This is a genomic window from Streptomyces sp. ADI95-17, from assembly GCF_003846175.1.
GTDB classification, from domain to species: domain Bacteria; phylum Actinomycetota; class Actinomycetes; order Streptomycetales; family Streptomycetaceae; genus Streptomyces; species Streptomyces sanglieri.
The window spans coordinates 146,119-193,892 of record NZ_ML123045.1 but is presented as its reverse complement, the minus strand read 5'-3'; the positions used below and the strand labels follow the sequence as shown (position 1 = coordinate 193,892).

Below are 47,774 nucleotides of genomic sequence, written 5' to 3'. Positions count from 1 at the left end.
TCCTCGTCGGCCGTCCGCAACTGCTCGCCGACGCGGGCGTCGACGTCCCCGAGGCCCTTTCCGGCGCCGTCGCGGACGCGGCGGCCGAGGGCCGTACCGCGGTCATGGTCGCCTGGGACGGGAAGGCGCGCGGCGTCCTCGCGGTGGCCGACCGGATCAAGGATTCCAGTGCGGAGGCCGTCGCCGAGTTCCGCGCGCTCGGGCTCCATCCCGTTCTGCTGACCGGTGACAACCGTGCCGTGGCCGAGGCCGTGGCCCGTGCCGTCGGGATCGACGAGGTCCACGCCGAGGTGCTCCCCGAGGAAAAGGTGCACGTCATCGAGGGGCTGCGGGCCCGGGGGCGCTCCGTCGCCATGGTCGGGGACGGGGTCAACGACGCGGCCGCCCTCGCCACCGCGGACCTCGGGCTGGCGATGGGGACCGGCACGGACGCCGCGATCGAGGCGAGCGACCTCACGCTGGTTCGTGGAGATCTCAAGGTGGCCGTGGACGCGATCCGGCTCTCCAGGCGCACCCTGACCACGATCAAAGGCAACCTTTTCTGGGCATTCGGCTATAACACAGCCGCCCTGCCCCTTGCGGCATTTGGCCTGCTCAACCCTATGATTGCGGGAGCGGCGATGGCGTTCTCATCGGTCTTCGTCGTGACGAACAGCCTCCGGTTGCGCGCCTTCACGTAATTTCCACAAAGAGATCCAGATCACATGGATTTCGGGGTAACCATCCGGCGGGTTCGTGAGTCTAAGAGTGCGATGCCAAGGATGTCTTGGGGGACGTCCGTCGGAGCGTCTTGGGGGACGCTGCGGGCAAGCGTTGGCCGGGGCACGTGCACCGGGGAGCTTTGAGCGGCCCTCCCGTGCGTACGTACCCCGGCAGACCGCACCGGAAGGACAACTGAAGAGCGCAGCGAACGCAGTGCGCAGTGGTTGAGGAACGCTGGAGCTTCGGCTCCCACAGACGCCCGGCCGGATCCCGTGGGGGGAATCCGCTCCGGGACATGGGAAGCGCCTCGCTGTCGGCCCGTGGGGGGATCGATGGCGGGGCGCTTCTTTCTGCCGCTCGACGGTGAACGGACCGCCGGGCACGCAAATCGCCCCGGACACCGCGCTCTGTGCGAAAGCGCGGTACGCGGGGCGAAGTCGACCGGCCTCGGCGGCCGGGGGGTGTTACGAGGTTCAGCGAGCCTCGACCGGGACGAAGTCGCGCAGGACCTCGCCGGTGTAGATCTGGCGCGGGCGGCCGATGCGGGAACCCGGCTCCTTGATCATCTCGTGCCACTGGGCGATCCAGCCCGGGAGACGGCCGAGCGCGAAGAGCACGGTGAACATCTCGGTCGGGAAGCCCATGGCCCGGTAGATCAGGCCCGTGTAGAAGTCCACGTTGGGGTAGAGGTTGCGCGAGACGAAGTACTCGTCGGAGAGCGCGTGCTCCTCCAGCTTCAGCGCGATGTCGAGCAGCTCGTCGGACTTGCCGAGCGCGGACAGCACGTCGTGGGCGGCGGCCTTGATGATCTTGGCGCGCGGGTCGAAGGACTTGTAGACGCGGTGGCCGAAGCCCATCAGCCGGACGCCGTCCTCCTTGTTCTTCACCTTGCGGATGAAGGAGTCGACATCGCCGCCGTTGGCCTGGATGCCTTCCAGCATCTCCAGCACCGACTGGTTGGCGCCACCGTGCAGCGGGCCCCACAGCGCCGAGATGCCGGCGGAGATCGAGGCGAACATGTTCGCCTGCGAGGAGCCGACCAGACGCACGGTGGAGGTCGAACAGTTCTGCTCGTGGTCCGCGTGCAGGATGAGCAGCTTGTCGAGCGCGGAGACGACGACCGGGTCCAGGTCGTACTCCTGGGCGGGGACCGAGAAGGTCATGCGCAGGAAGTTCTCGACGTACCCGAGGTCGTTGCGCGGGTAGACGAAGGGGTGGCCGATCGACTTCTTGTACGCGTACGCCGCGATCGTCGGCAGCTTGGCCAGCAGCCGGATCGTCGAGAGGTGGCGCTGCTCCTCGTCGAACGGGTTGTGGCTGTCCTGGTAGAACGTGGACAGCGCGCTGACGACCGAGGACAGCATGGCCATCGGGTGAGCGTCGCGCGGGAAGCCGTCGAAGAAACGCTTGACGTCTTCGTGCAGCAGCGTGTGCTGGGTGATCTCGTTCTTGAAGGTCGACAGCTCGTCGACCTTGGGAAGCTCGCCGTTGATGAGCGTGTACGCGACCTCCAGGAACGTCGAGCGCTCGGCGAGCTGCTCGATGGGGTAGCCGCGGTAGCGGAGAATGCCCTGCTCACCGTCGAGGTAGGTGATGGCGGATTTATACGCTGCGGTGTTGCCGTATCCGCTGTCCAGCGTCACCAGACCGGTATTGGCCCGGAGCTTCCCGATGTCGAAGCCCTTGTCGCCGACGGTGCTGTCGATCACCGGGTAGGTGTACTCGCCATCGCCGTACCGCAGTACTACAGAGTTGTCGCTCACGTCATCCCTCACCGACGTAGTGCCTCTTCTTCGAGGTTCCCTGACTGTCTCCACCCTCCCCCATTTGGCTCAGGAGAGTGCACTCGGGGTCGTCCATTGGACCTACTCGCGGCACTGAGTGCCGCGAACTTACTCATCCTGCCCCCTCGGTTCCGGTTCCGGAAGGGCTGCGTGATGTTTCCCACCGATTTGATCGATCATTTTTTCCGCCGATCCTCCGCCCGAGCCCCCCGCCAGCCGGTAATCCAGCGCCGTACAGCGTCTGCCTGCGGAAACCGTGCGGACCGCCTGGCCGATCGCCTGCCGTGAGCCGACCAGCACGACGAGCTTCTTGGCCCTGGTCACAGCGGTGTACAGCAGGTTCCGCTGGAGCATCATCCAGGCGCTCTTCGTCACCGGGATGACGACGGCCGGGTACTCGCTGCCCTGGGAACGGTGGATCGTCATGGCGTACGCGTGCGCCAGCTCGTCGAGCTCGTCGAAGTCGTAGCCGATCTCCTCGTCCTCGTCGGTGAGCACCGTCAGCGTCTGTTCGTCCAGGTCAAGGGCGGTGACGACGCCGACCGTGCCGTTGAAGACGCCGTTCTCCCCCTTGTCGTAGTTGTTGCGGATCTGGGTGACCTTGTCGCCGACCCGGAAGACCCGGCCGCCGAACCGCTTCTCGGGGAGGTTCGGGCGGGCCGGGGTGATGGCCTGCTGGAGGAGTCCGTTGAGCGTGCCCGCGCCGGCCGGGCCGCGGTGCATCGGGGCGAGGACCTGCACGTCCCGGCGCGCGTCCAGCCCGAACTTGGCCGGAATGCGCCGGGCCGCGACATCCACCGCGAGCACTCCGGCGTCCTCCGTCTCGTCCTCCACGAAGAGGAAGAAGTCCTTGAGGCCCTGAGTGAGGGGCGGAATGCCGGAGTTGATCCGGTGTGCGTTGGTGACGACGCCGGACTGCTGGGCCTGGCGGAAGATCGTGGTGAGCCGGACCGCGGGAACGGGGCTGCCGTCGGCGAGCAGATCGCGCAGCACCTCCCCCGCGCCTACCGAGGGCAGCTGGTCGACGTCCCCGACGAGCAGCAGATGGGCACCGGGTGCCACCGCCTTCAGCAACTTGTTGGCCAGCAGCAGATCGAGCATCGACGCCTCGTCGACGACCACCAGATCGGCGTCCAGCGGACGGTCCCGGTCGTACGCGGCGTCGCCGCCCGGCTTCAGTTCGAGCAGCCGGTGGACGGTGGAGGCCTCGGCGCCGGTCAGCTCGGAGAGCCGCTTGGCCGCCCGCCCGGTCGGCGCGGCCAGCACCACCTTGGCCTTCTTGGCCCGTGCCAGCTCCACGATCGACCGGACGGTGAACGACTTCCCGCAGCCGGGCCCGCCGGTCAGCACCGCGACCTTCCGGCTGAGCGCGAGCCGGACCGCCGCCTCCTGCTCGGGCGCCAGCTTCGCCCCCGTACGCGTACCGAGCCAGGCCAGCGCCTTGTCCCAGTCCACGTCCGCGAAGGCCGGCATCCGCTCCTCGGGCGTCCGCAGCAGCCGCTGCACCTGGGCGGCGAGGGCGACCTCGGCACGGTGGAAGGGCACCAGGTAGATGGCGGTGACGAGTTCGCCGCCCTCGGGCGAGGGCACCTTCTCCCGTACGACTCCCTCCGGGTCCTCGGCCAGTTCGGCGAGGCACTCGATGACCAGGCCGGTGTCGACCTGGAGCAGCTTCACGCCGTCCGCGATCAGCCGCTCCTCGGGGAGGAAGCAGTGCCCCTGGTCGGTGGACTGCGACAGCGCGTACTGGAGACCGGCCTTGACCCTCTCCGGGCTGTCGTGCGGGATGCCGACCGCCTGGGCGATCTTGTCGGCGGTGAGGAAGCCGATGCCCCAGACGTCGGCGGCCAGCCGGTAGGGCTGGTTCTTGACGACGGAGATCGAGGCGTCCTCGTACTTCTTGTAGATGCGGACGGCGATGGAGGTGGAGACGCCGACGCCCTGGAGGAAGACCATCACCTCCTTGATCGCCTTCTGCTCCTCCCACGCCGCGGCGATCATCTTCGTGCGCTTGGGTCCGAGGCCGGGGACCTCGACGAGCCGCTTCGGTTCCTTCTCGATGATGTCTAGGGTGTCGACGCCGAAGTGGGTGGTGATCCGGTCGGCCATCACCGGGCCGATGCCCTTGATCAGCCCGGAGCCGAGGTAGCGGCGGATGCCCTGGATCGTGGCGGGCAGGATCGTCGTGTAGTTCTCGACGGTGAACTGCTTGCCGTACTGCGAGTGCGAACTCCAGCGCCCTTCCATGCGCAGCGACTCGCCGGGCTGCGCACCGAGCAGCGAACCGACCACGGTGAGCAGGTCGTTGGCGCCGCGACCGGTGTCGACGCGCGCGACCGTGTATCCGTTCTCCTCGTTGGCGTACGTGATGCGCTCCAGCACACCTTCGAGGACGGCCATGTTGGGTGTGGAGGAGGTCGTGGAGGACATGGTGGCCATGCCTGTGACGGTACCCGGCGGTGCTGACATCGCGGGGCGCGGACGAGAAGGCCCGCCCGCTCACTGGTTCCACTGAGTCGCAGCGTCACAGCAGGAAAGTGGTCAGCCATGTCGACACCGGCCGGCGAGGCTCGAAAGCACCTCTTCCTCAAGGGACACGCGGTCCTCATGTCCGTGGAGGACTGCGCCTTCCGGTCTGAGAACGACCCGACGCATGACACGGCGCATCGACGACTAGCACCGCCTGGTGTACAGGGCGACGGAGTCGGAACTCGTCATCGTGCGGGCGCGGTATCACTACGGCTGGCCCCCGCGCGTCTGACCGCCGCGCCGCCACGGCGGCCGACGCACGGTGATGCGGAGGTCAGGAACAGTTGCCCCGACGCGCTGCCGCAACGCGGAATCCTCGCTCCAGTTCACTGTCGCCCGCGTCATCCGCCACCAGGGTCTTCTTGCCCCCGCAGGTCAGCAGGTCGGAGTCGCGACCGGAAGCGACCGCTGCGGCATCGTGGAGAGCGAGCAGCAGCGGATCCTGTGTGACGGTGAAGTGCGTCGCGTCGGGCGGGGCCCTCACTCCCGGCCGGCCGGCTGCCGGGAGTGAGGACCCCGCCCTCGGGTATGACGGTGTTCAGCGCTTGGTGGTGCTGTTGAAGAGCGAGCGCGACCAGACGTAGCCGACCAGGGCGATACCGGCGCACCAGGCGAGGGAGATCCAGCAGCTGTTGCCGATCGCCGAGCCGGTGAGCAGGCCGCGCAGGGTCTCGGTCATCGGCGTGAACGGCTGGTACTCGGCGAACCAGCGCAGGCCGGGCGCCATCGAACCGGCCGGCACGAACGCCGAGCCGAGGAACGGCAGGAACTGGATGAGCAGCGGCTTGTTGCTCGCGGACTCGACCGTCTTGGAGATCAGGCCGAGCGCCGCCGACAGCCAGGCCACGGCGAAGGCGATGGCCGCGATCAGCCCGGCCGCGGCCAGCCACTCCAGCGGGTTCGCGTCGGGGCGGAAGCCGAGCGCGAGGGCCACGCCCACCACCATGACCAGGCTCACCACCGTGGTGATGACGGAGCCGATGACATGGCCCGTCATGAACGACGAGCGTGTGATGTTCATGGTGCGGAAGCGGTTGATGATGCCCTCGGTCATGTCCTGGCAGACCGCGATCGAGGTCGACATGGCCCCGGCGGCCACGCCCATGATGATGACGCCGGGCGTCAGATACTCCAGATACGCGTCCCGGCCGCCGGAGCCCGGCAGACCGGCACCGATCGAGTCCCCGAAGGCGTACACGAAGAGCAGCAGCATCAGGATGGGCATCATGGCCGGGCCGAGCGAGACGGCCGGGTAGCGCAGCGCGTGCTTGATGTTGCGCCGCAGCATCGTCATCGAGTCGTGCACGGCGTACGTGAGGGTGCTCATCGCAGGGTCTCCTTGACGTGGAGCGGGGTGGCGTCGGTGCCATCGCCGGTCAGGGCGAGGAACACGTCGTCGAGGTCAGGGGTGTGAACGGAGAAGTCGGCGGCCCGCACTCCGGCCGTGTCCAGCCGGTCGAACAGGGTGCGCAGCGCCTCCATGCCGGCGTCGCTCGCCACCCGCAGGGAGAGGTTCTCGTCGTCGCGGGCCGCGCCGGGGAAGGAGGCGGCCGCGCGCTCGTACTCATCGACGGCGTCGAACCGCAGCCGTACATGGCTGCCGGGGATCTGCGACTTGAGCTCGTCGGCGGTGCCCTCGGCGACGATCCGGCCGCCGTCGAGCACCGCGATCCGGTCCGCCAACTGGTCGGCCTCGTCCAGGTACTGCGTGGTGAGGAAGACGGTGACGCCCCCGGCGACCAGCGCACGCACCGTGTCCCACATCGTGCGGCGGCTACGCGGGTCGAGCCCGGTCGTCGGCTCGTCCAGGAAGATCACCTTCGGGTCGCCGACCAGCGTCATCGCGAGGTCCAGACGGCGCCGCATGCCGCCGGAGAAGGTAGCGGCACGGTTCTTGGCGACGTCCGCGATGCCGAACCGCTCCAGCAACTCCTCGGCCCGCCTGCGCCCTTCGCGCTTGCCGAGGTGCAGCAGGTCGGCCATGAGGAGCAAGTTCTCCTCGGCGGTGAGCAGATCGTCGAGGGCGGCGAACTGTCCGGTGACGCCGATCGCGGCGCGCACCCCGTCCGGCGCGGTGGCGACGTCGTGGCCCGCGACCTGGGCCCGTCCGCTGTCGGCGGCGATGAGCGTGGACAGGATCTGCACGGTGGTGGTCTTGCCGGCGCCGTTCGGCCCGAGCAGCGCGAACACGGTGCCGGCGGGGATCCGCAGATCGATGCCGTCGAGAACGGTCTTGTCGCCGTACGACTTGCGCAGATCGGCGGTGGAGACTGCGAGGACGGGCGGCTGCCCGCCGTCAGTCCTTGGTGTGGGCATGACAGAAAAAGACATGGGGTCCTCCCCCTGGAAGGCGTGCCGAGCGGTGAAGTGGAGTGATCTGTCTGCTGCTTGGGCGGGTCAGGCCTTGGCGCGGAGGATGTCGATGTTGCCCCAGTTGGTCCGGGCGCGGACCTTGACGGAGTCCTCGGCCTGCTCGGGGGCCCCGGACGCGGCGAGCGAGTTGCGCACCTGTCCGCGGTTGGAGCTGACGTCGAGCCAGGCGGCGGCGCCCTCGCGGATGCCGATCTCGATGGAGCCGTTGGAGGTCTCCAGCTGGACTTCGCCGCGGGCGACGTCGGCCACGCGCAGGAGTCCGTTGGTCGCGGTGCCGGTGACCGACGCCTCGGCGCGCGCGATGTCGATGCTGCCGTTGGCGCCGCCCACCCGCAGTTCACCGGTCACGGTGCCGACGGTCGTGGTGCCGTTCGAGTTCTTCAGGACGGCGGGGCCGTCCACGAAGCCGACGCGCACATTGCCGGTACTGGTGGTGACCTCGGCCCGGCCCTCGACCCGGTCCACGGCGATCGAGCCGTGCGACGTGGCGAGCGTCAGCGGGCCGGTGGTGTCGAGACGGACGTCCCCCACGGAGGTCTTCACCCGGACCTCGCCGAGCCGGCCCTCGCCCTGCACCTGGGCCCAGGCACCGGTCACCTCCACCTGCGAGCCCGCGGGCAGTTCGACCGTCACGTCGACGGCGCCGGAGGGTCCGATGAGGCGGCGCCCCTTGGGCGTCCTGACGGTCAGCAGACCGCCCGCACAGGTGGCCTCGGTCTGCTCGGCCGCCCGCACGTCCTGGTCCTTCTTGGGGTCGCGGGGCCGCGCCTCGACGACGGTGTCGGGCCGGTCGGTGGCGACGAACCGGATGGATCCGGCCTCCACGTTGGCGGTCACGGAGATCGGCTGGGGTGTGTTGAAAGAAGGCATGGCTGTCCCGTCCTCTTGGGTCTCAGGCTGAAATTCCGGGTGAAATCGGGCAGGGTCGGGTGCGCGCTCAGCGCACCCAGCCCGTGAAGCTCTGTCCGTAGCTGCGGGCGGTGCGGGTCTTCTCCGTCGTACGCGGCCGGTCTCCGCCGTCGACCGCGGCCGACACGGCTCGCACCAGCCACGCGTTGACCGACAGGCCCTCGCGGTTCGCGGCCTCCTCGGCACGCGCCTTGAGGTGGGCGGGCAGACGCAGATTGACGCGGGCGGTGCCACCCTCGTCACCGTCGACGGGCGCCGGGGCCGGGGCCTGGAGCGGCTCGGCGGGCGCACTCCGCTCCCCGGACACCTCCTCGCCCGCCGGCCTCGTCACCACGAAGTCGGGGTCGAGCCCGCGCAGCCGTACGTCGACCGAGCCGGGGGCGAGTTCACGGGTGATCTCGTCCATCGCGGCGGAGAGCACATTGAGCATCGTCAGGCGGGTCGCCGACTCCAGCGGAGCGGTGAGCCGCTCGGCCAGCTCGCGGGCTTCTTCGCCGCCGGCTTCGGCGGCCACCGCGAGTTCGCGGCGGAGGTTGTCGACATACGGCGTGAGGTCCATGACGCCATAGTGGCACCACAGTGGCGCCACGCGCAACCCCGCAAGGACGGCAATCGCGCGACACCGTCAGCACAACCTCTGTGACCTGCGAAAATGTTCTGACATCACATTGCATCAATGCGGCACCACACGGGATCTCGGCCCCTCTGGCACCTCCGGTGGCACTACGTGGTGCCACATGGCGCCACTATGGCCGCGCGAACCGTCGGCACCACGACCGGTGCCGACGCGCGCGACCGGGTACCCGTTCTTCTCGATCGGCGTACGTGATGCGCTCCGGCACGCCTTCGAGGACAGCCGTGTTCGGCACGGTGGAGGCATCCGTGCCGGATACCGGGTGGGTACGACAGCCCGTGCCGGATACCGGGTGGGTACGACAGCCCGTGCCGGATGCGGTCAGGCCGCCACCGCGGTCAGCGAGCGATGGTGCTTCGGGCTCTCGATCTCGTCGATCAGCGCCACCGCCAAGTCCGCGTAGGAGAAGGAGGTCGCGCCGTCGACGGCCGGCAGCACCCGGTTGTCTCCCGTCCGGTACCGGCCGGTCCGTGGGGCCTCGTCGTCCAGCATGACGGGCGGCGGGGCGATGACGAGCCAGTCGATGTCCGTCTCCGCGGCGCGCAGCACGTCGAGTTCCGCGGTGTGGCCCAGCGAGAAGGCCCGCGCCTCCCCGGGGAAGCCGGGGGCGTCATGGACCGCCACCCCGGGTGCGGTCTCCAGCGTGGATCCGATCCCGACGAGGACCAGCCGGCCGACCCCGGCCCTGGCCAAGCCGTCCAGCAGTGCGTGGGCCGCGCTGCTGTAGAACTCCGCCGACGGCATGTCGAGCCGGCCGGCCGCGTTGATCGCCGCATCGTGTCCCGCCGCGACCTCCGCGACGCTGTCCGCCCGGGTGACATCACCGGCGACCACACTCACGCCCTCACCGGCCAGACCCCGGTGCTTGCCCGTGTCCCGCACGACCGCGGTGACCAGATGCCCGCGGGCCACCGCCTCGGCGACCGCGCGCCGTCCGGCCCGCCCGCCGGCTCCGAAGACGACGATCCTGCTGCTCATGAGGGTTCCCCTCGCCAAGGCCCGCGGATTCGCGGGCAGTTGAGCCGGACGCTAGCCCCGCACCCCATGGTTTCCGCAACGATAGTTACGTACGCTCGCCAGGGTGAGCCAACCACTTGATCCCGAAATGTTCACCGGCTGCTCCCATGCCGCCTCACCGTTCCGGATCGGCGGCAAATGGACCCCGAAGATCATCAGGTGTCTGGAGGCCGGCCCGCGGCGCTTCAGCGAGCTGGAGGTCCCGCTGCGCGGCATCACGCCGAAGGTGCTGACCGAGACGCTTCGGTCGATGGAGCGGGACGGCCTCGTCACCCGTACCGTCCATGGCGGGATCCCCCCGCGGGTGGACTACGAACTGAGCGCACTGGGCCGCACCTTGCTCGCCCCGATGGCCGCCTGCTGCGCGTGGGCGGCGGCGCATCTGCCGGAGCTGACGGACGCGAGGGACGCTCACGGAAGCCCCACCCGCGCCCGGACACACGAAACGGGGCCCGGTCGCAAGACCGGACCCCCCTCGCTTTCCCCCAACGTCGAGGCTTCCTGATCCCCCCAGATCCCTCCCCGGAAGCACCCGACGCCAGATACGACTCTGTCGGGTGCCAAACGGTTGCACGCCTTGACGATCTCTTTGCCTTGGTGGCAAAGAGCCTTGTCAGCAGGCGTGCTCGGCGTACCGGGCGGCCACCTCCGTGAGGACTTCGGCGCCGTCCCGGGCCCAGAGGGCCTCGTTGAAGATCTCCACCTCGATCGGGCCGTCGAAGCCGGTGGCCTCGACCAGGGAGCGGAAGGAACGGAAGTCCACCGCTCCGTCGCCGAGCTGGCCCCGGCCGAGCAGGACGCCCGCCGGGAGCGGGGTGATCCAGTCGGCCAGCTGGAAGGAGTGGATCCGGCCGCCCGCACCGGCGCGGGCGATCTGCGCGGGCGCCTGGTCGTCCCACCAGATGTGGTACGTGTCGACGACCACGCCCACCTGGTCGGCCGGGAAGCGTTCCGCGATGTCCAGCGCCTGGGAGAGCGTGGAGACCACGCAGCGGTCCGAGGCGAACATCGGGTGCAGCGGTTCGATGGCCAGGCGTACGCCGCGTTCGGCCGCGTACGGGGCCAGCTCGGCGAGCGCGTCGGCGATCCGCTCACGGGCACCGTGCAGGTCCTTGCTGCCCTCGGGGAGACCGCCGGAGACCAGGACCAGGGTGTCGGTGGACAGGGCCGCCGCCTCGTCGAGCGCGGCGCGGTTGTCGTCCAGGGCGCGGGCCCGTTCCGCCGGGTCCAGGGCGGTGAAGAAGCCGCCGCGGCACAGGCTGGTGACGGACAGGCCGGAATCGGCGAGGAGCCGGGCGGTGCGCTCGATGCCGTACGACTGGACGGGGGCCCGCCACAGGCCGACCTTGTCGATGCCCGCCTTGGCGCAGCCCTCGGCCAGCTCGGGCAGCGACCACTGCTTGATGGTCTCCTGGTTGATGGAGAGACGGCCGTCGCTCATCGGGTGCCTCCATTGACGGCGAGCAGGGCGCGCATCCGGGATTCGGCCAGCTCCGGATCGGGGAACAGGCCCAGCCGGTCCGCGAGTTCGTACGCCTTCGCCAGGTGCGGCAGCGAGCGGGCGGACTGGAGCCCGCCGACCATCGTGAAGTGGTCCTGGTGGCCGGCCAGCCAGGCGAGGAACACCACGCCCGTCTTGTAGAACCGGGTGGGCGCCTGGAAGAGGTGCCGGGACAGCTCGACCGTGGGGTCGAGGAGGTCGCAGAAACCCTGGGTGTCACCCGTGTCGAGGACCCGTACCGCGTGCGCGGCCAGCGGGCCCAGCGGGTCGAAGATGCCGAGCAGGGCGTGGCTGAAGCCCTGGTCGTCGCCCGCGATCAGCTCGGGGTAGTTGAAGTCGTCGCCGGTGTAGCAGCGCACCCCGCCCGGCAGCCGGCGCCGGACGTCGATCTCGCGCTCCGCGTCGAGGAGGGAGATCTTGATGCCGTCGACCTTGTCCGGGTGTTCGGCGATGACCTTCAGGAACGTGTCGGTGGCGGTGTCGAGGTCGGAAGAACCCCAGTAGCCGTCCAGCGCGGGGTCGAACATCGGGCCCAGCCAGTGCAGGACGACCGGCTCCGACGCCTGGCGCAGCAGGTGCGCGTACGTCTCCAGGTAGTCCTCGGGTCCCTTCGCAGCCGCGGCGAGCGCGCGGGAGGCCATCAGGATGGCCTGGGCGCCGCTCTCCTCGACGAGCGTGAGCTGCTCCTCGTACGCGGCGCGGACCTCGGCGAGGGTGGCGGGGCCGGTGAGCTGGTCGGTGCCGACGCCGCAGGCGATGCGGCCGCCGACCGACTTCGCCTCGGCGGCGGAGCGGCGGATCAGCTCGGCGGCGCCGGCCCAGTCCAGGCCCATGCCGCGCTGGGCGGTGTCCATCGCCTCCGCGACGCCGAGGCCGTGCGACCAGAGGTGGCGGCGGAAGGCGAGGGTGGCGTCCCAGTCGACGGCGGCCGGCGAGTCGGGGCTGATGTCGGCGTACGGGTCGGCGACGACATGGGCCGCCGAGAAGACCGTGCGGGAGGCGAGCGGGCTGCCGCCGGGCGCGAGGTCGAGCGGGGTGGTGCGGGGTTCGTACGGGCCCTGCGGGAGGTGGATGGTCAACTCAGATCAGCTCCGATGCGCCATACGTGTACGGGGTGGGCGGTCACAGGGACAGCTCCGGGACGTCGAGGCGGCGGCCCTCCGCGTGGGACTTCAGGCCCAGCTCGGCGAGCTGCACGCCGCGGGCGCCGGCCATCAGGTCCCAGGTGTACGGCTCGTCGAGGACGATGTGGCGCAGGAAGAGCTCCCACTGGGCCTTGAAGCCGTTGTCGAAGACCGCGTTGTCGGGGACTTCCTGCCACTGGTCGCGGAAGGACTCGGTGACCGGGAGGTCGGGGTTCCAGACCGGCTTGGGGGTGGCCGAGCGGTGCTGGACCCGGCAGTTGCGCAGGCCGGCGACGGCGGAGCCGTGCGTTCCGTCGACCTGGAACTCGACCAGCTCGTCGCGGTTGACCCGGACCGTCCAGGAGGAGTTGATCTGCGCGACCGCGCCGCCCTCCAGCTGGAAGATGCCGTACGCGGAGTCGTCGGCGGTCGCGGCGTAGGGCTTGCCCTGCTCGTCCCAGCGCTGCGGGATGTGCGTCTGGACGTGTGCCTGGACGGTGGAGACCCTGCCGAACAGCTCGTGGAGCACGTACTCCCAGTGCGGGAACATGTCGACGACGATGCCGCCGCCGTCCTCCGCGCGGTAGTTCCAGGACGGGCGCTGGGCCTCCTGCCAGTCGCCCTCGAAGACCCAGTAGCCGAACTCGCCGCGCACGGAGAGGATCTCGCCGAAGAAGCCGCCGTCGACGAGGCGCTTCAGCTTCAGCAGGCCCGGCAGGAAGATCTTGTCCTGGACGACGCCGTGCTTGATCCCGGCCTCGCGGGCCAGCCGGGCCAGCTCCAGGGCGCCCTCGACGTCGGTGGCGGTGGGCTTCTCGGTGTAGATGTGCTTGCCCGCCGCGATCGCCTTCTTGATCGCGTCCACCCGGGCCGAGGTGACCTGGGCGTCGAAGTAGATGTCGATGGTGTCGTCGGCGAGGACCGCGTCGAGGTCGGTCGACCACTCGGTCAGGCCGTGCTGCGCGGCGAGCTCCTCCAGCGCATGGGCGCGGCGGCCGACCAGCACGGGCTCGGGCCACAGCACGTCCCCGTCGCCGAGGTCGAGGCCGCCCTGCTCGCGGATCGCGAGGATCGAGCGCACCAGGTGCTGCCGGTATCCCATGCGACCCGTGACGCCGTTCATGGCGATGCGCACTGTCCTGCGTGTCACGAAACTTCCTCCATACAGCCGTAGCAAGCGCTTTCTATACGGTATGACGCTAGCCTGCCGACAGCGGCCCGGACAAGAGGGGGCCGCCGATAACTCCACTCACTCCACCCACACTCCTCGTCACTCCTCGGAGGAAAGCGATGACAGTCACCCTGGCGGATGTGGCGGCCCGCGCCCGGGTGTCGCCGGCCACCGTCTCCCGCGTGCTCAACGGCAACTACCCGGTGGCCGCGTCCACCCGTGAACGGGTCCTGCGCGCGGTGGACGACCTGGACTATGTGCTCAACGGGCCGGCCAGCTCGCTCGCGGCGGCCACTTCCGATCTGGTCGGCATCCTGGTCAACGACATCGCGGACCCGTTCTTCGGGATCATGGCGGGCGCGGCGCAGACCGAGATCGGCGGGCCGGGCGACGGTTCGGGCCGGGCGGGCGGCGAGAAGCTCGCGGTGGTCTGCAACACCGGCGGCTCCCCCGAGCGCGAACTGACCTATCTCACCCTGCTCCAGCGCCAGCGCGCCGCGGCCGTCGTCCTGACCGGCGGCGCGGTGGAGGACCCGGTGCACCAGGCCGCGGTCTCCGCCAAGCTGGCCAAGCTCGCGGACGCGGGCACCCGGGTGGTGCTGTGCGGGCGGCCCCCGCTGCCGGACGGCGAGGCGGTCGTGGCCGCGCTGGCCTTCGACAACCGGGGCGGCGGGCGTCGCCTCACCGAGCACCTGCTCTCGCTCGGCCACCGGCGGATCGGCTATGTCGCGGGCCCGCTGGAGCGGACGACGACCCGCCACCGGCTGGAGGGCCACCGCGACGCGATGCGGGCGGCGGGGCTCCTCGGCGGCGGTACGGGCGCGGCGGGGCGTCCCACCGACGGGTACGACGAGGAGCGCCTCACCGTCCACGGCCCCTACGACCGTCGCTCCGGGTACGACGCCACCCTCGAACTCCTGCGCCGCGAACCGGAGGTGACGGCGATCGTCGCGGCCAACGACACGGTGGCGCTGGGCGCGTGCGCGGCCGTCAGGGACCGGGGGCTGCGCATCCCCGAGGACATCTCGGTGGCGGGCTTCGACGACCTGCCGTTCTCGGTGGACGCGGTCCCGGCGCTGACGACCGTACGGCTGCCGCTCTTCGAGGCGGGCGCCCGCGCGGGCCGGCTCGCGATGGGCAAGGAGAACCCGCCGCCCGGGGGCATCGCGACGATCGCGGCGGAGCTGATGGTGCGGGGGTCGACGGCACCGCCCCGGGCATGAACCGCAGCCCGTGACCCGGGCTTCGGACGGAGGCTGTGCCGGGGCCCGTTCCAGCCTTCGGACGGGGGGTGCGCCGGGGCCCGTTCCGGCCTCCGGACGGGGGTGCGCACGGGCTCGTTCCGGTTCCGGTTCGGGTCACGGGCAGAAAGATGGGGGTGTTGCCCCCATGTCCGCCGGAGGCTTCGCCGGAAGTATGGGGCGTGGCGGACCGGTGGTGCCGGCGCCGGACCGAGGAGGTGCGATGGCGGAGATCCATGCGGGTGGCGGCGGGCGGCTGGGCGTCTCTTCCGTGTCACGGCCGGCTGCGGCAGCGGGTTCCTCCGCCGATGCGGGCGGCCTGCTGGAGGCCGACCGGCCGACGGCGGACGCGGCTTCCCGGGCCGCTGGTTCATGGTGGCGGCCGGCACTGACCGGTGATGCGTCGGCCGGTGATGCGCTGACCGGTGGTGATGCGCTGCGCGGAGATGCGCTTCCCGAACACGCCCCGGACTGGGCAGTGTTCGTCCAGGACGCGATTGCCGCCGCGCCCGAGCGGGCAGCGATCGGCGACCGGGAGGATCTGCCGGGGCTGCGTGGATTCGAGCGTGTTCTCGCCCCGTTCACCGGCTGCGCGGCGCGGCGGATGCGGGACGGTCTGCCGCGGCGGCTGAGCCGGTGCGTCGATCTGGACGCCGTGCAGGACGACTTCGAGCGGCATCTGTCCCGGCGGCTCGCGCGGCTCGCCGCCCGGACCCTGGTCCTGGAGCTGCACACGGCGCGGCGGGACGGGCGGCTGGCCGGGGACGGCCCCGAGGACCGGTTCACCGACTTCCTGCGGCTGACCGGCGCCCGGTCCGGACTGGCCGCGCTCTGCACCACGTACCCCGTACTGGCCCGGATCCTGGCACGTACCGCGCTCGACGCCGCCGCCGCGCTGGCCGAGATGCTGGTCCGGTTCGCCACGGACCGGCCGGTACTGCCCGGCGTCCACGAGTCCCGGGGCGAAGAGGCCGGAGCCGAAGAGGCCCGAGGCGAAGAGACCGGGAACGAAGAGACCGGGGACGAAGAGGCCGGAGGCGGCCGGCTGGTGGGGGTCGAGCCCGGTGCCGGGGACGGCCACCGGGGCGGGCGGACCGTGATGCTGCTCCGGTTCGAGGACGGCGCCCGGCTGGTCTACAAGCCGCGTCCGCTCGCCGCGCACCAGCACTTCAACGAACTGGTCCAGTGGTTCAACGAGCTGCCTGGCACTCCCGGACTCCGTACGCTCGCCCTGCTGGACCGGGGGCCGTACGGCTGGGTGGAGTTCGTCGCGGAACGGCCCTGCCGCTCGGGCCGCCAGGTCGAGACCTTCTACCGGCGCCAGGGCGCACTGCTGGCGCTGCTGCACGCGCTGGACGGCACCGATCTGCACCACGAGAACCTGATCGCGGACGGGGAGTACCCGGTACTCGTCGACGTGGAGACGCTGTTCCACCCGCCGCTGCCCACGGCCGGTTCGGACGATCCGGCGGCCCGCGCCCTGCACGACTCGGTGCACCGGGTTGGACTGCTGCCGCAGTTGCTCGTCGGGGACGAGTCGGCGCTCGACATGTCCGGGATCGGCGGTGGGCAGGCGGCCGATTCCCCGGTGCGCGGCGTGGACTGGGCGGACGCGGGGACCGACCGGATGCGGCTGGTGCGCCGGACGGCCCGGTTCGGCGGTTCGGCGAACCGGCCCCGGCTGACCGGAACGCCCGCCGACCCGTCCGCCTTCACCCGGGCGCTGTGTGCCGGATTCCGCGCCGGCTACACCGCGATCAAGGAGGCCCGCACCGAACTCCTGCGCACCGGCGGCCTGTTGGACCGGTTCGCGCACGACGAGGTACGGGTCGTGGTGCGGCCCACCTGGATCTACGCCTCGCTCCTGGACGAGTCCACCCACCCGGACCTGATGAAGGACGCCGCCGAGCGGCACGAGGTGCTCGCGCTGCTGGGCACCGACACCCTGGGATCCGCCTCGCTTCCCGGCCTGCTGGACGAGGAGATCGCCCAGCTCTGGTCGGGCGACGTGCCACTGTTCACCGCCCTGCCCGAACGTACCGACCTGTGGAGCGGGACCGGCCGGATACTGCCCGGCACGCTCGCCCGGACCGGGCTGTCCCTGGTCCGCGCGAAGCTGGCGGCCATGGGTGCGGTGGACCGCCAGGACCAGGAACGGATCATCCGGGCCGCGATGGTGACCACCTCGCGCGAGCCCGCCCACGAGCCCCGGCCCGGCCCGCGCCGGGTCCGTACGGCCGCGACCGCGCCGGATCCGGACGAGCTGCTCGCGGCGGCCCGGTCGGTCGGCGACGGGCTGGTGTCCCAGGCCTACTCCGGACCCACCCGGCTCAACTGGATCGGCCTGGAGCTGCTCGACGAGCGCTACTGGCGGCTGGGCCCGATGGCCGCCGATCTGGCGGGCGGCTACACCGGTACGGCGTGCTTCCTCGCCCAGCTCGCCGCGCTCACCGGGGCGGACCGGTACGCCGCGGCCGCCCGGGACGCGCTGGCACCCCTCGCCGGGCTGCTGGACGTGCTGCACTCGCGCCCGGACGACCTGGGCCCGGTGGGCTCGGGTGCGTTCGCCGGGATCGGCGGGATCGCGTACGCGCTGACCCAGGTCGCGGACGTGCTGGACGACCCGTGCCTCGGTGGACTGGTGCTGCCCGCACTGCGGTTGACCGGTGCGGCGGCCGTCGCCGAGAGCGAGTACGGGGTGCGTGGCGGTACGGCCGGCGGGCTGGCCGGTCTGCTCGCCGGGTACCGGGTCACCGGGCGGGCCGATGTGTGGCGCACGGCGGAACGCTGCGCCGGGCTGCTGCGCGAGGCGCCGCTGCCGGACACACCGGGGTTCGCCGACGGGTCCGCCGGGATCGGCTGGGCGCTGCTGCGCTTCGCCGAGGCGGGTGGCGGCGAGCCGTACCGCGCCTCGGGGCTCGCCGCGCTGCGGGCCGCGACCGGCTCCGTGGACCGCGACATCTCCTGGTGCCGGGGCAGGACGGGCGTGGCGCTGGCCGTACTGGACAGCCCGGCGGCGCAGGCCGACCCACTGCTGTCCGCCTGGGCGCAGGAGGTGGCGGCGGACATCGCACGGGCCGAACCGCCGCCGGACGACAGCCTGTGCCACGGCGAACTCGGTGTCCTCGAACTGCTGCGCCGGGGCGAGCCGTCAGGTGTCCGCACCCGCTGGGTGGAGCGGGCCGGGGCGCTGCTCGCGGCGGCCGACCGGACGAAGCCGCGCTGCGGAACGCCCGGCCAGGTGTCGCATCCGGGGCTGCTGACCGGCCTCGCGGGGATCGGGCACGGGCTGCTGCGGGCCGGATTCCCCGACCGGGTGCCGTCGATGCTGCTGCTCGCCGGGCCCACCATGTCGGCGGCGCCCGGCTGAACGGTCACGGGACGGGGCAGACCGGAACCGGGGGCCGAGCCGGAGCGAAGGCCGGCGAATGCCCTGAGCCGGTGTCCACGCGCGGCCCACACCTCACAACCCGCCCCTGCCCCTACCCTTCACACCTTCGCGTCTCGCACGTAACACCCGTACCACAGCGCGCACTTCCTCACCTCTCACGTATCTCACGCACCATCGCGTCGTACACATCTCGTCACTCCGCTCACGCAACGACAACCTCCCACGAGAAGAGGCAGACCATGCAGACCACCGAAGCTTCCGCCCTCCGCGCCGCCGAGTTCAACAACTTCGCCGACTTCGCGGACGAGCACCCCGTCGGCAGGATCGCCCTGGGTGCGGGCGGCAGACTGGGGCTGCGCAGCAGAATCCTCGGCGCCACGGACGCGGGCGGCGACTGCACCGGGGACCTGCCGTGGACCACGATGACCTGGGCCTGAGTCAATTCCTTTTGGGGCCAAGGGATTTGCCGCACTGACCGGTGGGTAGTGGCTCAAGTAGCCTGCGTACATGCGTGCCACTTCGTCAGTGATTGTCGGGCGTGTCGCCGAGACCGGCCTGTTGAGCAGTGCCCTGGACACCGCGTCGCGGCGTTCGGGGTGCGCGGTCTTCTTCGTCGGTGACGCGGGCATCGGCAAATCCCGGCTGGCCGGTGAGTGCGCCTACCGGGCGTACGAGCGGGGCATGCCGGTGCTGCGCGGCAGGGCCACGTCCACCGGTCTCGTGGTGCCGTTCCGCCCGCTGATCGAGGCGCTGTCCTCGCGGTTCCGGGCGGCCGGCACGCCCACCGACCCGGAGCTGGACCCCTACCGTCCGGCGCTGGCCCGGCTGGTGCCGGAGTGGCGCCGGGGTTCCTCCCCCGGCTATCCGGAGACCGTGGTCGAGCTGGCCGAGGCGCTGCTGCGGCTGCTGTCGGTGCTCGGCCAGGAACACGGTTGCGTGATCCTGCTGGAGGACCTGCACGACTCCGACACCGAGACGATCGCGGTGGTGGAGTACGTCATCGACAACGTGGCGGACCTGCCGGTGCTGTTGCTGGGGACGTTGCGTCCGGAGCCCGGTGTCGCGCTCGACCTGGTGCGCTCGGCGGAACGGCGGCAGGTCGCCACGGTGCGCGAGCTGGCGCCGCTCGGGGACGCGGACGTGCGGGAGATGACCGCCTCGTGTCTGGAGGCCGCCCCGGACGAGGTGCCGCAGGCCACCCACGAACGGCTGGCCGGCCGGGCGGGCGGCAATCCGTACCTGGTCGAGGTGCTGCTCGCCGATCTGCTCGACTCCGGCCAGCTGCGCCGGGCCGGCGGCCGGTGGGAGGAACACGTCAACCCGGACGCGTCGGTGCCGACCGGGGTGGTGCGCAGTTGGTCGCGGCGGCTGGACCGGTTCGACGAGCCGGTGCGCGAACTGCTCCTGTGCGCGGCCACGCTGGGCAACCGGTTCTCGGTCACCGTGCTCCAGACGGTCACCGGGTTCGACGACCGTACGCTCTTCAGCCATCTGCGCTCCGCCGTGGAGGCGAACATCATCACCCCCGACGGGGCGGACCCCGACCGCTACACCTTCCGGCACGCACTGACCGCCGAGGCGCTGGTGGCCTCGCTGGCACCGGCGGAGCGGGCCGCGACGGCCCGTCGCGCGGCGCTTTCCCTGGCCGCCGCCGATCATCAACTCGGAGATGAGCAGCGTCAGTTGATGGCGACACTGCAACTGGCCGGGGGCGACCGGCACGGCGCGGCCCGGCAGTTCGCCGATGTCGGCCGCCGGATGCTGGCCGCGGGCGCGTCCGGTTCGGCCGTCATCCTGCTGGAACGGGCCCGCTCACTCGCCCACGAGCGCGATCTGCGGAGCATCACGGAGTCGCTCGCCGTCTCCCACGCCGAGGCCGGTGAGCTGGACACGGCTCTGGCGCTGACCGCGGAGCTTCCCCCGGTGCCGTCGCGCTCCGACGCCTCCGAGCAGCGCGGGGAGACCCACATCCGGATCGCCTGGGCGGCCGTGATGGCGGAACGCGTGGACGAGGCGGCCGGGCAGATCCGGACCGCGCGGAGCGTGCTCGGTACGGCCGTCCGCCCCGAGCAGGAAGCGGCGCTCGACGTGGTGGACGGTCATCTGGCGCTGCTGCCCGGCCATGAGGGCCACGGGCGGCAGGGGTCCGCCCAGGACGCCGCGCGCCGGGCCGCCGCCGTGGCGGAGGAACGGAATCTCCCCGTGGTCGCCTGCCAGGCCTGGCAGTTACTGGCGCTGCTCTCCCGGGAGCGCGGCTTCGACGAGGCCGACGCGTGCCTGGAGCGGATGCTCGCGGTCTCCGAGCAGCACGCCCTGCCGGTGTGGCGGGTGGAGGCGCTGGTCCGGCTCGGCGCCAACACGTTCATGCGCACCGGTGACCCGGCCGGGCTGGAGACGGCCCGGACCGCCGCCCAGTCGCTGGGCGCGCTGGTGCCGACGCAGACCGTGGACGGGCTGCTCGCCATGAACGCGGTGATGCGGAGCGAGTGGGACGGGGCGCACGAGATCATCGAGCGGTCGGTGGCCGCCAGCGCGCGGGTCCGCAATCTGGGGGCGCACCGCTATCTGCTGCTGGCCTCGGCGACGCTCGCCGCGCACCGGGGCCGAAGACGGGACATGGACCGGGCCATGGTCCGGTTCCGCCGGGCGGGCGGCGAGGAGTCCTTACTGGTCCCGCTGCAACTGGGGCTCTGCCGGGCCTTCGCGGCGCTGCTGGAGGAGGACCGCGAGGGCGCGCTGGCCGACCTGGACGCCTCGCTGGCCTGGGAGCGCGAGCATCCCAGTTTCTTCTACCTGAGCGGGCGTTACGGTCTGCGTCCGCTGCTGCGGATACTCGACGGCCGGGACGGCCGGGCGGAGCTCGACACGATCCTGGCGAGCCCCGGCGCGGACCTGGCGTGGAACCAGCTCTTCCTTGGGCTGGCCGATGGCGTGCTGCACGGCCGTGCGGGCGATGCGGACCGGGCCGCCCGGTCGGTCGGGGCGGCCGTCGCCGACGCCGCCGCCTTCCCGCTCGCCCGCCATCTGGGGCTGCGGCTCGTCGCCGGCGCGGCGCTCGCCGAGAAGTGGGGCGAGCCGGTGAGCTGGCTGCGGGCGTCGGAGGAGTACTTCTACGGGGCGGGCATCCAGCCGGTCGCCGCCGCGTGCCGGGCGGCGCTGCGGCAGGCGGGGGCCAGCGTCGGGCAGCACCGGGGCGGCTGGGACCGCATCCCCGCCCAGCTGCGGACGAGCGGGGTGACGCCGCGCGAGTACGAGGTGTTCGTGCTGCTGACGGAGCGGCCCGGCAATCAGCAGATCGCCCGGCGGCTGTCCATATCGCCGCGCACGGTGGAGAAGCACATGGCGAGTCTGCTGAGCAAGACGGGCCGTACGGACCGTGCGGCACTGTGCGAGTTCTCCGCCGAGTGCGCGGCCGAACGCGACTGACCGGGGGCCGGGCGGCGCGGGGCGGGGCCGGGGCGGATGAGGCGGCGCGGGGGCGGGTCCGGGGCGCGGCGGCCCCGCCGATCAGCGGGGGCCGGGTGCTCGGTGCGCCGGAGCCCGGCGGGCGGTTGGGGCCCCGGCAGCGGGCGGGCGCGCCGAGGCTGCTGGATAGTCTGGGGCAGCCGCTCCGGGAGCCCTGCTGAGGCCGGGCCGGAAGGGCGGCCGGACGACGACGGAAGGACCACGCACGTGAAGCTCGCTTTCTCGACCCTCGGAGTCCCGGGGATGCCGGTCGCCGATGTCGTCCGGCTCGCCGCCGGACACGGCTACCAGGGGGTGGAGCTGCGCGCCCACCCCGAGGAGCCGGTGCACCCGGGCCTCTCCGCGCCCGAACGGGCTGCGGTCGTACAGGAGTTCAAGGCGGGCGGCGTCGAGATCCTGACCGTCGCCGGTTACGTCCGGGCCGCCGCCGAGGGCGACGACGGGCCGGCGCTGGACGAGCTGGCCGGGCTGGTGGACCTGGCGCACGACCTGGGCGCACAGAACGTCCGGGTCTTCCCCGGAGGCGGCGGCCAGGACCCCGCCACGGCCGACGCGACCGCCGCCCGCCGGCTGGCCGCCGCCGCCCCGCACGCCGCCGACCAGGGCGTACGCATCCTGCTGGAGACCCACGACTCGCACCGGGCCGGCGCCGATGTGGCCCGGGTCGTCGGAACGGTCGGGCACCGGCAGATCGGCGCGCTCTGGGACATCATGCACACCTGGCTGGCGGGCGAGGACCCGGCCGCCAGCCATGCGGTGCTGGCCCCGCACCTGGGCTACGTACAGGTGAAGGACATCGCATCGGCCGAGGACACCGAGCCGTTGGCCCTGGGCGCCGGGGTGCTGCCGCTGGGGGCCTGCCTGGACACGCTGGACCCGGACGGCTGGGTCTGCTGGGAGTACGAGAAGCGCTGGCACCCGGACGCGCCGGAACTGCCGGGGCTGCTGGCCGCCGGGCGGGAGTACCTGCTGCGGCTGGGGGCGCGCGGGCGGTAGGCGGCGCCCACCGCCCGGAACGGGCGCGGCCCGCGCAGTTCAGGCGGCCCGCGCCACCTCCGGCTCGGGTTCCGGGGATTCCGGTGCCCCGGCGCGCGGCCGCCGCGCCCCCGCCAGCGATGTGAGCGCCACTCCCCCGACCAGCAGCGCCGCCGCGCACCACCGCAGCGGGCTCACCGACTCGTCCAGCAGCAGGGCGGCCGAGGACATCCCGAAGACCGGGACGAGCAGGGTGAAGGGGGCCACCGAGGAGGCCGGGTGGTGGCGCAGCAGGAAGCCCCAGGCACCGAAGCCGAAGACGGTGGTGATCCAGGCGACGTAGACGATGATCCCGGCGCCGCTCCAGTCGAGCCCGGCCAGCGCCTCCTTGTCGCGGTCCCAGCCCTCGAAGAGGAGCGAGAGGCCGAGCAGCGGGAGTACGGGCACGGTCGAGACCCGGACCATGAAGTTGAGCGAGTCGGGTGGGGCGGCCTTGCGGGTCAGCACGTTGGACACGCCCCAGCAGGCCGCCGCCGCGATCACCAGGACGAAGGCGAGCACGGGCCCGCCCGCCCCTTCGTCGACCGCGGCGACCCCGATGCCCGCGAGCGCCACCCCCATCCCCAACACCCTTGTCCTGCCAGGGCGTTCACCGAGTGCGACGGCGGCGAACAGGGCGGTGAAGACCGCCTGGACCTGGAGCACGAGGGAGGAGAGACCGGCGGGCATCCCCCGGTCCATGCCGATGAAGAGCAGGCCGAACTTCGCCACCCCGAGGACCAGCCCGACGCCCACGATCCACTTCCAGGCGACCTTGGGCCGGCCGACGAAGAAGACCGCGGGCAGCGCGGCGACCAGGAAGCGCAGGGCCGAGAAGAGCAGCGGCGGGAAGTGTCCGAGACCGACCTCGATGACGACGAAATTGACACCCCAGACGGCTGCCACCAGGGCGGCCAGGGCGATGTGGAGGGGACGCATGCACCGAGGATCACCCGCACCGACCATGTAGCACCAGCGCGGACTTCTTCATGGTGGAATTGAGCATCGCTAATGAATCACCTCATGAATCACCTCATGAAGCACCCACGAAGCACCCCTGAGGGGAACGGGAGGTCCGGTGCTCGATCTGGCCCGGCTGCGCGCCCTGCACGCCGTCTCCGTCCACGGCTCCGTCGCGGGCGCCGCCGCCGCGCTCGGCTACACCCCGTCGGCGGTCTCGCAGCAGATCACCAAGCTGGAGCGGGAGACCCGTACGACACTGCTCGAACGGCGCGGGCGCGGGGTCGCGCTGACCGAGGAGGCGCTCCATCTGGCCGCGACGGCCCAGCAGTTGCTGGCGATCGTGGAGAGCGCCGAGACCACGCTGGAGGAGCGCAGAGGGCTGCCGACCGGGCGGTTGTCGATCGGCGCGTTCGCCTCCGCGGCGCGTGGGCTGCTGCCCGGGGTCCTGGCGGAGCTGGACCGGGAGCACCCGGCGCTGGAGGTCCGGATGACCGAGGTCGATCCGCATCTCTCGGTCGACCTGGTGGCCAAGGGCGTGATCGATCTGGCGGTCGCGCACGACTGGGACATCGCTCCGCTGCCCGCCCCGGAGGGCGTGGCGCAGGCGGTGATCGGGGACGACCGCTGCGATCTGCTGGTGCCCGAGGGACACCGTCTCGCCGGGCGGGACGCGGTACGGCGCGAGGAACTGGCGAAGGAGCGGTGGATCTGCCAGCCTCCGGGGACGGTCTGCCACGACTGGCTCGTACGGACGTTGCGGGCGGCGGGTTACGAGCCGGACATCCGGCACCAGGCGGAGGAAAACCACACCCAGCTGGCCCTGCTCGCGGCCGGCCTCGGGGTCGCGATGATCCCGCGCCTGGGGCGGGGGACGCTGCCGCCGGGAGTGGTGGCCGTGCGGCTGGATCCCGTACCGGTGCGCCGGCTGTACGCGCTGTGGCGTACCGAGGCGGCCCGGCGGCCCGCGATCACGGCGGCGGTGTCCGCGCTGCGGGCCCACGGGGCAGCGGTGGGGCTGAGCTGAGCACGGCCCCCGGTCGCCGGCCCCCCGGTCGCAGGGAGGGGAGCGTCTCCGCTGCCACGCCGCACGGGCTCAAATCGGTCCTAAGCCTTGACCGGAAGTTATTTTCTGGATATCCGTGCTCCTTGGAAGTTTCTTTCACCAGTTCTCACCATCTCTCGTCCCCGAGTACGGCCGAAGGAGCTCACGTGCACCACCGCACCTCCAGACGCACCCTCCTCACCGCCACCGCCGCGACGGCAGTCGCCGCCGTCACGGGCGCGGGCCTCGCCCCCGGCGCGGTCGCCGCCCAGCGGTCCGCGAGCAGCGGACACAGCGGCGGGCAGCACAACTCAGCCGCCACCACCAAGCGCCTCAAGCGGATCATCTCCGGGATGACCCTGGAGGAGAAGGTCGGGCAGCTCTTCGTGATGCGGGTGTACGGGCACTCCGCCACCGACCCCGACCAGGCCGACATCGACGCCAACATGGCCGAGATCGGGGTCCGCACCGCCGCCGAGATGATCGCCAAGTACCACGTCGGCGGGATCATCTACTTCACCTGGGCGCACAACACCCGCGACCCGCACCAGATCGCCGAACTCTCCAACGGCATCCAGCGCGCCGGTCTGGCCGGCCCCACTCCCCTGCCGCTCCTCGTCTCCACCGACCAGGAGCACGGCATCGTCTGCCGGGTCGGCGAGCCGGCCACCCTGATGCCCGGCGCGATGGCGCTGGGCGCGGGAGGCTCGCGCTCCGACGCCCGACGGGCCGGGCAGATCGCGGGCGCCGAACTGGCCGCGATCGGCATCAACCAGAACTACGCCCCGGACGCGGACGTCAACGTCAACCCGGCCAACCCGGTGATCGGCGTACGCTCCTTCGGCTCCGACCCGCAGTCCGTGGCCGCCATGGTCGCCGCGCAGGTGAAGGGGTACCAGAGCAGCGGGATCGCCTCGACGGCCAAGCACTTCCCGGGCCACGGCGACACCAGCACCGACAGCCACACCGGGCTGCCCGTCATCACCCACACCCGGGAGCAGTGGGCGGAGCTGGACGAGCCGCCGTTCCGGGCCGCGATCGCCGCGGGCATCGACTCGATCATGACCGCGCACATCGTGGTCCCGGCCCTGGACCCGGCCGAGGACCCGGCGACGCTGTCCCGCCCGATCCTCACCGGCATCCTGCGCGAGGAGCTCGGCTACGACGGTGTCGTGGTGACCGACTCGCTCGGCATGGAGGGGGTGCGGACGAAGTACGGCGACGAGCGCGTGCCGGTCCTCGCCCTCCAGGCGGGCGTCGACCAGCTGCTGAACCCGCCGAGCCTGGACGTCTCCTGGAACGCCGTGCTGGAGGCCGTGAAGGGCGGTGAGATCAGCGAGGCCCGGATTGATGAATCGATCCTGCGCATCCTGCGGCTGAAGGCGAAGCTCGGGCTGTTCGACGACCCGTTCGTCAGCCGCTCGGGGGTGGACCGCACCGTGGGCACCCGCGCGCACCTCGCCGCCGCCGACCGGATCGCCGAGCGCACCACCACGCTGCTCGCCAACGACGGCGGGCTGCTGCCGCTCTCCCGCCGCTCGCACCGCAACCTGCTGGTGGTCGGCGCCGACCCCGCCTCCCCGTCCGGCACCACCGGACCGCCGACCACCACCCTGGCCACGGCGTTCGGCGAACTCGGGTACGCGGCGACCGCACTGTCCACCGGCACCGCCCCCACCGCGGCGAAGATCGCCGAGGCGGTGGCCGCCGCACAGGGCAAGGACGCGGTGGTCGTGGCGACGTACAACGTCTCGGCGACCGGCTCGCAGCGCACCCTGGTGAGCAAGCTGGCGGCGACCGGCGTCCCGGTGATCACGGTGGCGATCCGCAATCCGTACGACATCGCCCAGCTGGCCGGGACCGGGTTCGCGGCCAACCTGGCCACGTACTCCTGGACCGATGTCGAACTGCGCGCCGCCGCCCGGGTGATCGCGGGCCGCGCCGAACCGGAGGGCACCCTGCCGGTCCCGGTGCAGCGCGCGGACGACCCGGCCGTGGTGCTGCACCCGGTGGGTTACGGGCTGAGGTACTGACAGAACGGGGAGGGGCCGTGCGCGACGCGCGGCCCCTCCCCGTCACGGGTGCCTGCCGGGCCCTACGGCCGCAGCCTGCGCTCGTTCATCACGTCCTGCCGGTCGAGCCGTGCGTCGAACTTCGCGAGCGGCTTCGCCTTCGACGGGTCGTCCCGCACGGCGGCCGGGGCGACGCCCGCCCAGCGCAGGATGGCCGCGGTGGCCTTCGCGCTGTCGTTCTCGGCGAGCCCGGCCACGCTGGCGCCGTGGTTGCCGCCGGGCTCCGTCATGACGTAGCTGTCGCGGGAGCCCGCGCCGACCCGGAAGCGCTCCGCGCCCCAGGGGTCGTTCTCCCCGTACACGTACAGCATCCGGTCGGCGTGGTGCTTCACCCAGTTGTCGATGTCGCGCATCACCGACGGCTGGAACCTCATCGGGATGGAACGCGGCACGAAGGTGCGCGGCGGCTGGTACCCGTACCGGCTGAGCCCGCCGACCCACGGCTGGCGGATGTCGGGCGATCCGAGCTGGGTGCCCGCCTGGTAGTAGTACGGGGTGTACCGCTCCAGGCTCTGGTCGGTGTAGGTGGAGAAGCCGGAGATCGAGTCGACGGAGTCCCAGATCGTCTGGTCAGTGGCGGACTCGGCGTCGGCCGGGACGGTGTCGCAGTCGGACAGCAGGCTGTACTGCCAGTACGCCCAGACGTAGTCCATGACGACGGCCTCGTACGCCTTGTCGAGCGAGCCTGTGGTGTCGAAGGTGTAGCCGTTCGCGGCGGCGTACTCCCGGTACTTCTTCTCCAGCGGCTCGCGGCGGACCAGTGCCTCGCGCTGGACACCGTTCACCCGGTCGCGGCACTCCTTGGTGCCGACGTTCTCGAAGAACCGGTCGTAGGCCGAATCCTCCTTGTCCACCACGTCGTTGGGCGCGACGTACGCGACGACGCCGTCCATGTCCCCGGGGTGGAAGCGCTCGTAGTAGGTGGCCGTCATGCCGCCCTTGGAGGCGCCGGTGGTCAGCCACTTCTTGGTGTAGATCCGCTTCAGCGCGGTGAAGACGCGGTGCTGGTCGTCGGCGGCCTGCCGGATGTCGAGCTTGGTCCAGTCGGCGGGGGCCGGCCGGGACGGGGTGAAGTAGCGGTACTCCAGGGAGACCTGGTTGCCGTCGATGATCCGGGTCGGCTCGGCGCGGCCGGGACTCGTGGAGACGTTGTATCCGCTGGTGGAGAAGACCGTCGGGCGGGAGGTGTCCTTGTGCAGCACGGTGATGCGCTGCTGGAAGGTGCCCCTGGACGGGTGCCGGTGGTCGATCGGCTGGGTGTAGTTGAGGACGAAGTAGCGGTAGCCCGCGTAGGGCTTCTCCTCGATGAGGCTCATCCCCGGGATGGCCAGGATGCGGTCCTTGATGTCCGTGCCGGTGCCGTTGTCCGCGGCTGGGCCGGTCCGGACCGCGGCCGGTTCCGCGGCGGTGGCCGCCCCGGCCGAGGCACCCGTCACGCCCACTGTGCCGATGAGCACCGCGAGCGACAGGAACCCTCTGAACGCCTTGCGCATACGCCCTCCCAGGAGTCACAACAGTGCCGTGAACCTAGCGGGGCAACACCCGTGCCGCCAGACCCGGTCGACACGGAGCGGCAGCGGGCCGGGCATGATCCGAACGAGAGGTCCCGGGTCAGCAGAGGATCCAGCCCGTGCTGCCCGACTTCCCCGAGATGGTGGCCGAGGCCCTGACGCACCGGTTCAGCGCATGGACCGTCACCGGGCCGGCCTGCTTGGTGTACCGGCCCCGGTCGACGACGGGGCTGCCGCCGCGCGCCTGGAGCGTCACGGACATGGCGCGGCGCGGACCGGACTTCTTGGCGACCGCGATCGCGCAGGCATAGGAACGGTTCTTGTAGACGCGCAGCTCGCCGGTCTTGAACGAGACCGTCTTGGCGGGGCGGCCGGCGCAGACCGACGCGGCATCGGCGCGGCCGGCCGAGGGGCCGCCGAGCACCAGGCCGAGGGCGGCCACCAGCGGCAGGACGACCGAGCACACCAGCATCCGGCGGGTGCGAGCACTCCCGCCTCCGCCGTCACCCTCGTCGGAAATTTCGGCCTTTCCGGACTTTCGCGTCCCTCTGAGCACCAGCAACTCCATCACCATTCGAACACCTACGCCCCTGCGCGGCGCATGCGCATACATGCGTACGACGCAGGAGGCCATCCGGAGGTTGCGCACGGCGCGCTCCGCACTCCGGGCAACCGAATCGCCACAGCATGACTCCAACAGGACAGAGCCATACGAAAGGCAGGAACTGTCATGCTTCAGCTCCGCAACGCACAGGGCCCCCGCGCCCGGCGCCTCATCGGCCGGACGCTGCTCGCCTCCGCTCTCCTCACCGCCGTCGCCGCTCTCCCGGCAGCGGCGGCGGCCCCGCAGACCCCGGCGACCGCGGCGGCCCCGGCCCCGGCACGCGGCGAGACCGGCGCCCCCGCGTACCAGCAGGTCGCCCACTTCTACGGCGCCTACATCGATGCCGTCACCGCCGAGAACGGCGGCAGGCTCGCCACCGACCTGCGGAACTTCTATCTGACCCGCCAGCTGCGCGAACAGCTGAACACCTGGGAGCAGCGCAACCACGCGGACGGGGTGCTCCGCGCCCAGAACACCCCGCTCGCCTTCCGGGTCACCCCGGGCGACAGCGCCGCCGGCCACACCTGGTCGACGGTCCGGCTCACCTGGAGCACCGGCAAGCACCCGACGTACTCGTACCTGACCGTCCGCTCGGACCTGCACACCGGAAAGATCTCCGGCATCGGCGACTGACCCGGGGACGCGCCGGGGCGGGACGGGTCCGCCGCTCACACCTGTGCGGGCTCGTCCTCCCCGATGAACGTGCGCCACAGCACGGCGTAGTGCCCATCCCTGGCCAGCAGTTCGTCGTGCGTGCCGTCCTCGACGACCCGGCCGTGGTCCATCACCACGACCCGGTCGGCGCGGGCCGCCGTGGTCAGCCGGTGGGCGACGACCAGGGTGGTGCGGCGGCCGGTGAGCCGGTCGGTCGCCTGGTTGACCAGGGCCTCACTGGCCAGGTCCAGCGAGGCGGTCGCCTCGTCGAGCAGCAGGACGTCCGGGTCGACGAGTTCGGCGCGGGCCAGCGCGATCAGCTGGCGCTGGCCGGCCGAGAGGTTGCGGCCCCGCTCGGCGACCTCGTGCAGATAGCCGCCGTCCAGGGTGGCGATCATGTCGTGGGCACCGACCGCCCGCGCCGCCGACTCCACCTCGGCGTCGGTGGCCTCGGGCCGCCCGTAGGCGATGGCGTCCCGGACCGTGCCCTCGAAGAGGTACGCCTCCTGCGGTACGACGCCGAGCCGGTGCCGGTACGCGGTGAGGTCGAGGCGGCGCAGATCGGTGCCGTCCGCCGTGACCCGGCCGCCCGTGGGGTCGTAGAAGCGGGCGACGAGCTTGACGAGGGTGGACTTGCCCGCACCGGTCTCGCCGACGAAGGCGACCGTCTGTCCGGCCGGTATCCGCAGGTCGACCCCGGCCAGGGCCTCCTCGGCGCCGTCGCCGGAGCCGTACGCGAAGGACACGTCCTCGAAGGCGATCTCGCCGCGCAGCGACAGCACGTCCAGCGGTTCGTCCGCGGCGTCGGTGGAGGTCGGCTCGCGCAGCAGCTCCTGGATCCGGCCCAGCGAGACGGTGGCCTGCTGGTAGCCGTCGAAGACCTGGGAGAGCTGCTGCACCGGGGCGAAGAACAGATCGATGTAGAGCAGGTACGCGACCAGCGCACCGGTGGTGAGCGTGCCGTTGTCGACCCGGCCGGCGCCGACGATCAGGACGGCGGCCGCGGCCACCGAGGACAGCAGCTGCACGAACGGGAAGTAGACCGAGATCAGCCACTGGCCCCGGACCCGGGCCTCGCGGTAGTGGTCGCTGCGCTCGGCGAACCGCTGCGCGCCGTCGTGCTCGCGGCGGAACGCCTGCACGATCCGCAGCCCGGAGACGGACTCCTGGAGGTCGGCGTTGACCACGCTGATGCGCTCGCGGGCCAGCTCGTACGCCTTGACGCTCTTGCGGCGGAAGAAGAACGTACCGACGACCAGCAGCGGCAGCGTCGCGAAGACCACGAGGGCCAGCTGCACGTCGAGGACCAGCAGCGCGACCATGATGCCGAAGAAGGTGACGACGGAGACGAAGGCGGTGACCAGACCGGTCTGCAGGAACGTCGACAGCGCGTCCACGTCCGTCGTCATCCGGGTCATGATGCGGCCGGTCAGCTCGCGCTCGTAGTAGTCCAGGCCGAGCCGCTGGAGCTGCGCGAAGATCTTCAGCCGCAGTGAGTACAGCACCCGCTCGCCGGTGCGGCCGGTCATCCGGGTCTCGCCGATCTGGGCGGCCCACTGCACGAGGACGACCACCAGGGCCAGCGCGGACGCCGCCCAGACCGCGCCGAGCGCGAGCTGCGAGACGCCCTGGTCGATGCCGTGCCGGATCAGCACCGGCAGCAGCAGGCCGGCGCCCGCGTCGACCGCGACCAGCGCCAGGCTCACCAGCAGCGGCAGCCCGAAGCCGCGCAGCAGCCTGCGCAGCCCGTACGAGTCCTCGGCGCGGACGGCCCGCGCCTCGTCGATGTCGGGGGTGTCGGTGGCGGGCGGCAGCGCCTCGACCTGGGCGAGCAGCTCGGGGGTGGCGGGCATGCCGGCCGCGTCGGTGTCGCGCGGCTCCTCCTTGCGCACCCACAGGTGGGGGCTGATGCCGCGCTCGGCGTCGAACTCGGCGTCCAGCTCCTCCTGGAGCGCGCGGTCGTCCTCGGGGGTGGTGTCGGCCGGGGCGGCCGTCGGCAGGTGTCCGGGCGAGGTGCCGCCCAGCTCGTCCGGGTCGGTGAGCAGCCGCCGGTAGAGCGGGGAGCGGCGCTCCAGCTCCTCGTGCGTGCCGATGTCGGCGAGCCTGCCGTGCTCCAGGACGGCGATCCGGTCGGCGAGGCCGAGGGTGGAGCGGCGGTGGGCGATCAGCAGGGTGGTGCGGCCGGCCATCACCTGGCGCAGCGCCTCGTGGATCTCGTGCTCGACCCGGGCGTCGACGGCGGAGGTGGCGTCGTCGAGGAGGAGCAGCCGGGGGTCGGCGAGGATGGCGCGGGCGAGCGCGACGCGCTGGCGCTGGCCGCCGGAGAGGGTGAGCCCGTGCTCGCCGACCTTGGTGTCGTAGCCCTCGGGCAGCTCCGCGATGAACCGGTCGGCCTGGGCGGCGCGGGCCGCCTCCTCGATCTGTTCCCGGGAGGCGTCGGGGAATCCGTAGGCGATGTTGGCGCGGACGGTGTCGGAGAACAGGAAGCTGTCCTCCGGTACGAGGCCGATGGCGGCGCGCAGCGATGCCTGGGTCAGTTCGCGGACGTCGTGGCCGCCGACCAGGACGGCGCCGTGCGTCACGTCGTAGAAGCGGGGCAGCAGCAGCGAGACGGTGGACTTGCCGCTGCCGGACGCGCCGACGACGGCGACGGTCTCGCCGGGCTCGATGGTCAGCGAGAACCCGTCGAGAACGGGGCGGTCCTCGTCGTAGCCGAACCGTACGTCGTCGAACTCGACGCTCGCGGGGGCGTCCGCCGGGAGGTCCTTGGCGCCGTCCTTCATGGTCGGCTCGGTGTCGATCAGCTCCAGTACGCGCTCGACGCCGGCCCGGGCCTGCTGGCCGACGGTGAGGACCATGGCGAGCATCCGGACCGGTCCGACGAGCTGGGCGAGATACGTGGAGAACGCCACGAACGTACCGAGGGTGATCTCACCCCGGGTGGCGAGCCAGCCGCCGAGTGCCAGCATCGCGACCTGGCCGAACGCGGGGACGGCCTGGAGGGCGGGGGTGTAGCGGGAGTTCAGCCGGATCGTCCGCAGCCGCCCGGCGAACAGCTTCCGCCCCACCTCGCGCAGCTTGCCGGTCTCCTGCTCCTCCTGCCCGAACCCCTTGACGACCCGGACCCCGGAGACGGCCCCGTCGACCACACCGGCGACGGCGGCGGCCTGCCCCTGGGCGTACCAGGTGGCGGGGAAGAGGCGGGCGCGGGAGCGGCGGGCGATGAACCAGAGGGCGGGGGCGACGGCGATCGCGACCAGGGTGAGCAGCGGCGAGAGCCACGCCATGATCACCAGGGATATGAGGAAGAGCAGTACGTTCCCGATGGTCATCGGGAGCATGAACAGCAGCCCCTGGATCAGCTGGAGGTCGCTGGTGGCGCGCCCGACGACCTGGCCGGTGGACAGTTCGTCCTGCCGCTTCCCGTCGAGCCGGGTGATCGTCCCGTACATCTCGGTACGGAGGTCGTGCTGCACGTCGAGGGCAAGCCGGCCGCCGTAGTACCGGCGGATGTACGTGGCTATGTACACGAGCCCGGCGGCGGCTATGAGGAGTCCGGTCCAGACGGCGAGGGACCGGGTGTGGCCGACCACGACGTCGTCGATGATCACCTTGGTGATCAGCGGGACGAGCGCCATCACCGCCATGCCGGCGAGCGACGAGCCGAGCGCCAGCAGCACATTGCGCCGGTAGCGCCATGCGTACCCGCACAGCCGCCGGGCCCACCCCGGGGCCTGCGCCGCGCCCTGTACGTCCCCTGTGTCCGTCACCGGTGCCTCCCCGTCCGTCCTGCTCTACCGGAAGGCACCAACGCGGTGGGCAGCGGATTTCATCCCGCCGTTACAAAACCGGGCCGAAGAGGGGGCCGAGAGCGCCGAGCGCGTGCGGCGGCGCCAGGAGCCCGACCTGGCCCGGGATCATGGAGCTGGACGGCGACACGATGCGGGTGGCGTTCACCGCGCACGCGGGTTCCGGGGCGTCGGAGTCGGACGCGGGGACGGACGGCGGGGCGGGCCCGGGGACGGACGGCGGGGCGGGCCCGGGGACGGGCGGCGGGGCGGGCCCGGGGGCTGCCGAGGCCCGCGCAGCCCACGGCTGAGCGGGCCTCGGTGCGGGCCGGGGCCGGTCCGGCCCCGGCCCGCCGGAGCCGGTCCCTACGGCCGCGGCGTCGCGGTGAGCATCCGTACGGCCGGAGCCTCCGGCACCGCGGGCACCGCTTCCTGCGGGGCGGCGGGCGGGGCGATGGTCGAGGTCGTCTTCGCGGCGACGGCCGGGTTGAGGTCCTTGTGCACGGCGCGGGCGACGGCCTGGATGGTGTTGATGCCGTCGTTCATCGTCTTGTTGTCCTGGGTGAGCACGGTGATCCCGTAGTCGTGCCCCTTGCCGGTGAACGCGCCGATGCTGTGCACCCGCCAGCCGTGGGTGGCGCGCGGCAGCCAGCCGTTCTTGACCTGCACGGTCGTCCCGGACGGCGCCCCGGCGGGGGTGCCCCAGCGCTGCGAGGAGACGACCTTGCGCATCAGGCCCAGCTCGTAGGCGCGCGAGTTGTCGCTCAGCACGGAGTTCTTGGCGGTCAGCAGGGTCAGCAGCCGCAGCTCGTCCTGGGCGGTGATCTGGGTCAGCCCCCAGTAGCCGCCGGAGCCGGGCACGGTGTGCGTCATCCCGGCGGCCTTGAGGAACGCCTTGACCTTGGTCACCCCGAGCTGCTTCCACAGGCTGGTGGTCGCGTTGTTGTCGGACTTGGTGATCATGGCGGTGGCGAGGTCGGTCTCGCGCTGGGTGAGGTAGCGGTTGTGCTTCTTGTTGTCCCAGAGCAGCGTCGCCAGCACGGTCGCCTTCACGACACTGGCGGAGTCGTACTTCGTCGTCGCCCGCAGGGTGCAGTTGGTCTTGGTCTTGCGGTCGTAGAGCGCCACGGCCGTCGTCGACTTCCGGCCCTTGAGCGCGGCGGTGATGTCCTTCGTCAGCTTCGCGGCGAGCCCGGCCTTGCCGGACGTGCAGCTCACCGTCGGAGTGGCCGCCACGGCGGGCGCGGCGCCGAGCGCCACGGGTGCGAGCACGCCCGCGGCGAGCGCGACGGACAGCGCGGCCTTGGCGCGACGGGATATGCAGGGCTGTTCTTTCATGCTGCTGGTCCCCCATGAGTGGATCGGTACGGTGCGCCCCCCCGGCGCACCCGGGAGTAACGACTCACCGGTACGCCGGAAAGTTGCGCAGGGCGGGCTGTGATTCGCCGCGGTCGCGCGGGTATCGGTCACCGGGTGCGACCCGGCACATCGACCGAGGAGGAATCTTTGACGAGCGCTCAGCCGGTCCGGCACGCCGATGCGTACCGCTGCGGCCGGCTCTTCGCGGCGGTCGCGGCCCTGCAGAGGCTCGCGCAGAACGAACACCATGGGCTGGGACAGCCGGGAGTCGCGGAGAAGGCCGCCGCACGTCCGGAACCCGTTCTGCGGGAGCCGCTGCGGGAGATCGTCCACTACCTGGTGCAGGCCCGGACCCGCGGACACGGAGCGGCGGCGGACCCGGTCTTCCGGTCGCTGACCGACTTCCTGCCACCGGCGAAGGCCGTGCCCACCAGCCTCCATCCCGACGAGCGGCCGGACTTCCACCGGGGCAGGGAGGAGCAGGCGGCGCTCATCGCGAAGGAGCACCCGCCCCTCAGGTGAACGCGCCGCCCTCCTCCGGCGAACGGGCCGACGCCTACAGGTGCGTCGGCTCGAACATCCTCAGCAGGGCCGGGAGCACGACCACCGAGGGGCCGGGCGCCGCGAGGGACGCGGCCAGGTCGGCGGTGAGCGTTTCCGGGGTGGTGCGGGTCGCCGGGACGCCGAAGGACTCGGCGAGGGCCACGAAGTCGGGGCGGGTCAGCTCCGTCGCCGTGGCCTCGCCGAAGGCGCCCGTCATGTATTCGCGCAGGATGCCGTAGCCGCCGTCGTCGACGATCAGCCAGGTGACCGGGAGGTCGTACTGGCGGGCCGTGGCCAGTTCCGCGATCGAGTACATCGCGCCGCCGTCGCCGGAGACCGCGAGGACCGGCCGCGTACGGTCGGCCGCCGCCGCGCCGAGCGCGGCCGGGAAGCCGTAGCCGAGGCCGCCCGCGCCCTGGGCCGAGTGCATCGTGTTGGGGTGGCGGGCGTCGAAGGCGGACCAGGCCCAGTAGGCGAGGATCGTCATGTCCCAGAAGCTGGGCGACGTGTCGGGCAGCGCCTGGCGGACCGAGGCAATCAGCCGCTGTTCCAGGGTGAGTTCCTGGGCGGCGATCCTGTCCCGTACCGCGTCGAGTACCGCACGGACCCGGTCCGGCGCCGACGGGTCCTCGCGGTGGTCGACCGCTTCCAGGAGGTCGGACAGCGCCTCGCGGGCATCGGCGTGGATGCCGAGCGCGGGATGGTTGGACTCCAGCTTCCCGGCGTCCGCCTCGATCTGGATCACCCGGCCGCGCGGGGCGAACGTGTGGTAGTTCGAGGAGAGTTCGCCGAGGCCGGAGCCGATGACCAGCAGCACGTCGGCGGACTCCAGGAAGTCCGTCGTGTACCGGTCCTCCAGCCAGGACTGGAGCGACAGCGGGTGCTCCCAGGGGAAGGCGCCCTTGCCGCCGAAGGTGGTGACGACGGGGGCGTCGAGCTTCTCCGCGAGTGCCAGCAGCTTGCCGGACGCGTCGGACCGTACGACTCCGCCGCCCGCGATGATCGCCGGACGCTCGGCCTTCGAGAGCAGGTCGGCCGCCACGGCGGTCAGTTCGGGACGGGCGTGCAGCTCGCGCGGGGTGGCGTCCATCGCCGTGACGGCCGGAAGCGTGGTCCCGGCGAGGAGCACGTCCTGCGGGATCTCGATCCAGACCGGGCCGTGCGGGGCGGTCAGCGCGGACTCCCAGGCGGCGGCGATCGCCGACGGGATCTGGGAGGCGGTGCGGACGGTGTGGACGGACTTCACGACGTCGCGGAACGACGCCTTCTGGTCGCGCAGTTCGTGCAGATAGCCGTGGCGTCCGCCGCCCAGGCCCGCCACCGGGATCTGGCTGGAGATGGCCAGCACGGGTGCGGAGGCGGCCGCCGCCTCCTGGAGCGCGGCGAGGGAGGTGAGGGCGCCCGGCCCGGTGGAGAGCAGCAGGGGCGCCATTTCCCCGGTGATCCGGCCGTACGCGTCGGCGGCGAAGCCCGCGTTGTTCTCGACGCGCAGTCCGATGTACGTCAGGGACGAGCGGCGCAGCGCGTCGAACATGCCGAGCGCGTGCTGGCCGGGCAGGCCGAAGACGGTGGTCGCGCCGAGGCCCTGGAGGGTCTCGACGACGAGGTCGCCGCCGTTGCGCCCGGCCGGGGGGTTCAGGGCGGCCGCGATCTGCTCGGGGGTGAGCCGCGGCCGCTCGTCGTGGTGGTCGTGGCTCACTTCGTACGGGCCTCTGCGATCTGGCGGGACATGATCGTGGTCAGCTCGTACGCCGTGTGGGAGGCGGCGACGGAGGTGATCTCGGCGTGGTCGTACGCGGGGGCGACCTCGACCAGGTCGGCGGAGACCAGGTTGCAGGAGGACAGCCCGCGGACGATCTCCAGGAGCTCGCGGGAGGTCAGGCCGCCGGCCTCGGGGGTGCCGGTGCCGGGGGCGTGCGCCGGGTCCAGCACGTCGATGTCGATGGAGATGTACAGCGGCCGGTCGCCGATGCGCTGGCGCAGCTGGTCGGCGACCTCGTCGACGCCGCGCCGCATCACGTCGGCGGAGGTGACGATGCCGAAGCCCATCTTCGCGTCGTCGTCCAGGTCCTGCTTGCCGTAGAGCGGGCCGCGGGTGCCGACGTGGGAGAGCGCGGAGGTGTCGAGGATGCCTTCCTCGACGGCGCGGCGGAACGGGGTGCCGTGGGTGTACTCGGCGCCGAAGTAGGTGTCCCAGGTGTCGAGGTGCGCGTCGAAGTGGAGCAGCGCGACCGGGCCGTGCTTCTTGGCGACCGAACGCAGCAGCGGCAGCGCGATGGTGTGGTCGCCGCCGAGCGTCATCATGCGGGCGCCGGTGCCGAGCAGGTCGTCGGCGGCGGCCTCGATCGTCTCGACGGCCTCGTTGATGTTGAACGGGTTCGCGGCGATGTCACCGGCGTCGGCGACCTGCGCGAGTGCGAACGGCGAGGCGTCCTGCGCCGGGTTGTACGGGCGCAGCAGGCGCGAGGCCTCACGGATCGCGTTGCCGCCGAAGCGGGCGCCGGGCCGGTAGGAGACACCGGTGTCGAAGGGCACGCCGACGACGGCGACATCGGCGGTGCCGACCTCGTCGAGGCGGGGCAGCCGGGCGAACGTCGCGGGTCCGGCGTACCGCGGGACGCGGGAGGAGTCGACGGGGCCGCGCGGCGTTTCGTTGCTGCTCATGTGTGGTGCCTTCCTTCGGGTTGCGTGCGTTGTCCAGTGTGCGGGGCGGGGCGGGCGGGACGTGGCCGCCCCTCCCGGGGCGTGCGGGGGCGGCTACGTCGTGGCCGGCTCGTTCACCGGCTCCACCGTGTCCGCGCCCCGTCCCGCCAGCCGTTCGCGCCAGGCCGCGAGTACGGCGGCGTCGGTCGGCTTCGTCGCCAGGGAGACGATCACGTACACCGAGAGCGAGGCCAGCAGTCCGTAGTAGACCGGTTCGTTGGCGAGGATCCCGTAGGCCGCCATCAGGCCGATCACCGCGAGGCCGCCGACCGACACCGCGGCCAGCGCGCCCGCCGCGGTGCCCCGGCGCCACAGCAGACCGCCGAGGATCGGCACCAGCAGACCGCCGACGAGCAGGTTGTACGCGACGGTCAGGGCCTCGACGACGTCGTTGAGCGCGATGGCGATCAGGATGACGGCGACGCCCATGACGAGGATGAAGACCCGGTTGCCCTTCACCTCGTCGTGCTCGCCCTCGGCGGCCCCGCCGCCCCGGGACACCACGCCCCGCAGCCGGGACCAGATGTCGTTGTTGGCGACGGTGGCGCAGGCGATCAGCGCACCGGAGGACGTGGACATCACGGCGGCCAGCGCGGCGGCCAGCACCAGCCCGCGCACACCGACCGGCAGTTCGTCCTTGACGATGGTGGCGAACGCGGAGTCGGCGCTGGGCAGCGTCGGGTACATGACCTTCGCGGCGGTGCCGATGACGGCGCCGGCGATGGCGTAGACGAGGCAGTAGGTACCGGCGACGGTGCCGCCGATGCGGGCGACCTTGTCGCTGCGGGCGGTGAACACCCGCTGCCAGATGTCCTGGCCGATCAGCATGCCGAAGGTGTAGATCAGCACATAGGTGAAGATCGTCTCGCCGCCGATGCCGAGCGGGTCGAAGTACTCGGTGGGCAGCTTCGCCTTCATCTCGCTGAAGCCGCCCGCCTTGATCACCGCGATGGGCAGCAGGAGCAGCAGCACGCCGATGGTCTTGACGACGAACTGCACCATGTCGGTGAGCGTGATCGACCACATGCCGCCGAGCGTGGAGTACGCCACGACGATGGCGCCGCCGAGGATGATCGCGACGGTCCGGTTCAGGTCGAACAGGACGTCGAAGATGGTGGCGTACGCGATGGTCGAGGTGACCGCGAGCATCAGCGTGTACGCCCACATCACGACGCCGGAGATGATCCCGGCCCGGCCGCCGTAGCGCAGGTCGAGCATCTCGGAGACGGTGTAGACCTTCAGCCGTGCGATGCGCGCGGAGAAGAAGACGGACAGGGCGAGCAGTCCGAGGCCGATGGTGAAGACCATCCAGGCGCCGGAGAGGCCGTACTGGTAACCGAGTCCTACGCCGCCGATGGTGGAGGCACCGCCGAGGACGATGGCGGCCATCGTGCCGGAGTACATCCCGGGGCCGAGCCTGCGGCCCGCCACCAGGAACTCGCTCTTGGACTTGGCGCGGCGCATGCCCCACCAGCCCATGGCGAGCATGCCGGCCAGATAGATGATGATCACCGCGTAGTCGACGGCCATGGGCTTCCTCCACTTCGGTCACAAGTGCACATGTCTTATGTGAAGAAGACGGTAGGTGGCCCGCAAGCGACGCTGAAGAGTACGTTTCATCCATAATTGATGTCACCGATGGATGGATCGTCCATGCCGGAAACCTCGGCCGGGCCGCCCCCGACGCCCGTTCCCCCGACCGCACCGCCCCTCACGCCCCCGCCGACCCCTCCGATCCCGCTCGCCGAACTGCTCGCCCACGAGGAGCTCGGGCTGCGCCGGATCGCCGGTCCGGCACAGGCGGATCTGCTGTGGGTGCACACCTCGGAGATGGCCGACCCGTACCCCTATCTGCTCGGCGGTGAGCTGCTGCTGAGCGCCGGGGTGCTGCTGAAGGACCCGGACGCGTACGTGGACCGGCTGGTGGAGGCGGGGGCGGCGGCGCTCGGTTTCGGGGTGACGCCGGTGTTCGACACGGTGCCGCGGGCGTTGATCGAGGCGTGCGACCGGCACGGTCTGCCGCTGCTGGAGGTGCCGCCCGAGACCCCGTTCACGGCGATCGCCCGGACGGTGTGGCGACTGATGGCCGAGGCCCGCCACCGCGAGCTGCGCCGGGTGACGCGCGCCCAGCAGGCCCTGGCCACGGCGGCGGCCCGGCCGGACCCGGTCCCGGCGGTGCTGCACCAGCTGGCGGCCCAGCTGGAGGGCCGGGCGGCACTGCTCGCCGCGGACGGCGAGGAGCTGCACGCGTCGGGCCGCCGCCCGGCCCCCGACGTCGGGGCCGCGCTGGCCAGGCTCACCCGGGTGGTCTGCGCCGGGTCACGCCCCGCCCCGGCCTCCGCCACCGACACCCTGCGGGACACCCATCTGTCGGCGTACGCGCTGGGCGGCGGCCAGGGGCTCGTCCTGGCGCTGGCGACGGACCGGCGCGAGGCGGGCGACCACACCATCGCCGGGATCGCGGTGGTCCTGCTCTCCCTGCTGGCCGCCCCGCACCAGGGCGCCGACGCCGCGGGCCGCTCGGCCGCACTGGTACGGATGCTGCTGGGCGCGGACCCGCAGGACGTCGCGCCGCTGCTCGGGGGCGCCGAGCAGTGGACGGTGGTGCACGCGCGCCGCAGCGGCGACGGCCCGGTCGACCCGCTCACCACCGGCGCGCTGGGCGCCGCCCTCGGTTCGGCCCTGGTCGACGCGGGCCGGGGCGGCGACGCCGTACGGGTGCTGATCCCCGGCGGCGACCGGATCACCCCGCAGCCCGGCTGGACCCTCGGCGCGTCCGCCCCCGCCGCCATCACCGCCCTCGACCTCGCCGACGACCAGGCCTCCCGGGCCCTGGGCCGCGCCCTCGCCACCCGCACCCCACTGGCCCACCACCACAACGGCGGCGGGGCCGGGCTGGCCGCCCTGATCCCGCCCGACCGCGCCGAGGCGCACGCCCGCGCCCTCCTCGCCCCGCTCACCGAGCCGCTGACCGAGACCCTGCGCTGCTGGCTGAGCCTCCACGGCAGCTGGGACCGTACGGCCACGGCCCTGCGGATCCACCGCAACACGGTCCGCCAGCGCATCGCCCGCTGCGCGGCCCTGCTGGACGCGGACCTGGACGACATGGACGTACGGACGGAGCTGTGGTTCGCGCTGCGGATGCGGTGATCAGCGCCCCAGGAGGGCCCTGGATGGATCCTCCTGGGCGATCTCTCCCATCCACATGCGCCGGCCGAGTTCGTCGAGCTCGGCCCGGCGCTCCTCGTACTCCGGTAGCGCCTGCGACAGCACTCGCCAGAAGTCCGCCCGATGACCCGGGATCCGGACGTGGGCCAGCTCATGGGCGACGACATAGTCCACAAGGTGCATCGGAAGCTGGAAGAGCGGCCACCCGAGGCTCATACGGCCGGGGCCCCGCTCATCATCGCCCGGGCGATATCTGCCCCACCGCTCGCCGAGATCACACACATCGAGATCCGGTTCGTCGACCGCCATTCTGGCCGCCCACGGTTGGAGCCTCCCCGACGTCCACCCATGCCCGGCACGGCAGTACCAACCGATCAACGCCGCCCTGCCCTGCTCCGGATTCTCCGCCTGCTCCCGGCTGATGACCAGCCGCCCGGCGATCAACCGGACTCTGCCATCGGCCGGCTGGTCCGCCGAGATCGCGAGACGGTACGACCGCCCCAGGTAGCGGAAGACCTCGCCCTCGATCAGACGCTTCGCAGGATTGAGCGGGCGGGTGCGCTCACGCACAGAGACCTTGGTCATCACCCACGACCAGTGTGCGCGGACGAACGCTTCCGCTTCTACCGACGGACGACCCACGGGCGCGTGCAGGGTCAGACCGGCATCGGACTCCACCGTCAGGGCAAACCTTTTGCGCCGGCCGCTGACCCTCACCGTGAGCGCCATGCCCCCGACAGCGAGCTGGCCCCCCTCGGCAAGGGTCTCAGAAATGCTTTCGTCAGCGATGGCGGTCACGTGGCCTATTCTCCCCGCGCCCTGGCCAGAAACTGGCCACGGTTGCTCGCCGCGTACGCAGCGAGTCGTTGCGCGATGCCTTGCAACGGCTTCCAGTCCGTGGTGGCGGGCCTCAGGCCGCCCTTGATCAACTGGTTCTGGATGCTCTTCGCCAGGCCGTCGAGGTCCTGGTGCTGTCCTTGGTACGACGCCTTCGTCATGGTCTGCGCGGCCGTGTCGCACACCACGCCGACCAGGGGTCGCGTGTCCTCGGCTCCTCGTACGACGTCCGGGTTCTCGTCCAGGAGCTGGTCCAGCAGCCGGTACACCTTCTGCTCCAGCGGGCTGAGCCCGGCCAGCGCAGGGTCTTCCTCGTCCTCCTGCCTGGCTTGTTCGATGAGCGGACCGAACTCCTCGATCTGGTCCTCGAAACGTCCGGCCAGCTCCCGCAGGATCTCCTCCAGTCGCTCCGAGAGCCGGGTGTACTTCTCAGGGTCCTCACGCTTGACCCGCTCCTCCAGATGGAATCGGAGCGCGTGTCCCATCTCGGCCGCGGCCTCGCGCGGCGGCATCTTCCGAACCGTCTCGTCGAACGCGGGCGAGGCGAGCGAGACCGGCGCGATGACCTGCTCGATCTCCGGTCCCTCCAAATGATCGGCGATCATCGCGCGGACCTTGCGGCCGTAGTTGCGCAGGGTGAACGTCCCTCCCGGTGCGTCGCGGTGGAGCCTGCGGATGCGCTTCTGGAGCATCCCCCAGCGCCGGGCGTCGGCAACGAAGTCCAGGCCGTGCTCGTGCGGCAGGACGCGTTCCAGTACAGCGAGGAACCGGTGCAGCACCTCGTCGTAGTCGAACCGCGCCGTCTCCTCCTCGAAGGTCAGCGCCGCGGCACGTACGTGGGAGAAATCGGCGAGATCCGCGTCGGTGACCCCGTGTTTCCGCAGAAACTCGCGCACCGCTTCGGCCGCCGGTCCGAGACCGTCGATCTCCTTGGACAGACTGCGCATGGTGTCGTCGACATCGGCCTGCTGATAGGCGGCCAGCGCGCCGGTCAGGTGCTCGAAGACGCCGTAGTAGTCGACGACATAGCCGACCTCCTTGCCCGGCATCGGCCGGTTGACCCGCGCGACGGCCTGAAGCAGTTCGGCGTCACGGATCGGCCGGTCCAGGTAGAGAGCCTGCTCACGCGGGGCGTCGAACCCCGTGAGAAGCATCGACTTGACGATGAGGAAGGCGACGGGGCTGTCGGTGTGCACGGGGTCCGGCACGGCGGTCTTCGGGGAAGAGGGCTGCTCGGAACCCGTCCCGGACGACCACGGGTAGTCCGCCCCGGAAGGAGGAGCGTCATCCACCACTGGCGGGTTGAAAGGAGTCGCAACAACCCAGTCGGGTTCCGGTGCGAGATGGGGGAACGCTTGATGGAAGCGCTTGATGTATGCCTTCTGCCGCCCCTCGTCGGTCCAGTGCAGCCACTGCCGGAGTTTGCGCTCCGAACCCGGTGAGATGACCGGCACGAAATCGACGCGCCGCAGCAACGACCGGTACTGGTGGGCCTGGTAGAGGTAGCGCAGCCGCCGGGGCAGTTTCTCCAGCGGGATTCCACTCACCGACTCCGGGTCGAACGAGGCCAGTTCGTGCATGAGCGCGTCGCGTGCCAGCCGCAGCGCGTGGTGGTACTCGACGGCCGCCTTCCGGCTGACCGCCGCGACCTGGGCCTTGAAACCGCCGCCCGGCAGCACCCACGTCACCCAGTGCTCCAGCATGTCCTCGGCCTTGGCTCGGATCATCGGACGCGACTCGGCGACGTCCCGCTCGGTGGGCCAGCGCCGTATCAGTGCCTTGCGCTCGTCGTCAGTACGGCCACGGATCAGATCCGCGAAGTTCCGGTCGAGGCCGTCCTTGTCGAAGACCTTGCCCTCGCCGGTGCGGCCCTCGTAGCGGATTCGGACGACCACTCCGTCGTGCTCGGCCTCCGCCATCCGGTAGGTGTCGAGGAATCCACGGTCCGGGCCGCCGCTGAAGATCCGGCGCGTGTCCCCCGCCTTGCCGGTCATGATCGGTGTGCCGGTGAATCCGATCTTTGCCGCGTTGGGGATGGCTTTGCGCAGAGCCGCATGCAGCACGCTGGTGTGCGAGCGGTGGGCTTCGTCGACGAGGACGAGGATGTCGGGTGAGGTGTTGCACAGCGGGAAGTTCGGGTCGGGCGGCGGAACATCGGCCCGACGCTCCCGCCTGGCTCGCTCTGCGTCCTTGTACTCGCCGGCCAGGTCCCGGTCGTCGCCGCCGCCGTCCTCAGCCTCCGCGTCAAAGGCGAACCCGCCCACGCCATACTTCTGGATCATCGCAAAGACGACCCGCTGCCCGCCGTCGCGCAGCAGCCCTTCCATCTGCGTACGGGTCTCGGCCGTGACGACGTCGGACCGGCTCAGCTTCAGGGTCTCGGAAAGCTGGTCCTGCAACTGCGTACGGTCGGTGACGACCACGACCGTGAACTCGCCGAGTCTGTGGTGCAAATGGACGCGGCGGACGAGAAACGTCATGGTCAGGCTCTTGCCGGAGCCCTGGGTATGCCAGATGACCCCGCCGCGCTCGTCGTCGGGCACGGATTCGCCGCGCGTCCTGCCGGTGAGCAGCTTGCGTACCGCCTTCTCCGCCGCGCGGTACTGCTGGTGCCGAGCGACGGCCTTCACGGTGCGGGCCCCGCCCGACTCCGTCTCGATGGGGAGCGGGATGACGTAGTGACGTACGACGTTGAGAAGCGCGGCCGGACGCAGGACGACGCCGACGAGCTTGTGCCGCTCGTTGAGTCTCCCCACGTCGTCCGGCAGCTCGGCCCTGAGCGTGGCGCTGCTCTCCGGTTCGATGCTGCGCCACGGGTGGAAGTGGTCGGGGGTGGAGGTGACGGTGCCGAGGTAGGCGGTCTCCTCGGTCGCGGCGACCAGCAGTTGCACCGTGCGGAACAGCTCCGGAACACCCGCGGGGATCGGCAGATCGGTGCCATCGCGTTCGTCATCTGCGATGGGGTCGCCCGCGTAGTGCCGCAGATCGAGTACGGCGGATCGGATCGGGTCGGAGAGGTCGGGGCTCTTGCACTCGACAGCGACGAGAGGAATACCGTTCACGAAGAGAGCGATGTCGAGTATCGACACCTCGCCGGAGCGGTTTTTGACCCGGAGCTGGTCGACGACGGTGAACTCGTTGAGTCGTAGCTGCTCTTCGTGCCACTCGATGTACTGCACGGTCGCGGAGGGGCCGCCGTGCGCGGCGGACGGACCGTTGAGGACGCATCCGTGCAGTAGCAGTTCGGTGGTCTCGAAGTTGGCCTGGGCGATGCCTTTGCCGAGCGGTACGGATGCCAGCTCCGCGACGGAGCGGGCGATGTCGTTCCCGTCCATCCACGACTCGCCGTCCGCAGCACGAACGTTGATCCGTCGCAGGGCCGCGCCCAGTTGGTCGACGAGCAGCGGCGTTTCGGCATCGAGTGTGCCGATCTCCGTACCGGGGACATGCGTCCAGCCCATCGCCTCAAGCTGCGCGACGATGGGCCGCTCCACCTCGTCCCGCTCGACCTGTAGCACCATGCCCCCGCACCTTCCGCCGCCCACCGTCGCCGTGCCCGCTCAGGTGATCCATTCTGCGCCCTGAGCGGGTGGGGTGGGAGGGTTCCGGCCGAGCGGGGGCATGGCGGGGCCCGGAGGCGTACCAGGACATGTGGGGTACGCCCCCTGGGGTCGGCAGGGAGGTTCAGGGCTGCGACTGGGGTGAGTTGCTCCCGTCACAGGCTGAAAGAGCGAGTCGGGCGCCCCGGCTCCGAGCGATCCTGTGCACGTCGCGCAAGGCCTCGGCCATGCGGGCCACGACGTAGCGGAGCTGCGCCGATGTGACCTGGCGGTCGTCGAGCATGTCGTCGGCGTGGTCGAGCAGTTCGAGAGCCATGCCGAGCTGCACGCTCTCGATGTTGTCGGCTACGCGGGAGACGTGTCCGGTCCCGTCACCGATGACGTAGCAGGGCTTGCCCTCCGGGCTGGACCATGGAAGCAGTCGTGCCGAGGCACCGGGGGCCTGGGAGATCACGCGGACACCTCGATGCCGTGGATCAGGCGTGGCCCGATATCGATCCCGTGCACGGCAAGCCACAATGCCCTCCGTCGCGCCCGTCGGAGACGGGCCTCCTCGCGCTGTTCGTGAGCGACGAGGTAGGGGCGGACGAGAGGGCTGTCCTCGCCGCGCAGCACGGGCTCTGGGCGCGGGTCGAGTGTGGGGTATACGTCGGCGGGAGACGCGGCGGGATGCGACTCCATGGGGCGGTGACACCCCTGGGCGGGCCACAGAAGCCGCAACAGCGGCTCGAAGATACGGGCGATACAGTGCAGCACGTCGTCAACTCCGTTGAGGTTGATGGCCATGCCCCCGGGCCGTGTACAGCGGTCGCGGGGGTCTTGCGTTCGCGGCCGGCCTCCAGGGGCCGGTCCCATCGCGACGGCAGCGGACGATGCCTGGACATCCACCGCTGTGTAGCGATCCACTCACAGAGTGAGACGAGCCGGGCTAGGCTCGCCAGGGGGTTGCAGGTGACAGAACCGTTGTCGCACGGGAGTTGACCATGAGTAATACCTATGGCGATTGGTTGAAGGCCCAGCGCGGGGCGGCAGGCCTGACACAGCAGGAGCTGGCCGACATGGCGATCATGACGCGGTCGCACATTTCGCACATCGAGGCGGGGCGCCGCATCCCGTCCAAGGAGGACGCACGGCGCCTGGACAAGGCCCTGAACACGGGGGACGTGCTGAGCAGCTTCCTGCCGCAGGATGACATGGCGGTCGCCGACTACTTCGAGGCGGCGCTCCAGCTCGAACAACAGGCAACTGTGATTCGCGAGTTCGCACTGTCCTTCGTCCCTGGCATCCTTCAGACAGAGGCATACGCACGTGCTGTTCTACGCGTTGGTTTCCCTCCCTTGAGCGAAGAGGAGCGTGACAGGCTCGTTGTCACACGACTTGAGCGCTCGCAGATCCTCTCCAACCCTGTGGCACCCGTAGTGTGGGCGCTGTTGGACGAGGCTGTTCTGCGCCGCCCGGCCGGCAGCTCAAAGATCATGGCGGACCAGCTCACACACATCGTCCGCCTGGTCGAGACCGAGCGTGTACGTGTGCACGTGATGCCGTTCGGCATGGGGATTCACCCCCTCATGCAGAGCATGCTGACGCTGATGTGGTTCGAAGATCAGCCGCCCGTGGCCTATTCCGAAGGGCTACGCATCGGCAAGGTGCATGATGCCCCAGGCATCGTCGAGCGGCTCCAAGGAGCCTATGATCTCGCGCTAGGCGACGCACTGCCGCTGAGAGAGTCCCTTGCCCTGATACGGGCAGCAGCGAAGGAACACGAACACCATGGCTAAGCAGACCATTCCGATTGCTTCATCGCTGAACGGCTGGCGCAAGTCGTCCTACAGCGGGAACGAGGGAGGCAGCTGCGTCGAGGTGCTAAACGACTGCCCGTCAGGCATACCGGTCCGAGACTCCAAGACCCCGCACGGGCCCGCGGTAGTCTTCTCCGCGGCCAGCTGGACATCGTTCACCGCAGCTGTCAAGGCCGGGGACATCCCCGCCTGACCTCCGGGCGGCATGCCCGATGCATCTGGCGCGGGTCGGGCCGCCGCCACAACTGGTCAGACCACAGCACCTGGGCTGCGGCGCGGGCATCGAAACTTCGGCCTGTGCCATATTGATCAGAAA

Annotated in this window: 37 protein-coding genes and 1 pseudogene; 16 read left to right on the top strand and 22 right to left on the bottom strand. The window is 71.3% G+C overall.

Features of this window, described 5'->3' with window-relative positions; genetic code table 11:
* On the top strand, positions 1-680 hold a 680-nt coding region (locus EES42_RS09005; RefSeq protein ID WP_124718465.1), incomplete at its 5' end, for an HAD-IC family P-type ATPase.
* 495 nt (positions 681-1,175) lie between these two features.
* On the opposite strand, the gene EES42_RS09000 is transcribed toward EES42_RS09005, so the two are convergent.
* A complete protein-coding gene (locus EES42_RS09000; protein WP_072489174.1) occupies positions 1,176-2,465 on the bottom strand; it encodes a citrate synthase in 1,290 nt (429 codons plus the stop codon).
* Positions 2,466-2,594: 129 nt separating this feature from the next.
* The gene (locus EES42_RS08995) at positions 2,595-4,916 is read right to left on the bottom strand and encodes an SF1B family DNA helicase RecD2 (RefSeq protein ID WP_124718464.1); all 2,322 of its coding nucleotides are present in this window, start codon (positions 4,914-4,916) and stop codon (positions 2,595-2,597) included.
* 226 nt (positions 4,917-5,142) lie between these two features.
* Here EES42_RS08995 and EES42_RS44650 point away from each other — a divergent pair.
* Positions 5,143-5,247: pseudogene (locus EES42_RS44650) on the top strand (type II toxin-antitoxin system YoeB family toxin); the annotation flags it as partial.
* 306 nt (positions 5,248-5,553) lie between these two features.
* On the opposite strand, the gene EES42_RS08990 reads toward EES42_RS44650, so the two are convergent.
* From EES42_RS08990 to EES42_RS08970, 5 genes are all read right to left on the bottom strand, one after another.
* Positions 5,554-6,342: an ABC transporter permease gene (locus EES42_RS08990; RefSeq protein ID WP_124717620.1), complete on the bottom strand. Its 789-nt coding sequence runs from the start codon at positions 6,340-6,342 to the stop codon at positions 5,554-5,556.
* Positions 6,339-7,331, bottom strand: coding sequence for an ATP-binding cassette domain-containing protein (locus EES42_RS08985; RefSeq protein ID WP_124718463.1), 993 nt, complete (start codon positions 7,329-7,331; stop codon positions 6,339-6,341). Before EES42_RS08985 ends, EES42_RS08990 begins: the two co-directional genes overlap by 4 nt.
* Positions 7,332-7,412: 81 nt before the next feature.
* On the bottom strand, positions 7,413-8,258 hold the full coding sequence (locus tag EES42_RS08980; RefSeq protein ID WP_124717619.1) for a DUF4097 family beta strand repeat-containing protein: 846 nt from the start codon (positions 8,256-8,258) through the stop codon (positions 7,413-7,415).
* A gap of 67 nt (positions 8,259-8,325) precedes the next feature.
* Positions 8,326-8,856, bottom strand: a complete 531-nt coding sequence (locus EES42_RS08975; RefSeq protein ID WP_124717618.1) for a toxin-antitoxin system HicB family antitoxin — start codon at positions 8,854-8,856, stop codon at positions 8,326-8,328.
* Between the two features lie 396 nt (positions 8,857-9,252).
* Positions 9,253-9,909 carry an NAD(P)-dependent oxidoreductase gene (locus EES42_RS08970; RefSeq protein WP_124717617.1) on the bottom strand — a complete coding sequence of 219 codons (657 nt, stop codon included), beginning with the start codon at positions 9,907-9,909 and terminating at the stop codon, positions 9,253-9,255.
* A 103-nt stretch (positions 9,910-10,012) separates the two neighbouring features.
* Here EES42_RS08970 and EES42_RS08965 point away from each other — a divergent pair, with 103 nt between their 5' ends.
* Positions 10,013-10,453 carry a winged helix-turn-helix transcriptional regulator gene (locus EES42_RS08965; protein WP_323187721.1) on the top strand — a complete coding sequence of 147 codons (441 nt, stop codon included), beginning with the start codon at positions 10,013-10,015 and terminating at the stop codon, positions 10,451-10,453.
* A gap of 108 nt (positions 10,454-10,561) precedes the next feature.
* Here EES42_RS08965 and EES42_RS08960 read toward each other — a convergent pair whose 3' ends face one another.
* The 3 genes from EES42_RS08960 to EES42_RS08950 are packed head-to-tail and all read right to left on the bottom strand — an operon-like array spanning position 10,562 to position 13,723.
* Positions 10,562-11,389 carry a sugar phosphate isomerase/epimerase family protein gene (locus tag EES42_RS08960; protein WP_124717616.1) on the bottom strand — a complete coding sequence of 276 codons (828 nt, stop codon included), beginning with the start codon at positions 11,387-11,389 and terminating at the stop codon, positions 10,562-10,564.
* On the bottom strand, positions 11,386-12,528 hold the full coding sequence (locus EES42_RS08955) for a dihydrodipicolinate synthase family protein (protein ID WP_124717615.1): 1,143 nt from the start codon (positions 12,526-12,528) through the stop codon (positions 11,386-11,388). Before EES42_RS08955 ends, EES42_RS08960 begins: the two co-directional genes overlap by 4 nt.
* 43 nt (positions 12,529-12,571) lie before the next feature.
* Positions 12,572-13,723 carry a Gfo/Idh/MocA family protein gene (locus EES42_RS08950; RefSeq protein WP_124717614.1) on the bottom strand — a complete coding sequence of 384 codons (1,152 nt, stop codon included), beginning with the start codon at positions 13,721-13,723 and terminating at the stop codon, positions 12,572-12,574.
* A 140-nt stretch (positions 13,724-13,863) separates the two neighbouring features.
* Between EES42_RS08950 and EES42_RS08945 the strand changes: the two genes are divergently transcribed.
* The 5 genes from EES42_RS08945 (at position 13,864) to EES42_RS08925 (ending at position 22,837) form a co-directional block, all read left to right on the top strand.
* Positions 13,864-14,967 (top strand): LacI family DNA-binding transcriptional regulator, encoded by a 1,104-nt coding sequence (locus tag EES42_RS08945; RefSeq protein ID WP_124717613.1) that lies wholly within the window; start codon positions 13,864-13,866, stop codon positions 14,965-14,967.
* 241 nt (positions 14,968-15,208) lie between these two features.
* Complete coding sequence (locus EES42_RS08940) at positions 15,209-18,355, top strand: type 2 lanthipeptide synthetase LanM family protein (protein ID WP_124717612.1); 3,147 nt, start codon at positions 15,209-15,211, stop codon at positions 18,353-18,355.
* Positions 18,356-18,615: 260 nt separating this feature from the next.
* Entirely contained in the window at positions 18,616-18,813 is a 198-nt protein-coding gene (locus EES42_RS08935; protein ID WP_124717611.1) for a hypothetical protein, read from the top strand.
* Between the two features lie 70 nt (positions 18,814-18,883).
* Positions 18,884-21,802 carry a helix-turn-helix transcriptional regulator gene (locus tag EES42_RS08930; protein ID WP_124717610.1) on the top strand — a complete coding sequence of 973 codons (2,919 nt, stop codon included), beginning with the start codon at positions 18,884-18,886 and terminating at the stop codon, positions 21,800-21,802.
* Between the two features lie 246 nt (positions 21,803-22,048).
* A complete protein-coding gene (locus EES42_RS08925; protein WP_124717609.1) occupies positions 22,049-22,837 on the top strand; it encodes a sugar phosphate isomerase/epimerase family protein in 789 nt (262 codons plus the stop codon).
* 39 nt (positions 22,838-22,876) lie between these two features.
* Here EES42_RS08925 and EES42_RS08920 read toward each other — a convergent pair whose 3' ends face one another.
* Entirely contained in the window at positions 22,877-23,794 is a 918-nt protein-coding gene (locus EES42_RS08920; protein WP_124717608.1) for an EamA family transporter, read from the bottom strand.
* A 139-nt stretch (positions 23,795-23,933) separates the two neighbouring features.
* Between EES42_RS08920 and EES42_RS08915 the strand changes: the two genes are divergently transcribed.
* Positions 23,934-24,842 carry a LysR family transcriptional regulator gene (locus tag EES42_RS08915; RefSeq protein WP_124717607.1) on the top strand — a complete coding sequence of 303 codons (909 nt, stop codon included), beginning with the start codon at positions 23,934-23,936 and terminating at the stop codon, positions 24,840-24,842.
* A 185-nt stretch (positions 24,843-25,027) separates the two neighbouring features.
* Positions 25,028-26,893 (top strand): glycoside hydrolase family 3 protein, encoded by a 1,866-nt coding sequence (locus EES42_RS08910; protein WP_124717606.1) that lies wholly within the window; start codon positions 25,028-25,030, stop codon positions 26,891-26,893.
* Between the two features lie 62 nt (positions 26,894-26,955).
* Here the strand turns inward: EES42_RS08910 and EES42_RS08905 are convergent, their stop codons facing one another.
* Entirely contained in the window at positions 26,956-28,425 is a 1,470-nt protein-coding gene (locus EES42_RS08905; protein ID WP_124717605.1) for a S28 family serine protease, read from the bottom strand.
* Positions 28,426-28,543: 118 nt separating this feature from the next.
* Entirely contained in the window at positions 28,544-28,915 is a 372-nt protein-coding gene (locus tag EES42_RS08900) for a hypothetical protein (RefSeq protein ID WP_124718461.1), read from the bottom strand.
* 258 nt (positions 28,916-29,173) lie between these two features.
* Here EES42_RS08900 and EES42_RS08895 point away from each other — a divergent pair, with 258 nt between their 5' ends.
* Complete coding sequence (locus tag EES42_RS08895) at positions 29,174-29,680, top strand: hypothetical protein (RefSeq protein ID WP_124717604.1); 507 nt, start codon at positions 29,174-29,176, stop codon at positions 29,678-29,680.
* Positions 29,681-29,715: 35 nt separating this feature from the next.
* On the opposite strand, the gene EES42_RS08890 is transcribed toward EES42_RS08895, so the two are convergent.
* Positions 29,716-33,471: an ABC transporter ATP-binding protein gene (locus EES42_RS08890; protein ID WP_124717603.1), complete on the bottom strand. Its 3,756-nt coding sequence runs from the start codon at positions 33,469-33,471 to the stop codon at positions 29,716-29,718.
* Positions 33,472-33,620: 149 nt separating this feature from the next.
* Between EES42_RS08890 and EES42_RS08885 the strand changes: the two genes are divergently transcribed.
* Positions 33,621-33,800 (top strand): hypothetical protein, encoded by a 180-nt coding sequence (locus tag EES42_RS08885; RefSeq protein ID WP_124717602.1) that lies wholly within the window; start codon positions 33,621-33,623, stop codon positions 33,798-33,800.
* 55 nt (positions 33,801-33,855) lie between these two features.
* On the opposite strand, the gene EES42_RS08880 is transcribed toward EES42_RS08885, so the two are convergent.
* A complete protein-coding gene (locus EES42_RS08880; RefSeq protein WP_124717601.1) occupies positions 33,856-34,827 on the bottom strand; it encodes a serine hydrolase in 972 nt (323 codons plus the stop codon).
* A gap of 168 nt (positions 34,828-34,995) precedes the next feature.
* Between EES42_RS08880 and EES42_RS08875 the strand changes: the two genes are divergently transcribed.
* Entirely contained in the window at positions 34,996-35,370 is a 375-nt protein-coding gene (locus EES42_RS08875; RefSeq protein ID WP_124717600.1) for a hypothetical protein, read from the top strand.
* Between the two features lie 34 nt (positions 35,371-35,404).
* On the opposite strand, the gene EES42_RS08870 is transcribed toward EES42_RS08875, so the two are convergent.
* From EES42_RS08870 to EES42_RS08860, 3 genes are all read right to left on the bottom strand, one after another.
* On the bottom strand, positions 35,405-37,090 hold the full coding sequence (locus EES42_RS08870) for a thiamine pyrophosphate-binding protein (protein ID WP_124717599.1): 1,686 nt from the start codon (positions 37,088-37,090) through the stop codon (positions 35,405-35,407).
* Complete coding sequence (gene speB / locus EES42_RS08865) at positions 37,087-38,055, bottom strand: agmatinase (protein WP_124717598.1); 969 nt, start codon at positions 38,053-38,055, stop codon at positions 37,087-37,089. The genes EES42_RS08870 and speB overlap by 4 nt, the downstream gene beginning before the upstream one ends.
* Positions 38,056-38,148: 93 nt before the next feature.
* Positions 38,149-39,624 carry a sodium:solute symporter family protein gene (locus EES42_RS08860; protein WP_124717597.1) on the bottom strand — a complete coding sequence of 492 codons (1,476 nt, stop codon included), beginning with the start codon at positions 39,622-39,624 and terminating at the stop codon, positions 38,149-38,151.
* A 123-nt stretch (positions 39,625-39,747) separates the two neighbouring features.
* Between EES42_RS08860 and EES42_RS08855 the strand changes: the two genes are divergently transcribed.
* Positions 39,748-41,244: a PucR family transcriptional regulator gene (locus EES42_RS08855; protein WP_241196330.1), complete on the top strand. Its 1,497-nt coding sequence runs from the start codon at positions 39,748-39,750 to the stop codon at positions 41,242-41,244.
* On the opposite strand, the gene EES42_RS08850 is transcribed toward EES42_RS08855, so the two are convergent.
* The 4 genes from EES42_RS08850 to EES42_RS08835 form a co-directional block, all read right to left on the bottom strand.
* Complete coding sequence (locus EES42_RS08850) at positions 41,245-42,060, bottom strand: M48 family metallopeptidase (protein ID WP_241196329.1); 816 nt, start codon at positions 42,058-42,060, stop codon at positions 41,245-41,247.
* A gap of 5 nt (positions 42,061-42,065) precedes the next feature.
* Positions 42,066-45,620 carry a type I restriction endonuclease subunit R gene (locus EES42_RS08845; protein ID WP_124717596.1) on the bottom strand — a complete coding sequence of 1,185 codons (3,555 nt, stop codon included), beginning with the start codon at positions 45,618-45,620 and terminating at the stop codon, positions 42,066-42,068.
* 163 nt (positions 45,621-45,783) lie between these two features.
* Complete coding sequence (locus tag EES42_RS08840; RefSeq protein ID WP_124718457.1) at positions 45,784-46,110, bottom strand: hypothetical protein; 327 nt, start codon at positions 46,108-46,110, stop codon at positions 45,784-45,786.
* Positions 46,110-46,445: a hypothetical protein gene (locus EES42_RS08835; protein WP_241196328.1), complete on the bottom strand. Its 336-nt coding sequence runs from the start codon at positions 46,443-46,445 to the stop codon at positions 46,110-46,112. Before EES42_RS08835 ends, EES42_RS08840 begins: the two co-directional genes overlap by 1 nt.
* Before the next feature lie 197 nt (positions 46,446-46,642).
* On the opposite strand from EES42_RS08835, the gene EES42_RS08830 reads away from it, so the two are divergent.
* Both EES42_RS08830 and EES42_RS08825 read left to right on the top strand, forming a co-directional pair.
* Positions 46,643-47,437 (top strand): helix-turn-helix domain-containing protein, encoded by a 795-nt coding sequence (locus EES42_RS08830; protein ID WP_124717595.1) that lies wholly within the window; start codon positions 46,643-46,645, stop codon positions 47,435-47,437.
* Positions 47,430-47,651: a DUF397 domain-containing protein gene (locus tag EES42_RS08825; protein ID WP_124717594.1), complete on the top strand. Its 222-nt coding sequence runs from the start codon at positions 47,430-47,432 to the stop codon at positions 47,649-47,651. Before EES42_RS08830 ends, EES42_RS08825 begins: the two co-directional genes overlap by 8 nt.
* The last annotated feature ends 123 nt before the right edge of the window (positions 47,652-47,774 follow it).

Coding starts and splice junctions, on each gene's coding strand:
- EES42_RS08995 (WP_124718464.1), bottom strand. CDS start 4,916: ATGTCCTCCACGACCTCCTCCACACCCAACATGGCCGTCCTCGAAGGT.
- EES42_RS08990 (WP_124717620.1), bottom strand. CDS start 6,342: ATGAGCACCCTCACGTACGCCGTGCACGACTCGATGACGATGCTGCGG.
- EES42_RS08985 (WP_124718463.1), bottom strand. CDS start 7,331: ATGCCCACACCAAGGACTGACGGCGGGCAGCCGCCCGTCCTCGCAGTC.
- EES42_RS08980 (WP_124717619.1), bottom strand. CDS start 8,258: ATGCCTTCTTTCAACACACCCCAGCCGATCTCCGTGACCGCCAACGTG.
- EES42_RS08975 (WP_124717618.1), bottom strand. CDS start 8,856: ATGGACCTCACGCCGTATGTCGACAACCTCCGCCGCGAACTCGCGGTG.
- EES42_RS08970 (WP_124717617.1), bottom strand. CDS start 9,909: ATGAGCAGCAGGATCGTCGTCTTCGGAGCCGGCGGGCGGGCCGGACGG.
- EES42_RS08960 (WP_124717616.1), bottom strand. CDS start 11,389: ATGAGCGACGGCCGTCTCTCCATCAACCAGGAGACCATCAAGCAGTGG.
- EES42_RS08945 (WP_124717613.1), top strand. CDS start 13,864: ATGACAGTCACCCTGGCGGATGTGGCGGCCCGCGCCCGGGTGTCGCCG.
- EES42_RS08940 (WP_124717612.1), top strand. CDS start 15,209: ATGGCGGAGATCCATGCGGGTGGCGGCGGGCGGCTGGGCGTCTCTTCC.
- EES42_RS08935 (WP_124717611.1), top strand. CDS start 18,616: ATGCAGACCACCGAAGCTTCCGCCCTCCGCGCCGCCGAGTTCAACAAC.
- EES42_RS08930 (WP_124717610.1), top strand. CDS start 18,884: ATGCGTGCCACTTCGTCAGTGATTGTCGGGCGTGTCGCCGAGACCGGC.
- EES42_RS08920 (WP_124717608.1), bottom strand. CDS start 23,794: ATGCGTCCCCTCCACATCGCCCTGGCCGCCCTGGTGGCAGCCGTCTGG.
- EES42_RS08905 (WP_124717605.1), bottom strand. CDS start 28,425: ATGCGCAAGGCGTTCAGAGGGTTCCTGTCGCTCGCGGTGCTCATCGGC.
- EES42_RS08900 (WP_124718461.1), bottom strand. CDS start 28,915: ATGCTGGTGTGCTCGGTCGTCCTGCCGCTGGTGGCCGCCCTCGGCCTG.
- EES42_RS08895 (WP_124717604.1), top strand. CDS start 29,174: ATGCTTCAGCTCCGCAACGCACAGGGCCCCCGCGCCCGGCGCCTCATC.
- EES42_RS08885 (WP_124717602.1), top strand. CDS start 33,621: ATGGAGCTGGACGGCGACACGATGCGGGTGGCGTTCACCGCGCACGCG.
- EES42_RS08880 (WP_124717601.1), bottom strand. CDS start 34,827: ATGAAAGAACAGCCCTGCATATCCCGTCGCGCCAAGGCCGCGCTGTCC.
- speB (WP_124717598.1), bottom strand. CDS start 38,055: ATGAGCAGCAACGAAACGCCGCGCGGCCCCGTCGACTCCTCCCGCGTC.
- EES42_RS08860 (WP_124717597.1), bottom strand. CDS start 39,624: ATGGCCGTCGACTACGCGGTGATCATCATCTATCTGGCCGGCATGCTC.
- EES42_RS08855 (WP_241196330.1), top strand. CDS start 39,748: ATGCCGGAAACCTCGGCCGGGCCGCCCCCGACGCCCGTTCCCCCGACC.
- EES42_RS08845 (WP_124717596.1), bottom strand. CDS start 45,620: ATGGTGCTACAGGTCGAGCGGGACGAGGTGGAGCGGCCCATCGTCGCG.
- EES42_RS08835 (WP_241196328.1), bottom strand. CDS start 46,445: ATGGCCATCAACCTCAACGGAGTTGACGACGTGCTGCACTGTATCGCC.
- EES42_RS08830 (WP_124717595.1), top strand. CDS start 46,643: ATGAGTAATACCTATGGCGATTGGTTGAAGGCCCAGCGCGGGGCGGCA.
- EES42_RS08825 (WP_124717594.1), top strand. CDS start 47,430: ATGGCTAAGCAGACCATTCCGATTGCTTCATCGCTGAACGGCTGGCGC.